This is a genomic window from Actinoplanes sp. DH11, assembly GCF_020873875.1.
Lineage (GTDB): Bacteria > Actinomycetota > Actinomycetes > Mycobacteriales > Micromonosporaceae > Actinoplanes.
The window spans coordinates 339468-396488 of sequence record NZ_JAHWGU010000001.1; the positions used below are offsets into that span (position 1 = coordinate 339468).

The following is a 57021-nucleotide window of genomic DNA, read 5'->3' on the forward strand; positions in this document are numbered from 1 at the left end:
GGCGTGCACGCTTGTCCGGAAGTGCCCGGCCGGCCCGTCGTGGTCGCGGACGAAGAACCCCGTACTGCTGTAGAGGGCCGCCCGCATGGCCGTCCGCCACCCGATACCCATCCCGCCACCCTAGGCCCGCCCGGGTCGGGTCGCCGGATGCGGCCCGGTGAGGGCCGGACGGGTGGCCCGGCGGGGCGGGTGCGGTTTGCCACAGGTGGTTGTCACCGCCGTATCAATTCGGCGCATACTGACGCTCGACCGGTACCCCGACTCGAGGACTGGATCTGCGAATGAACGCTTTGACCGTCGGCGTCATCGGCGCCGGCCGGGTGGGCGCCGTGCTCGGTGCGGCCCTGCTGTCGGCCGGGCACCGGGTGGTCGCCGCCGCGGCGGTCTCCGCCGCCTCCCGGGAGCGCGCCGCCCGCCTGTTGCCGGACGCCGCGATCCTGCCCGCCGACGAGGTCGCGCGGGCCGCCCCCGACCTGCTGCTGCTCGCCGTGCCGGACGACGCCCTGGCCGGGGTGGTCGCGGGCCTGGACCGTACCGGTGCGCTGCGCCGCGGCCAGGTGGTCGCACACACCTCGGGCGCTTACGGACTCGCCGTTCTGGGCGATGTGAACGGCATGGCCCTGCACCCCGCGATGACCTTCACCGGCGCGGACTCCGACCTGGACCGGCTGCCCGGCATCGCCTGGGGCGTGACCACGCGCGACCGGGCCTTCGCGACGCGCCTGGTGGCCGACCTCGGCGGCGTGCCGGAGTGGGTGGCCGAGGACTCCCGGCCGCTCTACCACGCGGCCCTGGCGCACGGCGCCAACCACCTGGTCACCCTGGTCAACGAGGCCGCCGACCTGCTGCGCGCGGCAGGTGTGGGCCGGCCCGGCCGGGTGCTGGAGCCGCTGCTGACCGCGGCCCTCGACAACGCCCTGCGGATGGGTGACGCCGCCCTGACCGGACCGGTCTCACGTGGTGACGCCGGCACGGTCGCCAAGCACCTGGACCGGATGCCCGCGGACGCCGTCCCGGCCTACCTGGCGATGGCCCGGCGGACCGCGGACCGCGCGATCGCCTCCGGGCGGCTGCGCCCGCACGACGCGGCGGCCCTGCTGGGCGTGCTGTCCCGGACGAAGGTGGGAACCCAGGCATGACGGTCTTGGTACACACCCGCGCCGATCTCGCGGCCGAGCTCGACCGGGCGCCGGGGGAGATCGCGGTCGTGATGACGATGGGCGCGCTGCACGAGGGGCACCGGCAGCTGATGCGGGTGGCCCGGGAGCGGTCCGCGTTCGTGGTGGTGACGATCTTCGTGAATCCGCTGCAGTTCGGGCCGGGCGAGGACTTCGAGAAGTACCCGCGCACGCTCGACGACGACCTCGCGGCCTGCACGGCGGAGGGTGTCGCGGTGGTCTTCGCGCCGGGCCGGGACGACGTCTACCCCGGTGGAGCGCCGTCGGTCACGATGAACCCGGGCGGGCTCGGCGAGATCCTCGAGGGTGCGAGCCGGCCGGGCCACTTCTCCGGCATGCTGACCGTGGTCCAGAAGCTGCTGATGCTCACCCGGGCGGACGTCGCCTACTTCGGGGAGAAGGACTTCCAGCAGCTCGCCCTGATCCGCCGGATGGCCCGCGACCTGGAGTTGCCCGTCGAGATCCGGGGCGTCCCGACCGTACGCGAAAAGGACGGCCTGGCCCTCTCCAGCCGCAACCGCTATCTCTCGCCGGACCAGCGCCGGGCGGCTTTGGCGCTGTCGCGCGCCCTGCGCGAGGGCGCCGCGCAGGCGGACGCCGAGTCGGTCCTGGCCGTCGCTCACAAGATCTTGGCGGAGGAGCCGGGTGTACGGGTGGACTACCTCGCCCTGACCGGCCCGGACCTGGGGGACGCCCCGGCGGAGGGTGTGGCTCGCCTGCTGGTGGCCGCCAAGGTCGGCAGCACCCGGCTCATCGACAACGTCCCGGTCCAGCTCGCTCCGGGCCAGCTCGCTTCGGTACAGCCCAGGAAGGGTGCCTGAATGCTCCGCACCATGCTCAAGTCGAAGATCCACCGGGCCACCGTGACCCAGGCGGACCTGCACTACGTCGGGTCGGTCACGATCGACGAGGACCTGCTCGACGCGGCCGACCTGATTCCCGGCGAGCAGGTCGCGATCGTGGACGTGACGAACGGGGCGCGCCTCGAGACCTACGTGATCCCGGGTGAGCGCGGCACCGGCGTGATCGGCATCAACGGCGCCGCGGCGCACCTGGTGCACCCGGGTGACCTGGTCATCCTCATCTCCTACGGGCAGATGTCCGACGCCGAGGCCCGGGAGTACCAGCCGCGGATCGTGCACGTCGACGCGGCCAACAAGATCATCGAGTTGGGCGCCGATCCGGCCGAGGCGGTCGCCGGGATGGCCGGCGACCCGGTGCGCGGCGACCTGACCCTGGCGCGCGGCTGACCCCGGCGCCGCCGCTGCTGGGTCCGCTGGGGCTGCCGGGCCCGGAGTGCCTGGCGGCGTGAACTTTCCGGAACGCCGCCGTGGTCCGTACAGATCGTCATACGATCGATAAATCGGACATCGGCGGCGGTCGGGGAGGCGGAGGTCAATGCGGCACCGGCGGCGTACCCGGCGTAATCACGGGCTGGCCACGGTGAGCGCGATCGTGCTGCTCGCCGCGGGCTGCGGCGGCAGCAGCGCCGTCGACGGCGACCTCACCAACAACTGGGGTGCGATGGCCGTGGCGACAAGTTTCCGGCCGGTCGCCGAGACCTGCCACCTCGCCAACTTCGCCGCCACCGGTCCGCGCTCCACCTACGAGGAGGTGGACTGCGAGGTGCTGCACCGCACCGAGACCGTGTTCGTCGGGGAGTACACCGGCGCCGCCGCCGAGGCCGAGCAACCACCGGCCGGCGCGAGCACCGCCGGCAAGGCCGCCTACCGGACCTGCGACACCCGGACGAACGAGTACGCGGGCGGCCCGTGGCGGCACGCGCGGCTCTGGATCGGCGTCACCAACCCGTCGCCGGCGGGCTGGGACGGCGGGGCCCGCTGGTTCCGCTGCGAACTCGTCGAACTCGACTCGATCGAGGACGACGGCGCCCTGGTGCAGCGGATCGGCAGCCTCCGCGGCGCCCTGGAGAACGAGTCGTCCGAGCTGATGCTGACCTGCTACGACATCGGGCGCGACGAGCGGGGCTCGATCACCACGATGCCGGCGGTCGACTGCGCCCAGAAGCACGAGGCCGAGTTCGTCGGGATCTGGGACGCGCCCGCCAAGGCCTCGTACCCCAAGGGGGATGCGACCTGGGAAGAGTTCCACGGCGGCTGCCGGATGCTGGTGGCCCGCTACGTCGGTGTGCCGGACGACGCGGACCTGCGGTACCGCACCGGCGTGGTCTCGCTGCCCGGCAACACCGAGGTGTGGGCGCAGGGCGATCACGGCGTGCGCTGTTACCTCTGGCTGGAGGGCGCCGAACTGACCGGATCGCTCAAGGGCAAGGGGACGAAGGCCCTGCCCGTCCAGTACAAGTAATAGTGACCACTGCGGGTGCCCCCGCCGCGACGGATCCGGACGGGCGGAGTGTACTGAAACACATGTCACCACTCGCGGATCTACCGGCGCTGCCCCGCCGGCTTGCCGCTGCCGAGCCGGGCTGGACCGAGACCACCGACGTCGTCGTGGTCGGTTCCGGGATCGCCGGCCTGACCGCCGCCCTCCACCTGCGCGAGCAGGGCCTGCACGTCACCGTCGTGACGAAGGTGAACATCGACGACGGCTCCACGCGCTGGGCACAGGGCGGCATCGCGGCCGTGCTCGACCCGCTGGACACGCCGCAGGCCCACGCGTACGACACCGAGATCGCCGGGGTCGGGCTCTGCGACCCCGAGGCGGTACGGGTCCTGGTCGAGGAAGGACCGGCCCGGATCCGGGAGTTGATCCGGCGCGGCGCCGAGTTCGACCGGAACCCGGACGGCTCACTGATGCTGACCCGGGAGGGCGGGCACCGGGCCGACCGGATCGTGCACGCCGGTGGCGACGCGACCGGCGCCGAGGTGCAGCGCGCCCTGCACCAGGCGGTGCGCCGGGACCCGTGGATCCGCCTGGTCGAGCACGCGCTCGTGCTGGACCTGCTGCGCGCCGCCGACGGCCGGGCCTGCGGGCTCACCCTGCACGTGCTCGGCGAGGGCAGCGAGGACGGTGTCGGCGCGATCCTGGCCCGGGCCGTGGTGCTGGCCACCGGCGGGATGGGGCAGATCTACTCGTCCACCACGAACCCGCCGGTCTCCACCGGCGACGGCGTGGCGCTCGCGCTGCGGGCCGGCGCCGAGGTCACCGACATCGAGTTCGTGCAGTTCCACCCGACCTCGTTCGTCTCGGGCGAGGTCAACTCGGTGCAGCGGCCGCTGATCTCGGAGGCGCTGCGCGGTGAGGGGGCGTACCTCGTCGACGAGGCCGGCGAGCGGTTCATGGTGGGCCGGCACGAACTCGCCGAGCTGGCGCCCCGTGACGTGGTCGCCAAGGGCATCTACCGGGTGCTGCGGTCCACCGGTGCGGACCACGTCTACCTGGACGCCCGGCACCTGGGCCGGGAGTTCCTGGAGCAGCGGTTCCCGACCATCATGGCCTCCACCCGGGCCGCCGGCGTGGACCCGGCCACCGAGCTGATCCCGGTCGCGCCGGCCGCGCACTACGCCTCCGGCGGCGTGCGCACCGACCTGTCCGGGCGGTCCAGCATTCCCGGCCTCTACGCGTGCGGCGAGGTCGCCTGCACCGGCGTGCACGGCGCGAACCGGCTGGCCAGCAACTCGCTGCTGGAAGGCCTGGTCTTCGCGAAGCGGATCGCCGACGACATCGCCCGCGACCTGCCGGCGCAGGCCGAACCGGTGCCCGGCGACGCCGGCGGGGGCTGGGTCGCCGACCCGGCCGTCCGGGCCGAGCTGCAACGCGCCATGACCCGGGGCGCCGGGGTGCTGCGCTCGGCCGACTCGCTCTCGGCCGCCGCGAAGGAACTGAGCCGGCTCGCCGAGCAGCGGTCCCGGCCCAACACCGCGGCCTGGGAGGCGACGAACCTGCTCACCGTGGCGGCGGTGCTCGTCGCCAACGCGCAGACCCGTCGCGAGACGCGCGGCTGCCACTGGCGCGAGGACCACCCGACCGCCGCCGACGAGTGGCGCGGCCACCTGCTCGACGCGGTCGGCCCGGACGGTTTTGTGACGCAGAAGTTCGAGGAGATGGCGTGATCGACTGCACCGCAGCGAAGCAAGGGCCGGGAGAGCACGCCCAGGATGGCACCGCGTGATCGACTGCACCGCAGCGAAGCAAGGGCCAGGAGAGCACGCCCAGGAGGGAACAGCGTGAGCAACCCAGGGATCGACTTCGACGCGCTGCAGCGGATCGTCTTCACCGCTCTGGCCGAGGACCTCGGCGACCCGCCGCGGGACGTGACGAGCGAGGCCACCATCCCGGCCACACAGACCGACACGGCGGAACTCGTCGCCCGGGCCGACGGCGTCGTCGCCGGCCTGCTGGTGGCGGCCGAGGTCTTCGCGGTCACGTCGTCCGGCGCCGCCACGTTCGAACAGGTGGCCACGGACGGCGACCGGGTGCGCCGGGGCGACGTGCTGGCCCGGATCACCGGACCGACCCGCGCGCTGCTGACCGCCGAGCGCACCGCGCTCAACCTGATCAGCCGGATGTCCGGGGTGGCCACGCACACCCGTAAGTGGGCCGACCAGCTCGAGGGCACCAGGGCGACGGTCCTGGACACCCGCAAGACCACGCCCGGCCTGCGGGCGCTGGAGAAGTACGCGGTCCGGGTCGGCGGCGGCACCAACAAGCGGATGGGCCTCTACGACGTCGCCATGATCAAGGACAACCACAAGCTGGCGGCGGGGAGCATCACGGCCGCGTACCAGCTGGTGCGGCAGACGTTCCCGGACGTGGCGGTGCAGGTCGAGGTGACCACGCTGGACGAGGCACGGGAGGCGGTCGCGGCCGGCGCCGGGTTCCTGCTCTGCGACAACATGAGCCCGGAACTGCTCACCGAGGTGGTGGCCGCGGTCGGCGAGCAGGCCGAGTTGGAGGCGACCGGGAACCTCACGCTGGAGACGGCGGCCGCCTACGCCGCGACCGGGGTGGACTACCTTTCGGTCGGCGGGCTCACGCACTCCTCGCCGATCCTGGACATCGCGCTGGACCTGCGGCCACGGAGCTGATCCGGCCTGCCGGGCCGACCCGGTTCCGTGGATGCGGGACCGGGCGGCAGGTCACGGTTCGCGGGGCGCTCGGGGAGCGGACGGGACGGTCCGGGTGCGGTCGTGGGAGGTGTGGCCCGTACAAATTAACGGTCTTGATTTTGATTCTTAGGGGCCCTCGTGCTGCTCTGCATTGACATCGGCAACACCAACACCGTGCTGGCGACCTTCGACGGCGACAAGCTGGTGCACAACTGGCGGATCAAGACCGATGCCGCCTCCACCGCCGACGAGCTGGGACTGATGTTCCGCGGCCTGTTAGCCGGGGACGCCGTGGAGATCACCGGGGTGGCCGCCTGCTCGACCGTGCCGGCGGCGCTGCGCAATCTGCGGACCATGCTGAAGCGCTACTACGGCGAGGTGCCGAGCGTGATCGTGGAGCCGGGGGTGAAGACGGGTGTGCAGCTGGCGATCGACAACCCGAAGGAGGTCGGCGCCGACCGGGTGGTCAACACCCTCGCGGCGCACGCGCTCTACGGCGGACCGTCGATCGTGGTCGACTTCGGCACCACCACCAACTTCGACCTGATCAGCGGGAAGGGCGAGTTCCTCGGCGGCGCCTTCGCGCCGGGCATCGAGATCTCCTTCGACGCGCTCGCCGCCCGCGCCGCCCAGCTGCGCAAGGTGGAGCCCACCAAGCCCCGGTCGGTGATCGGCAAGAACACCGTGGAGTGTCTGCAGGCCGGGCTCTACTTCGGCTTCGCCGGCCAGGTGGACCGGATCGTCGAGCGGATGATCGAGGAGATCGGGCCGGTCAAGGCGGTGATCGCCACCGGTGGGCTGGCCTGGCTGGTGAAGGACGAGTGCCGGACGATCACCGCACACGAGCCGATGATCACGCTGATCGGCCTGCGGATGGTATATGAGCGGAACGTGTGAAAGCGGCTGAGTAGGCTTTTGCAGGCCCTGACCAGTACCGACCAGGAAGTCGAGCCGTGACCGAGCAGAACACGCCAGCCACCGACCCCGCCGAGGACCTCCCCGAGCAGATGCGGGTCCGCCGGGCGAAGCGGGACCGGATGCTGGCCGAGGGCATCCCGCCGTACCCGGTGAACGTACCCCGGACCATCGAGCTCGCCGAGGTCCGCGCCAAGTACGCCGACCTGCCCACCGACACCGCCAGCGGCGACACCGTGTCGGTCACCGGCCGGGTCATCTTCGTGCGCAACGGCGGCAAGCTCTGCTTCGCCACCCTGCGCGCCGGCGACGGCACCGAACTGCAGGCCATGCTCTCGCTGGACAAGGTGGGCGCCGAGGCTCTCGACGAGTGGAAGCGGCTGGTCGACCTCGGTGACCTGGTCGCGGTCACCGGTGAAGTGATCACCAGCCGCCGCGGTGAGCTCAGTGTTCTCGCCGATTCGTGGACGATGAGCGCCAAGGCGCTGCGGCCGCTCCCGGTCGCGCACAAGCCGCTCTCCGAGGAGACCCGGGTCCGGCAGCGCTATGTCGATCTCATCGTCCGGCCGCAGGCGCGCGACGTCGTGCGTACTCGTGCGACAGTGGTGCGCAGCCTGCGTGAGTCGCTGTTCCGCCGCAATTTCCTCGAGGTGGAAACGCCCATGTTGCAGTTGCTGCACGGTGGCGCCGCGGCTCGGCCGTTTGTGACGCACAGCAACGCACTGGATACCGATCTTTATCTGCGGATCGCTCCGGAACTGTTTTTGAAGCGTGCCGTGGTCGGCGGCATCGAGCGGGTCTTCGAGATCAACCGGAACTTCCGCAATGAGGGCATGGACTCCACGCACTCCCCGGAGTTCGCCATGCTCGAGGCGTATCAGGCGTATGCCGACTACAACGTGATGCAGGCGCAGGTGCGGCAGTGGATTCAGGAGGCCGCAGTCGCCGTCTCCGGGTCGCACGTGGTCACGCACGCCGATGGCACCGAGATCGACCTGGGCGGCGAGTGGGCCGAGATCACCCTGTTCGGCGCGATCTCGGAGGCGCTCGGCGAGGAGGTCACCATCGGCACCGACCTGGCCACCCTCCAGCAGTACGCGGAGAAGGTGCAGCTGTCGGTGGACCCGAAGTGGAGCGCCGGGAAGCTCGCCGAGGAACTTTTCGAGCACCTGGTGCAGCACAAGTTGCAGGCGCCCACGTTCGTCCGGGACTACCCGGAGGAGACGGCCCCGCTGACCGCCGCGCACCGGGAGACGCCCGGACTGACCGAGAAGTGGGACCTCTACGTCGGCGGGTTCGAGCTGGCCACCGCCTATTCCGAGCTGGTCGACCCGGTCGTCCAGCGGGACCGGTTGCACGCGCAGTCCCTGCTCGCGGCCGGTGGCGACGCCGAGGCGATGCAGCTGGACGAGGATTTCCTGCGGGCCATGGAGTATGGAATGCCGCCCACCGGTGGGATGGGAATGGGAATCGACCGGCTGTTGATGGCGCTCACCGGCCTTGGCATTCGGGAAACGATCCTCTTCCCGTTGGTCCGGCCGGAGTAGTCGGTCGGCATTATTGCCCCCGCCATTGACGGGTGATGCGGCTGTGGCGTTATTGTTCTCCCATTGCTGGGGAGAGAACCTGTGTTCGGGAGGATAACGGCGCGTGGCCAAGCAGATCATTCACAAGCTGGTCGATGACCTCGACAACGGCGACGCCGACGAGACCGTGAAGTTTGCGCTCGACGGCATTCAGTATGAGATCGACCTCTCGGAGAAGAACGCCGCTAAATTGCGGGAGGTCTTCGAGCCCTACCTCAACGCCGGCACCCGCGTCGCCCGTGGCGGCGTCGTGGTCGGTGGCCGGGCGGCGCGCGGGCGTGGCGGCGCCACCGCCGACCGCGAGCAGAACAAGGCCATCCGCGAGTGGGCCAAGAAGTCGGGCAAGGACATCTCCGACCGGGGCCGGATCCCGCAGGAGATCGTGGACGAATACCACTCCCAAGGGCCCGGACGGGCCTGAACGGCCGCCGCGGCCTCGCCTTCGCCTTCGGCTCCGGTTGTGGCTGAGCTCGGGTTGGGCTTGGTGGGACTGGACGGGGCGTTGGGGTGATGGGGCTGGGGTGGCTGGGCTTCCCGGCTTGAGGGGGCGCGTTGATCATTGTGGTCGGCGCGCCCCCTTGGCGTTTGTGCACAAGTTATCCACAGGCGGATGCCTAGTTGTCCACAGCCTGTGGATGGATGCGATTTCGCTGTACGCGTACACGTTCGGGTGGGGGAACAGCCGTTGAGCGTGCGAAGTTGGCTAAATCAACGTTGCGGATCGTTTCGAAGGGCTGCGAGGGCCCGGCGGAGCCCGTCAGCGGCGATAGAGTAGTCACAGCACGGGCATCACCGATGCTCGTGCGCTGGCCCCGCCAGCTGTTGAGACTGGTTCAGCATTGGCGCACGGCACGTGAGGAGCACGAGGGCATGTTCGAGCGGTTCACCGACCGAGCGCGACGGGTTGTCGTCCTGGCCCAAGAAGAGGCCCGGATGCTCAACCACAACTACATCGGAACCGAACACATCCTGCTGGGTTTGATCCACGAGGGCGAAGGCGTTGCCGCGAAGGCTCTGGAGAGCCTCGGCATTTCCCTCGAGGGCGTCCGCCAGCAGGTCGAAGAGATCATCGGTCAGGGTCAGCAGGCGCCGAGCGGGCACATCCCGTTCACGCCGCGCGCCAAGAAGGTCCTGGAGCTGTCGCTGCGTGAGGCGCTGCAGCTCGGGCACAACTACATCGGCACCGAGCACATCCTGCTCGGCCTGATCCGTGAGGGCGAGGGCGTCGCCGCCCAGGTGCTGGTCAAGCTCGGCGCCGACCTCAACCGGGTCCGCCAGCAGGTCATCCAGCTGCTCTCCGGATACCAGGGCAAGGAGCCGGCCGCCGCCGGCGCGGCGACGGGCGAGGCAGCGCCCTCCACGTCGCTGGTGCTCGACCAGTTCGGCCGCAACCTGACGCAGGCCGCCCGCGAGGGCAAGCTCGACCCGGTCATCGGCCGGGAGAAGGAAATCGAGCGGGTCATGCAGGTGCTGTCGCGTCGCACCAAGAACAACCCGGTGCTGATCGGCGAGCCCGGTGTCGGCAAGACCGCCGTCGTCGAGGGCCTGTCGCAGTCCATCGTCAAGGGCGAGGTGCCCGAGACGCTGAAGGACAAGCAGCTCTACACGCTGGACCTGGGTGCCCTGGTGGCCGGCTCGCGGTACCGCGGTGACTTCGAGGAGCGCCTGAAGAAGGTGCTCAAGGAGATCCGCACGCGCGGCGACATCATCCTGTTCATCGACGAGATCCACACCCTGGTCGGCGCGGGTGCCGCCGAGGGTGCGATCGACGCCGCCTCGATCCTCAAGCCGATGCTGGCTCGTGGCGAGCTGCAGACCATCGGTGCGACCACTCTCGACGAGTACCGCAAGCACCTGGAGAAGGACGCGGCCCTCGAGCGCCGCTTCCAGCCGATCCAGGTCGGCGAGCCGTCGCTGGCGCACACCATCGAGATCCTCAAGGGTCTCCGGGACCGCTACGAGGCGCACCACCGGATCAGCATCACCGACGCCGCCCTGGTGGCCGCGGCGACGCTTGCCGACCGGTACATCTCGGACCGGTTCCTGCCGGACAAGGCGATCGACCTGATCGACGAGGCCGGCGCCCGGATGCGCATCCGCCGGATGACCGCGCCGCCGGACCTCCGTGACTTCGACGAGCGCATCGCCCAGGTGCGTCGCGACAAGGAGTCCGCGATCGACGCGCAGGACTTCGAGCGCGCCGCCCAGCTGCGTGACAAGGAGAAGACCCTTCTCAACCAGAAGGCGCAGCGGGAGAAGGAGTGGAAGGCCGGCGACCTGGACGTGGTGTCCGAGGTCGACGACGAGCAGATCGCCGAGGTCCTGGGCAACTGGACTGGCATCCCGGTCTACAAGCTCACCGAGGAGGAGACCTCCCGGCTGCTGCGCATGGAGGACGAGCTCCACAAGCGGGTCATCGGCCAGGAGGACGCCGTGCAGGCGGTCTCCAAGGCGATCCGGCGTACCCGGGCCGGCCTCAAGGACCCGAAGCGGCCGTCCGGCTCGTTCATCTTCGCCGGCCCGTCCGGCGTCGGTAAGACCGAGCTCTCCAAGGCGCTCGCCGAGTTCCTGTTCGGCTCCGAGGACGCGCTGATCCAGCTCGACATGTCCGAGTTCCACGACCGGTACACGGTGTCCCGCCTCGTCGGTGCCCCTCCCGGCTACGTGGGTTACGACGAGGGCGGTCAGCTGACCGAGAAGGTGCGGCGCAAGCCGTTCTCGGTGGTGCTGTTCGACGAGATCGAGAAGGCCCACCCGGACGTCTTCAACACGCTGCTGCAGATCCTGGAGGACGGTCGCCTGACCGACGGCCAGGGCCGCATCGTCGACTTCAAGAACACGGTCATCATCCTGACCACCAACCTGGGCACGCGTGACGTGGCCAAGGCGGTGTCGCTGGGCTTCCAGGCCTCCGAGGCCGAGGAGTCGAGCTACGAACGGATGAAGATCAAGGTCAACGACGAGCTGAAGCAGCACTTCCGCCCGGAGTTCCTGAACCGTATCGACGACACCATCGTCTTCCACCAGCTGCGGCAGAAGGAAATTCTGCAGATCGTGGACATCTTCACGGCGCGCATCGAGTCGCAGCTCAAGAACAAGGACATGGGTCTCGAGCTGACCGACAACGCCAAGAAGTACCTGGCCGCCAAGGGCTTCGACCCGGTCCTCGGCGCCCGGCCGCTGCGTCGCACCATCCAGCGCGAGCTGGAGGACACGCTGTCCGAGCAGATCCTCTTCAACGAGCTGCGGCCCGGTCAGATCGTGGTCGTGGACTGCGAGGGTGACCCGGACCAGGTCGAGAAGGCGAAGCTGGTCTTCCGTGGGGCCGAGCGAGGCGTGACGGTGCCCGACGCGGTGCCGGCCGACCTCGGGGCTGCCACCACCGAGGAGTAAGAAGTTCGTCCGAGAAACGGCCTGGCGGATCGTCGCCGGGCCGTTTTTCCGTGTCCGGGGCCGCTATCGGGCGGTGCCGAGGCGTTCGGCGAGTGCGGGCGGCAGCGGGTACGGACGTTCCACCGGCAGCAGCGCGGCCGCGCCGGTCTCGTCGCCCGCGTCCAGGTGGCCGCGGATGCGTGAAGCGGTGGCCGTCGAGTCGGCGATGCCGGTGATCCATTCGTCCACGTAGCGGGCAACCGCCGGGCCGCCCACGCCCAGCTGCAACGACCGGTACGGCAACTGCCGCAATCGCAGATCCCGCTCCGGGTCCCACTGCACGCGGGTCGGCGCCGCCCGCAGCTGCCGCTGCCAGTCGGCGTTGTCGGCGTGCACCCCGCGCTCGTAGTGGCTGAGCGCCGCGTTCGCCAGTGCCCACTCGAAGCCGGCCCGGGTGATCGAGACGGCGAGCACGCGTTCCTGGCCGTCCTTGGTGGCCCAGCCGCTGCGGTACATCATCCAGAGGTACGACGGCTTGATCCAGGTCATCCGGTCGCGCTTGAACGGCGGCACGAACCGTCCGGCCCGCAGTGCCGGCCCGGCGATCGCCGCGGAGTAGGCCTGATAGACCGTGATGGTCCGGTCGTCGAAGACCGCCCTTATCTGACGCATGCCCAATGATCAGCAAGGGCGGCAGTCGAAAGCCACCGATATCCGGCCGTCAGAGCGGCTGGACCTCACCAGCCGGTGCGTCGCCGGCGAGCACGAAGTCGTCGCTGCCGAGCGGCTGCACCAGGCCGTCCTCGACGAGACCGGCCAGGGCCCGGGTGCGCTGCACCTCGTCGTTCCAGACCAGGTCGAGGCGCTGCCGGGGGACCGGGCCGGTGGTGTGCCGGAGCACCTCGAGAATGAGTCCGCGGACCTGGCGGTCGGTTCCGGCGTACCGCTGCGGTTTGCGGCTCGGACCCGCCGGCAGCGGGGTGCCGCTGAGCCGCCACGCGCAGACGTCGTGGAACGGGCAGTCGACGCATTTGGGGGAGCGGGCGGTGCAGACGATCGCGCCGAGTTCCATGAAGGCGATGCTGGCCCGGGCCGCCCGCGGGACGTCGTCCGGCAGCAGGGCCTCCATCGCGGTCAGGTCGGCGGCCGTGGTGGCCGGGCCGGCGTCGGGTTTGCCCTCGACGGCACGGGAGACGACCCGCCGTACGTTGGTGTCCACGACAGGGTGCCGCTGACCGTAGGCGAAGGTCGCCACCGCCCGCCCGGTGTAGGTCCCGACGCCGGGCAGCGCCAGCAACTGCTCCAGGTCGTCCGGCACGCGCCCGCCGTGACGTTCCACGATCGCGACCGCGCAGGCGTGCAGCCGCATCGCCCGGCGGGGATATCCGAGCCGGCCCCACATCCGGATCGCCTCGGAGGGCGGGTCGGCGGCGAGGTCGGCCGGGGCGGGCCAGCGGGTCATCCAGGAACGCCAGGCGGGTTCGACGCGGACGACCGGGGTCTGCTGGAGCATCACCTCGCTCACCAGGACACCCCAGGGAGTGGTCGAGGGTTGACGCCAGGGTAGATCTCGGGCATTCGTGTCATACCAGGCGATGGCTGCGTCGGCGAGAGTCATAGCCCGTTTACTGTAGGCGGGTGCATGAGCTCGCCATCACCGTCATCGGCCCGGACCGGACCGGCATCGTCGCCGACGTGGCGGAAGCGCTGGCCGGGGTCGGCGCCAACCTCACCGACTCGACGATGACCCGGTTGCGCGGCCACTTCGCGATGACCCTGATCTGCAACGGGCCGACCGCCGAGCAGGTGGAGGCGGCCCTCGGGCCGGTCGCCACGGGCGGGTTGCTCGCCACGGTCCGCCGGGTCGAGCCGGAGGCGGCGAACGGTGCGTCCGGCGAGCCGTACCTGGTGAGCGTGCACGGCGCCGACCGGCTCGGCATCGTCGCCGCGGTCACCCGGGTGGTGGCCGGCGCCGGCGGCAACATCACCGATCTGACGACCCGGCTGACCGGCCCGCTCTACCTGCTCGTGGCCGAGGTGGACCTGCCCTGCGACGCGGCCGACGAACTGGCCCAGCGCCTCGCCGTCGCGGCCGCCGAGCTGGGTGTCGACGTAACGCTGCGGCGTGCCGAATCGGAAATCCTGTGAGCGACCCGGACCTGGTGTGGGCCGGTCCGCCGGGCCGGGTGCTGCCGGTCGTCACCGCACCGGCGGCCGTGCTGAGCACCATCGGGCAGGAGGTCGACCCGACCGACCCGGACATCGTCCGGCTGGCCGCCGACCTGGTCGCCACGATGCGGGTGTCGCCGGGCTGTGTGGGGCTCGCCGCGCCGCAGGTGGGTGTCGGCGCCCAGGTCTTCTGCGTGGACGTGACCGGGCACCCGAAAGCGGCCACGACGCATGGGACCTTCGTCCTTTGCAATGCCAAGATCATCGAGGCGACGCGGTGGCGGCCGGGGCGGGAGGGCTGCATGTCCGTACCCGACCTGACCGGTGACGTGAAACGAGCCGCACGCGTCGTCGTCGAGGCGGTCCTTCCAGGCACCGGTGAGCAGGCCACCGTGGCGACCGACGCGTTCGAGGCGCGGGCTCTGCAGCACGAGGTCGACCACTGTGGAGGAAAGTTGTTCCTCGATCGGGTGGCCGGTGCGCACGCCGTCTATCAGCGCAAGGTCTATCTCTAACGAGCGGTTCGCGAGTTGGTGTCGCATAACCGGCGCGTCGTTCGCATGCCGCTGGACGCACAGGACTACCGTGAGCGGCATCATGCGTGCGACGGTTGGTCCCCTCTCACCCGCTGTCTACTGGCGGCGGCGTGCGGTCGTGCTGGGTGCGGTGCTGCTCGGCGTCATCGTTCTGTTCATGTCCTGCACCGGTGAGGACAAGAAAGATCCGCAGAACAAGAGCGCGTCGTCGCAGTACCCGACACCGGCTCCGAACACCGACTCCGCGAGTCCGGAGCCGACGTTCCTGAACGGCAGCGAACCGGCCGTCGGCCCGGCCCTGCCCGACCCGGCGGACCTGCTGACCCAGCAGCCCGGCGACTCCGATGAGCTGCTGCCCACCGGCAACGCCGGGCCCACCGGCAACGCGGCGCCGACTCTCGCGCCGACGGCCGCCCTGACCACGCCCCCGGCCGCGCCCGCCGGCCCCGGCGACGGCGGTGCCTGCGCGGACGCGGAGATGTCGGTGACCCCCGTCCCGGTGAAGACCGAGGTGAAGCGCGGCGTGCCGCTCGACCTTCGCTTGAAGATCAAGAACATCGGGACGCGTACGTGTACCCGTGACGTCGGCGCCGACGCGCAGGAGCTCTACATCGACCTGGGCCCGCAGAAGGTCTGGTCGTCCGACAAGTGCAGCACGGTGAAGGGCAGCGACGTCCGCGCGTTCGCCCCCGGTGCCGAGCGGGAGTACCAGGTGACCTGGAACGGCCGCCAGTCCTCGCAGTGCGCCAACAACCTGCCGTCCGGCCCGATCCCGAGCGCCGGGCAGTACGAACTCCGCGGCCGGCTCGGCGAACTGGTAAGCACCCCGGTCGTCGTCACGGTCGTCGCCTGACCACCGGCCTTGGTCGCGGCACTCGAGCTCTACCTGGACACCGACGCGACGCGCCGCATCCGCACACTGTGGCGCGCGCTCGACGCCGAAGGCATCCCCAGCCTGGGCTCCCTGCACCAGCGGCACCGCCCGCACATCTCCCTGGCCGCCGCCCACAAGATCGACGCGGAGGCGGCCGCCCAGGCGCTCGATGACTTACGGCCGTCCGCACCACTCACCGTGGAAATGGACTTCGTCGGCCAATTCGTCGGCCGCGTCCTCTGGCTGGGCGTGACCGCCACCGCCGAACTCCTCACCCACCACCGCGACGTCCACGACCGCCTCACCCGCGAGGGCATCGACGTCTGGGACCACTACCGCCCCGGCCGCTGGGTCCCGCACTGCACGATCTCGCTCCGCGTCCCCAACCCGATGATCGCCCCCGCCATCCGCCGCTGCCTGGAAATGCTCCCCCTCCGCGCCGAGATCACCGGCGCCGCGATCGCCGATCACGCCAACGACATCTGGAAACCCCTGCAGATGTACGCGTAACCGGCAGCCCCCGACTCGGGCGTCCCATCGAGCGGTCGAACCGGGGCGGGTCAGTGGCGGCCTTGTGCTTGCGGTTTGTGCCTGCGATTTGTGCTTGCGGCTTGTGCTTGCGGTGACGAGAAGCTGCCCGCGACGACCGTGAGCGCAAGCCCAGCCTTGGCGGTGATGACGGGAAGCGTCCTGAGCGCAAGCTGATCCCCATCGGCTCGCGCTCATGACCGCAGAAACTACCGTGAGGGACAGCCGGACGGCCCCGATCGGGACTCGCCCATTCGGAACTCGCCATTCGGCGGTCTCGAGACGCGGCCAGGAACGTACGAGCAGTAGGCGGCCGCTGCTGAAAAGGCCGGTTCCTCGGCCGACGACATCACTCGTCCGCCGGGGACCGTTCATGGACAGCGCACCAGGTTCGGTGGCGGTGTGGCTCGGAAATCCGGAGCCCGAATTGGTGGCTTTCGCGCGTTGGGCAGTGTCCCTTTAGTCTTGTCAGGCAGCCAGTGCGAGCTCTTCTTCCGGTTCGCGCTGGTAGAAGGTTGCGGAACATGGCGCGCCGGATGTCGCTGCGGCGGCGGGCGCGGCAGAGTGGCGCGGCTTGGTATTGCTTGCCTCCGGCTTTGGTGCGGTCCCTGGATAAGGGGCCGCGGTCGGCCGAGGTGGGTCCGCACGGCGGTGTTGATCTGCTAGCGGTGCGAAATCGCGGTTTTGACCCCTTGATCACAGCGATTTCGTCGCGCTAGCAGATCAACATCCCGACATCGGCCGCGCGTCCGGCTTCGCTGGGTGCGGCTGGGGCGGCGGGGGCCGACGGGGCCGCCGAGACTGTTAAGGCGCTGGGGTCGCTGGGACTGCCGGGACTGCCGCGACTGTTGGGCGCGGGGACCGGTGGGGTCGCTGGGACTGCTGGGCCTCCGCTGGGCCTCCGCTGGGCCTCCGCTGGGGCCGCCGGCCGGGGCGGAGGGCGCGGGTCGCTGCGGGTGGCATCGGCTGGACGGCGATCGGGGTGCGGCGCCTGCGGGGGTGTCCATAGGAGTTTCGTCGAGCGGCGATTGAGACGTAGGTCGACCGACGGCCCGATTACGCTGAGTAGCCTCGTCAGGAGCTAAGTGCCGCGTGACTTGTCCATTATGTGCGCGATCGGGCTGGGCTAAGGGTGGGGGTGGGGTGAGCTAGTTCACTACACATACCGCTCGAGGATGGACGCCTCGGCCAGGCGGGACAGGCCCTCGCGGACACCTCGGGCTCGGGCGTCGCCGACTCCCTCGACGGCCTGGAGGTCTTCGACCGTGGCGCCAAGCAGGCGTTGCAGGCTGCCGAAGTGGTCGACGAGGCGGTCGACGATCTGGGCGGGCAGGCGTGGGACCTTGGCGAGCAGGCGGAAGCCTCGGGGGGAGACTGCCGCGTCGAGGGCGTCGGAGGCGCCCTGGTATCCGATGGCCTTGGCAACGGCGACCAGGTCGATCATCTCGGTGGCGGTGAGCAGGTCGAGCTCGACGAGGGCCTCGTCCAGGGTGCGGGACTTGCGGCCGGTGGGAAGGTAGTCGCGGATGACCAGGGTGCGGTCGGCGTCCACACCGGCCATCAGCTCGTCCAGTTGCAGGGCGAGCAGCCGGCCGTCGGTGCCGAGCTCCACGACGTAGCCGGAGATCTCGTCGGCGATCCGGCGGACCATTTCGAGGCGCTGCACGACGGCGACCGCGTCCCGGACGGTGACCAGGTCTTCGATCTCGAGGGCGGACAGGGTGCCGGAGACCTCGTCGAGACGCAGCTTGTAGCGCTCCAGGGTGGCGAGTGCCTGGTTGGCCCGGGACAGGATGGCGGCCGAGTCGTCGAGGACGTGGCGCTGCCCGTTCACGTAAAGGCCGATGATGTGCATCGACTGGCTCACCGAGATCACCGGGAAGCCGGACTGTTTCGCCACCCGCTCGGCGGTGCGGTGCCGGGTGCCGGACTCCTCGGAGGGGATCGACGGGTCGGGCATCAGGTGCACGGCGGCCCGGACGATGCGGGTGCCGTCGCTGGACAGGACGACCGCGCCGTCCATCTTGCACAGCTCGCGCAGGCGGGTCGCGGAGAACTCGACGTCGAGCGGGAAACCGCCGGTGCAGATGGTCTCGACGACCGAGTCGTAGCCGAGCACGATGAGCGCGCCGGTGCGGCCGCGCAGGATGCGCTCGAGGCCGTCGCGCAGGGCGGTGCCCGGGGCCATCAGGGCGAGGTTGGCGCGCAGCGGATCGCTGGCGCCACCGGTCAGGCCGGCACCGGCGGAGGGTGTCATCGCGCGATGCCCTGCGCCGTTGACGCCGGGACGTGGCGTTGAGCTGGCGGCGGGCTTGGAACCATCGCGGTCGAGCGGCACCTGGACATTCTACGGACTGTCATCCAGCTCAACGAGGCATGGTTCGATGAATGCTCCGTAGCGTGATGAATCGTCACTGTCGGTCACCGTGAGCCGTGCTCGGCGGCGGCCTTGGCGGCGCTCTGCAACGCCGACCGCAGATCGCCGACCTCGATCACCTGCATGCCCTTGGGTGCGCCGGAGTTCGCGTCGGGGCCGCAGCCGGGGGGCACCAGCGCCACCCGGAAACCGAGCCGGGCCGCCTCGGCGAGCCGCCGGCCGACCGCACCGACCCGGCGGATCTCACCGGTGAGGCCGACCTCGCCGATCGCCACCAGGGTCGGCGCCATCGCCAGGTCGAGACCGCCGGACGCGACCGCGAGCGCCATCGCGAGGTCGGCCGAGGGCTCGGTGAGCCGGATGCCGCCGACGGTGGCCGCGAAGACCTCGCGGTTGGAGAGCTTGAGCTGTTTGGTGCGGCGCTCCAGGACGGCCAGCACCATGGCGAGGCGGGCGCCGTCGAGACCGGAGACGGTGCGTCGTGGTGAGCCCTGCACCTCGGCACCGATCAGCGCCTGCACCTCGGTGACCAGGGCGCGCCGGCCCTCCATCGCCACCGTGACGCAGGTGCCGGGCACCGGCTCCAGGTAGCGCGTGAGGAAGAGGCCGGACGGGTCGGGCAGGCTGGTGATGCCGCCCTCGTGCATCTCGAAGCAACCCACCTCGTCGGCCGCGCCGAACCGGTTCTTCACGCCGCGGACCAGGCGCAGCGAGGAGTGCTTGTCGCCCTCGAAGTGCAGCACCACGTCGACCAGGTGCTCCAGGACCCGAGGGCCGGCGACCTGACCGTCCTTGGTCACGTGGCCGACCAGCACGGTGGCGATGCCGCGCTCCTTGGCGATCGAGACGAGCGCCGCGGTCACCGCGCGGACCTGGGTCACGCCACCCGGCACGCCTTCGGTGCCCGGCGCCGAGACGGTCTGCACCGAGTCGAGCACGAGCAGGCCCGGCTTGACCGCGTCGAGGTGGCCGATCACGGTGCCCAGATCATTTTCCGCGGCGAGGTAGAGCCGGTCGTGCAGGGCGCCGAGCCGCTCGGCGCGCAGCCGGACCTGGCTCACCGACTCCTCGCCGCTGACCACCAGCGACGGCGTGCCGGCGCCGGCCGCCCACTGCTGGGCCACGTCGAGCAGGAGGGTGGACTTGCCGACGCCCGGCTCACCGGCCAGCAGCACCACGGCGCCGGGGACCAGGCCGCCGCCGAGAACGCGGTCGAGCTCGCCGACACCGGTGGCGACGGCACGAGCCGGCGCGGCGCTGATCTGGGCGATCGGCCGGGCCGGCTCGGACGGCATGCGGGAACTGACCACCCGGCCGGAGACCAGCGGGGCGGAGACGGTGGACTCGATGATCGAGCCCCACTCGCCGCACTCCGGGCAGCGCCCCAGCCACTTGGGCGGCTGGTGGCCGCAGGCGTCACAGACGTAGGCGGCGCGGGGAGCCTTCGGAGTAGCGCGGGAGGTCGTCACCCGAACAAGTTAGCTCGGGTGTACGACATCTTCGTTCAGTGACCCTCGGCCTCTTCGATGTGGCCGCCCGGCTCACGCGGGCCCGGGGTCAGGGGGTTCGCGACGGGGGCCTGGAGTTCCAGCGCCGGCGAGCCGTCGCTGAACTCGAGGACCAGGTTCACCGAGGTGCCGGTGGGCAGGGCGTCGCTGAGGCCGATGACCTGGAGCTGCGCCGCGTCGGAGGGGCGGAACAGAGCGGAACCCTGCGCGCCGAGCTTGATCTGCGCCGGCTTCACCTGAACGGGTGCCGCGGACGCCGCAGCGGACGCCGGCGCGGACGGCGCTCCGGAGGAGGCTGCGGACGGTGCCTCGGACGCGGGTGCCGACGGTGCCTCAGAGACGGGCGCGGACGGCTCCTCCTCGGACGCGTGCCCGGCGGAGGCGGACGCGTGCCCGGCGGAGGCGGACGCGTGCCCCGCGTCGGGCGACGCGTGCCCGGCGTCGGAGGACGCGGACGGCTCGCCCGGGCTGGTGTTGCGGGGACCGCCGCTGACCAGGCCGACCTGGCTGGCCGAGACGACCTCGGCCTGCTCGGTCGGGCGGCTGCTGATCGAGACGGTGATCTCGCTGTTGGTCTGGTTGTAGAGGCTCAGCTCGAGCGGAGCGTTGCCGCCGGCCGGGTAGCCCTTGACACCCGGGTACTCCACCTGCAGGTTGCGGATGTAGACGCTGCCGCTGGCCGTCTGTGAGTCCACGCCGGCGATCGGCGTGTCCAGGATGGCGGTTTCGGCGACCTGACCGGCCGAGCACCCGGTCAGCGCCAGGACAGCGACCGTGGCGGCACCCGCGACCAGACCGGCGCGACGGGTTCCCAGGGGACGCATCACGATCCTCCAAATAGAGACACCAAGGTGTTAGATCAGCCTAATGGGCGGCGATCCGCCGCGTGCGCCGACCCATCCAACCGGTGGTCCGGACACCGAAGACGGTGTGCCCGAGACGGCATCCGCGACGTCAACTCAGCACCAGCAGCACGACGTCGATCAGCGCCACCACCATCACCGCCCGGAACAGTGCCACCGGCCGTCCACTGGCGCGCTCGGCCGCGTACATCCCCAAGGGCAGCACCACGACGGCGGCCGCAGCCGCCGCCCAGCCCACCCACGACGGAGGCCCCGGGGGTCCGAAGACCAGGGTGAGGGTCGCGCCGAGCAGGAGCACCGCCGCGGCGAGCTGGGAACCGCGGGCGCCGATCCGGTGCGGCAGGCCGCGTACCCCGGTGGCCGCGTCGTCGGCGAGATCCGGCAGCACGTTGGCGAAGTGCGCGCCGCCGCCGAGGAGCGCGCCCGCCGCCACCAGCCAGGCGGGCGGCGCCGGATTTCCCGGCAGCGAGACCATCACGAACGCCGGCAGCAGCCCGAACGCCACCAGGTAGGGCACCACCGAGAACACGGTGAACTTCAGCGGCCAGTCGTAGAGGAGCGCGAACACCCCGACCAGCGAGATCAGCAGGATGGGCACGGCGCCCAGCGCCAGCGCGGGCAGTGGGATGGCGAGCGCCGCGACAAGGCCTGCGATCCCCACCGTACGGGCGGAGACCGCCCCGGCCGGGATCGGCTTGTCCCGCCGGCCCGCCTGCCGGTCCCGGTCCGCGTCCAGCCAGTCGTTCACCCAGCCGACGGCGAGCTGGGTGAGCGCCACCGCCACCACGACCGCCACCAGACGCCACCCCCGGTGTCCGGCGCCGACGGCGAGCAGAGCCATGGCCAGGGTGACCGCGCCACCCGGTTCCGGGTGGGAGGCGCGGAGCAGGGCGAGGGCACGGGACATGTCTCGCAGTGTGGTGGTTCCGCCGTTCCCGTGCCAGGCTCGATCTCATGCTGTCGATGCAGCGCAACGACCACCGTCAATACGACGACCTGGCCGACGAGTGGTGGCGGCCGGCCGGGGACTTCGAACTCCTGCACTGGCTGGCCGCCGCCCGGGCGGCCCTGATCCCACCGGCGGCCGGGCCGGGCCGGGTCCTGCTGGACGCCGGTTGCGGCGGCGGCCTGCTCGCGCCGCACGTGCGCGACAAGGGTTACCGCCACGTCGGCGTGGACCTCGGCCGGCTCGCGCTGCGGCACGCCTCCGAGCGGGGCGCGGTCCCGGTGAACGGCGACGTCACCCGGCTGCCGCTGCGGGACGGCAGCGCCGACGTGGTGGTGGCCGGGGAGATCCTGGAACACGTCACCGACCTCCCGGGCACGGTCGCCGAGCTGTCCCGGGTGCTGCGGCCGGGCGGTCTCGTGGTTCTCGACACGGTGAACGACACCGCGCTCAGCCGGCTGATCACGGTGACCGTGGGGGAGCGGCTCGGTGTGGCGCCGGTCGGCCTGCACGACCCGGACCTGTTCGTGTCGCCGCGGCGCCTGGTGGCCGAGTTCGCCCGGCACGGCGTAACCCTGACGATCCGCGGCGTGCGGCCCACCGTCCCCGGGCTCGTCAAGTGGCTGGTCCTGCGCCGCGGCGGGGCCGGCCGAATAGTTCCGACCTTTTCCACCGCGGTGCTGTATCAGGGTGTCGGGCGCCGGGTAGGGGATGCCGCATGATCGAAGAAGCCCGACGGCTCGCGCCGCGTTTCGCGGCCCGTGCCGCAACCACCGACCGGGACGGCTCGTTCCCGGTCGACGACTTCGCCGACCTGCGTGACGCCGGGTTCTTCGGCCTGATGGTCCCGGCCCGGCTCGGCGGGGCCGGCGCCGGCTTCGCGGAGTACGCGGAGGTCGCCTACGAACTGGCCCGCGGCAACGGTGCCACCGCGCTGGTGTTCAACATGCACGCGTCGGTGACCGGCGCCCTCAGCGGGGTCACCGACGAACTGGCCGACGCGCTGGGCCTGCCGGGTGAGGCGCTGGCCGCCCGGGACGACCACCTCAAAGCCGCCGCGAGCGGCAGGTGGTACGCGGTGGCGATGAGCGAGCGGGGCGCCGGTTCCCGGCTCTCCATGCTGACCACGAAGTACGAGACGGTCGACGGCGGATACCGGATCACCGGGTCGAAGACGTTCTGTTCCGGCGCGGGACACGCGGACGCGTACCTCGTTGCCGCCCGCAGCGTCGCCGACCCCACCCAGGTCTCGCAGTTCCTGGTCCCGGCGGAGGCCGGGCTGCGCGTGGAGCAGACGTGGGACGCGCTCGGCATGCGGGCCACCGGTTCGCACGACCTGCACCTCGACGTGACCGTGCCGGCCGCCGCGCTGCTCGGTGGTCTGGAAGGGCTGGCGCTGGTGGCGGTGCAGCTGGCCCCGCAGTGGATGGTCGCCAGTTACGCGGCGGTCTACGTGGGTGTGGCCCGGGCCGCGGTGGACGCCGCGATCGAGCACGTCAAGCAGCGCGGGCTGGGGCACCTGCCGGCGATCCGCGGCCGGATCGGCCGCGCCGACGCCGCCGTCGCGGCCGCGCACCTCACCGTCCGGGAAGCGGCCCGCCGGGTCGACGAGGCACCCGGCGACCCCGAGACCAACCGCTGGGTGTGGCGGGCGAAACTGCTGGCCGGCACGACCGCGGCCGAGGTCGCCGCGTCGATGCTGGAGGCGGCCGGGACGTCCGCGATGCGGCGCGGTCACCCACTGGAACGCCTCTACCGGGACGCCCGGGCCGGTTCGCTGCAACCGGCGACCAGCGACGTCTGCGCCGACTGGCTCGGCGTGGACGCCCTCGGCGGCGACCCCGACTCCGACGGCGTGGCGCCCCGGTGGTGACCGCGATGCTCAGCGGCCTGGGCGTGGCGCTCCCGCCCTCGGCCGTGCAGGAGGACCTGTGGGACGGCTACTTCGCCCACCACTACACCGGCACCCGGAAGGCCCTCGCACGGCGGATCTTCGCCAACGCCGGCGTGCGTACCCGGCAGGCGGTCGTCAGCCCGCTCATCGAGGACGTCTCCGGCTGGTCCACCGAGCGCCGGATGCGCCGGTACCAGATGGAGGCGATGCCGCTCGGCAAGGCGGCGGTGGGCCGGGCGCTTGACGACGCCGGGCTGGCCGCCGACGAACTGGGGCTGTTCGCGGTTTGCTCGTGCACCGGGTACGCCACGCCGGGACTGGACATCCTGCTCGCCCGGGACATGGGCATGTCACCGAGCGTGCAACGGCTCTTCGTCGGGCACATGGGCTGTTACGCCGCGTTGCCGGGTCTGGGCGCGGTGAGTGACTACGTCACCGCGCGGGGGCGGCCGGCGCTGCTGCTCTGCGCGGAACTGACGAGCCTGCATCTGCAGCCGGCGGGCAGCCGTACCGACATCCAGCAGATCGTCTCCCACGCGCTCTTCTCGGACGCGGCGGCGGCCTGCGTGATCACCCCCGGCCCATCAAGGTCAACGACGCGGGGGTACGCGGTGAGCGAGGTCGCCGCGGTCACCGACACGACCACCGCCGACCACATGACGTGGGAGGTGACCGACGAGGGATTCCGGATGGGGCTGTCACCCCAGGTGCCCTCGGTGCTGTCCGCCCACGTCCGGCCGCTCGTCGACGACGTCCTCGGGCGCAGCGGGCTGACCGTCGCCGACATCGACGGCTGGGCCATCCACCCGGGCGGCCCGAAGATCCTGGACGTGGTGCAGGAGAAACTGGAACTCGGTGACGAAGCCATGGCGGCGTCCCGCGGGGTGCTTTCCGCGCACGGGAACTGTTCCTCACCGACAGTGCTCCTGGTCCTGGACGCCCTGCGCCGGCGGGAAAATCCGCCCCGACGGATCGTGATGCTCGCTTTCGGCCCCGGACTCACCCTCTATGTCACTCTCCTGGATGGCTCTAATCTCGGAGCGTGAACGGGGAACGGGTACGAGGTGTCGTACTGCACCTCTCTGCGGCGTTGATCCTGACGTCCGGCGCGGTCTGGTGGTGGCAGGCCGCGCCGGGAACACCCGCCGACGAGCGGATGCTGACCTGGCGGCTCAGCGCCGAACAACTGCTCCCCGACTCGGGCGAGCAGCAGATGACGCGCACCGTGGCCCTGCCGTACGGCGACGACCACGAGGCCGTCGCCGAAGTGGGCAGCGGCAAGTTCCTGGTGTCGGTGGTCTGCGCCGGCCAGGACGGAAGCCGGGTGCGGGTGAGTCTCGGCCGCGGCGAGACCGGGCGGGGGATGCGGTGCTCGGGTGCGCGTACGCCCGAGGTGTTCAGTGTCGGGCTCTCGCGCGAGCTGCACCTGCGGGTGAATGTCGAGGAGGCGGGGCCGGTCGTGTTCCGTTACGCCCTCCAGCGCCTGGAGTGGTGATCCCTCTTCTCCGAGGCGGGCGGCCTTTCTCAGGCGGTTTTCTCGGGGTGGGCCAGGGGGCCCTCTCAGGCGGCTTTCTCAGACGCGGGCCAGGTCGGCGCGGATGCGTTCCACCGTGGCGACGCGCTGGTGCACGCGGAGCACTTTGCCGGTGTTGTCGACGATCAGGACGGCCGCCGTACCGTCCGGTGTGCCGATCTGGAAATGCTGCCGCAGGCCGCCGGTCGGATCCTGCAGCCGGATCGTCGCCTTGCCGGGCACCTGGGGGGTCTGCGCCGGCGGGAGCATGCGCGCCGAGGCGGCGGTCGCCGAGACCGCGATGACCGCGGTGTTCGGATCGACCAGGCCGGCGGTGTCGGCGAGGAGCTGATCGCAGGTGCACCCGTCGGTCAGCACGATTACTGCGGGTAGTCGGCTCAGCAACGACGCTGTCTGCCCGTCGTCGCTGATCAGATCCATGGCGGGCAGCTTCCCGGCGGGCTCGGTGGTCGTCGCCGCGGTGCGTTGCGTGGCCGGCTGGCGCGGCGGTCCGGGCCACGCCGAGGCGAACAAGCTCGCCACGGTGACCAGGACGGCCATCGAAATGATCAGGACGGGGGTACGCACCGCCAGAGCGCACAGCCGCCGCAGCCGCCGCACCGGCCCGCTGCGGGTGAAGCGCCGCCACCCGGTCGCGGGAACCGCCGTGTTCAGCTCGGTCCGGACCGCTTCCACCTCGTCGGAGAGCTCCGAGAGGTCGTCGGGGATGACGATGACCCCCCACTCCTCAGGGAGGTCCGGCAGATCATCGGAAGCACCGCCGTCCGGCGGCCAACCGCCGTTGTTGCTTGCGCCAGCCATGACTCAACCTCCCCCCTGGCCGACCAGATCTTGCTTCGGTCGGGGAACTCCCGTCCAGCCTCCCGCACGCGCGGCCGCATCGCCAGTGGTGTGTCTTTCTGGACCTTAGCGATAAGCTTGACCTCACAAAGCCATCAGGTCCGGAATTTCCGACTCGTTGGCTCGAGTCGTGACGCGCCGATCACTTTGTGTTACTTAGGCAGCTTCTCGCGTCGCTGTCAAGCGGGAGAAAGCCCCATCACAGGGCCCCTGAGCTGCACTAACAGTGACCGTCAGGGCAAGACACCGCCGCCTGAGCGTGTTACCCTAGACACAGCGAAAGGGGTTTCGAACCTATGGTTTTCAGTGTCGGCGAGACCGTTGTTTACCCCCACCACGGGGCCGCACTCATCGAGGCAATCGAGACTAGGGTCATCAAGGGCGTTGAAAGGCAGTATCTCGTTCTGCGTGTCGCCCAGGGCGATCTGACTGTTCGGGTGCCCGCTGAGAACGCCGAAGAGGTCGGCGTGCGCGAAGTGGTTGGCGAAGAAGGCCTGGGTAAGGTCTTCGACGTCCTGCGCGCTCCGCACACCGAGGAGCCGACCAACTGGTCGCGGCGTTACAAGGCCAACCTGGAGAAGCTGGCCTCCGGCAACCCGCTGAAGGTTGCTGAGGTCGTTCGTGACCTCTGGCGTCGTGAGCGTGAGCGTGGCCTGTCCGCAGGCGAGAAGCGCATGCTTGCCAAGGCCCGCGACATCCTGGTCGGCGAGGTGGCCCTCGCTGAGAAGAGCACCAAGGACGAGGCTGAGGTCCTGCTCGACAAGGTCCTCACCGAGGCCTGATACACCCGACGCACACTCCTCGACTGTGTCCGACGACCGCGACGTGACCGCGCAGCCCAGTGCTCGCGGTGACGTCGCGGTCGTCGTTCCAGCCGCGGGTGCCGGTGTCCGCCTCGGTCCCGGCGCTCCGAAAGCGCTCCGCCTCCTCGACGGCGAACCCCTCCTGGTCCACGCCGTCCGCCGGATCGCCGCATCCCCCTCGGTCGCGATGATCGTGGTCGCCGCACCGCCCGCCGACGTCGACGCCGTGCACACCCTGCTCTCCGCGGTCGCCCCGGTCACGGTGGTGGCCGGCGGAGCCGAGCGCCAGGAGTCGGTCGCCGCGGCCCTCGCCGTCGTGCCACCCGAACTCGGCATCGTCCTGGTCCACGACGCAGCCCGCTGCCTGGCCCCGGTCTCCCTCTTCGAGCGCGTCGCCGCCACGGTCCGGTCCGGCGCCGACGCGGTCATCCCGGTCCTGCCCGTCGTCGACACCATCAAAGAGGTCGACGCCGACGAAACAGTGCGGGGCACCGTCGACCGCTCGGTGCTGCGAGCCGTGCAGACCCCGCAGGGCTTTCGCGCCCCCGTCCTGCGCGCCGCCCACGCCGCAGCCGCCGACGCACACACCGACGACGCCGGCGCCGTCGAAAAACTCGGACTACCCGTCCACTGCGTCCCGGGCTCCGACCTCGCCTTGAAAATCACGCGCCCGATCGACTTGGCGCTCGCCACACACCTCCTCACCATCCCGGACCCGGCCGCGCCTCCCGCCTGAGCACCCGGAGCGGTCCAGCAGGCGCCGCCATCCCCGAGCCGCACCTCGGGCGCCGCCTCCACGAGCCGCACCTCGGGTGCGCCGGTTCCGCGCACCGGTTCCGCGTAGCGCTTCCAGGCACCGCTTTCACGCAACGCCACCTCGTGCGATCGGTGCACGTTGCGTGAGCCGTACGCCGTGCGCCCGGCCGCGGCCTCGCTCTCGGCCGTGAGCCGTATGTTCGCGTCCGGCTGCGGCCTCGCTCTCGGGCTCGGCTCAGCGATTGGCGGTGCGTGAGTGGCTCGCTTTGCGTTCGGTCTCGGGCTCGGCTCAGCGATTCGCTGTGCCTGAGTGGCTCGCTTTGCGTCCGGCCTCGGGCTCGGCTCAGCGGTTCGCTGTGCGTGAGTAGCTTCCTTACGTCCGGTTTCGCTCTCGGCCTGGACTCATCGGCGCGCTTTGCTCAAGCGGCGCGCCTCGCGCGGCGTGGCGTACGTTGCGGAGTGGCCGACGATGCGGGGGTGGCAGTCGCTGCCTCAGGGGCGCCACTTCTCCGGGACCGTTCTCCCGTGACACCCGGCCGGCGTCGCCCACGGATCAACCCCGTTCTCTTCCGGTGACGTCGCATGCGGCGTCCATGGCGAGATGTTGATCTGCTAGCGCTACGAAATCGCTGTGATCATGGGGTTTTCACCGCGATTTTGCGTCGCTAGCAGATCAACATCTCCGTGCTACGCAACGCGGCTGTTCGTTTAATGGCGGCAAGGGAGTCGAGGTGAGCGACGCCGGTGGCACGAAGCGGGACTGCGCCGCCGCCGTACTCATATGCCTCGTGAGCTGGGATCGGTTGCGGTGAGGGTTCACGGTGGGAGGTGCTGGAGAGGGTGGGCGTAGGGTGACGGGCGTGATCGTTCCGCGGGTTGGCATCGGTACTGATGTGCATGCCTTTGATCCTGATCGGCCCTGCTGGGTGGCGGGGCTGCACTGGCCGGACGAGCCGGGGCTGGCGGGGCACTCGGATGCTGATGTTGCGGCGCATGCGGCCTGTGATGCGCTGCTGTCGGCGGCGGGGCTCGGGGATCTGGGGAGCAACTACGGGACCAGCCGGCCGGAGTGGGCCGGTGCGGCGGGTGTGACGTTGCTTGCGGAGAGCGCGCGGCGGGTGCGGGCTGCCGGGTTCGAGATCGGGAACGTGTCGATCCAGGTGATCGGTAACCGGCCCAAGATCGGGAAGCGCCGGGCTGAGGCGGAGAAGACGTTGTCCGAGGCGGTGGGCGCGCCGGTCACTGTGGCGGGGACGACCACTGACGGGCTGGGTCTCACCGGGCGGGGTGAGGGGCTGGCCGGCATGGCGGTGGCGATGGTTTACGCCAGCGATCGAGCCGCCGGCAGTTGAAGCACGGCGATGCGGCTGAGCCGCCGGTAATAGAGTCGCCGCAGCTGAGCCGCCGGCATTGCAGCCGCAGGACGAGCCGCGCAGGGTGACCCGTCGCCGGGGTGAGCCGGGGAACCGGCGGGCACGGGAATCGGGGATCGTGGTGCGCGTCATGGGGGACGCCCGGGTCATCGGGCATGATCACTGCCATGACTGTCGCCCTGCCGGACGTCGCCCGGACGCTGATCGACAACCCCACCTACGTGGTGCTGACCACGATCAATGATGATGGGACGCCGCAGTCGACGCCGATCTGGGTCAAGCGGGACGGTGACGACGTCATCTTCTCCACGGTTCGGGGGCGGCGGAAGGCGCAGAACATGGAGCGGGACGCGCGGGTTTCGATTTGTGCCTACGATCCGGCGCAGCCGTACACCTATTTCACCGTTGCGGGAACCGTTGCGCTGCGCGCCGACGAGGGCAATCTGATCGGTGAGTTGAGCTTCAAGTACGCGAACGAGCCGTGGACCGGGGACGGGCCGGGCGTGGAGCGGGTCGTGTGCCGGCTCACCCCGACTCACGTGATCTCCAGGTAGACCGCTTACGCTCGGCATCGTGCCCGCCCCCATCGAGCCTGACACCACGCCTGAAGAACACCGGCAGCGGGCGCTTCTGCTCGCCGACCTCGGCCGTTACGACGAAGCCGCCGAGGAGATCGCTGCCGGTCTGAGCAGTGCGCCGCAGGAGACGACACTGCTCGCCACTCTTGCCACGATCCACCTTGCCGCCGAACAACCGGCCGAGGCGCTCGCCGCCGCCGACCGGGCCGCCTCGGTCGCGCCGGCGGGGCTGCCCGCCCTGGTGGTGCGGGCGATGGCGCTCACCGACAGCCGGCGTTTCTCGGACGCCGCCCGGATCGCTGAGCAGATCTTGCGGGATTGGCCCGAGGACGCGTACGCCCAACGCACCGGCGCCGCCCTGCTCAGTGAGGCGCGTAACGGCCAGGAAGCATTGAACGCCGCGTGGAACGGTGTCCGGATCGCTCCGGCCGAGGCCGAGGCGCACCTGGTCCTGGCCGTGGTCGCGGCGCGGCTCCGCCTCTTCGACCTGGCCCAGCGTGCCTACGCGGAGGCGCTGGAGCTGGACGACACGATCGGTGACGCCGGCAGTGAGGTGGGCATCGTCCGGTTCGAGCGGCGCCGCTGGGCCCGGGCCTTGGAGGACCTTGCCGAGGAGGCGTCACTGGGTGCTCCGCCGGGGGCGGTGGGGCAGGGCGCGGACCCGTACCCGGACAGGCAAGAACAACCGTCGGTGACCGCGAGTGGGCCGCCTCCGGTGGCGCGCCCGACGCGCCCGGTCCTTGATCTGTCGCAGGAGTCGGCGGACGCGGTGCGGGAGACGGTGCAGTACGCGGCGACCGGCACGCTTGTCGCGGCCGTGCTGACCGGGGCGATGACGCTCGTCAGCCCGGGGATTTCGCGCGTCTGGGCCGGCATGATCGGGGTGATCGTGCTGGTGGCGGTGGTGCTCTGGTTCCGCAGCCGGCTGCCGGAGCCGGGCGGGGTGGTGCTGGCCCGGCTGCGGGCGGCCGATCGGAAGCTGGCGATGGCGGTGTACCTCAGTTTTGTGGCGCCGATGCTGCTGCTCGTCTATGCGGCTGTCGGCGGCCTGGTCCCGCTGGTGATCGGCATGGTCCTGGCCGCGGTCGCGGAACTCGTGGTGCTGACCGGCCGCCGCTGACCCGGACGAGTGCGGCCCCGAAAGAGCGGCCCCGGGCGAGCGCGGATTCGGACGAGCGCGGCCCCGGACGAGCGCGGCCCCGGACGAGCGCGGCCCCGGGCAGACCGGAACAAGCGAAAAGCGCTGATCAACGACCGGATGGTTGTTCGTTCCCGGAAGCGCCATTAGGTTCGGAAACGTGTCGACGATGGTGCCTCCGCTGTATGCCGGGCTCGTCGATGACGCGTGCCTGCTTCCGCCCAGCCCGGTCAGTCCCGCGGAGGCGGCGGCGAAGTACGACGAGCACAGCAACGCGTGGTACCAGGGGCTGATCGGTTCCCTGCTGGTTCCCGCCTCGATCGTCGGCGGTGGCCCGGTGCCGCGGGTGCCGGCCGGGCTGATCGGGGACGTGCCGGTGGCGAGCCTGCCGGTGACCGTGGAGAAGCTGCGCGCCGCCGGGGTGACCGTCGAGCATGTCGAGGCCGCGGTGTCCCGCCGCGGCGAGGACCCGCAGCCCGGACTGGCCGCCCTGTGCGCGTTCGCCGGTGCGCAGAGCGGTCTGCGGCTCTACGCGGAGATCCCGTTGAGCTGGGGTCTGCTCTCCGCGCTGGACGGGGTCGCCGAGGCGCGCGCGGCGGGGCTGAGCATCGCGCCGAAGTTCCGGGTCGGCGGGCTGGCGGCGGAGCTGTTCCCGACGCCCGTCGAGCTCGCCGCGGTGATCTGCGCCTGCCGCGACCGGGAGTTGCCGTTCAAGCTGGCGGCGGGTTTGCGGCACGCCACCCGGCACACCGACCCGGAAACCGGTTTCACCCATCACGGTTTCCTGAACGTACTGATCGCCACGGTGGTCGCCGCCGACGGCGGTGAGGTGGCCGAGGTGGCCGAGTCGCTCGCCGCCACCCATCCGGTGCCGCTCGTTGAACCGGCCCGGGCACACCGGGACAGCCCGCGTCCGCTCTTCGTCGGCTTCGGCGCGGCGAACGTGGTGGAACCATTGACGGAGCTGGTGCGGCTCGGCCTGATCAACGGCGGGTACGAGTGAAATGAGATGATCCGGGGGTGACCCGGGTGCTGCTGCGAACTGTGTTGGCCGTGGCCCTCCTGGTCGTGGCCGGTCTGATCGGCTGGCGCGTGCTGGCGCCGGCCGAGGTGCTGGCGAGCGCGACCACGCCGTACCCGTCGGCCCCGATCATCCCGGCCGGCGTCACCGGTCGGACAAGTGTGGCGCCGCTGGTCGTCGACGGGCGGGTCCGGGTCTACGCCGCGAAACACCAGGTGCGGGCGGACGGGCCGGTCAACGCGCGGACCGTCTACACCGCGCGGTGGTCGTTCCGGCGCTGGCCCGAGCAGCTCAGCGGTGTCACGGCGAGCGGGCCCACGGTGGTGACGCGGTGGTCCGACGGCGAGCTGGTGGCGATCGACGCGCGTACCGGTGAGATCGCCTGGCGCACCGACGGGCCGGATTCGCCCGGCTATGCCGGACATCGCACCGGGGCGGCGACGGTTTGGGCGCCACCGGGTCTGCGGCTCGCCGCCGGCAACGTCGTGGCCGCTTCTGATCAGGAGCTTGCGGGGTACGACCTGAGCACCGGAGCAGTCCGCTGGCGGATCCCGGTCGCCGCCGGATGTGCGGACGGCTTCACCACGGTCGGCGGTGCCTACGCCTGCGCCGGGTCCGTCCACGACGCGTCGACGGGTGCGCCGGTCAGCGGCTGGCCGGCTGGACCGTGGACGCCGGTGGGTTGCGACTCCGACCGTTCCGGGTGTGCCGGGTTCCGGGACGGCGCCGGGCAGGGCTGGATCGACGGGAAACGGGTGCCGGCCCTGGACGACCCGTCGACGACCGTGGCGGCCGGGATCGTGGTCGGCGCCTCCGGTGACCGGGTGACCGGCACCGGCACGGACGGCACCCGGATCTGGGAGCGCAGCGGGCCGGCGCGGGTGCTCGGCGGGTCCGGCGGTTCCACGGTGCTGCTGCTGACGCCGGAGAACACGCTCGTCGGGGTGGACGCGGGCACGGGGACGGAGACGCTGCGGTTCCCGCTGGCGATGGGCACCGAGAGCACCCTGTGGAAAGCCGGTGGATATCGGATCGCCGGCGGCTATCTGGCGCTGGAACGGCTGCGGACGGACGCGCCGGACGATCCGGAGTCGCCGATCTACTACCTCACCTTGGACGCGGTGATCATCGCCGCGCTGTGAGCGCCCGGGCCAGCCCAGGGGCGAGGGCGGATCGGGTTGGAGGCGGGCAGGGCGGCCCGTCAGGTGAGTCGCGGCAGCAGGGCGGCCCACGCCTCCTCGGCGGCGCCCGCGAGGGGGCCGTCGTCGTCGCTCAACGTTGCCGGCAGCACCGGCGGCGGGGCGGAGCGGTGGATCAGCATGAGGCCGTCCCGGTAGGCGGCGTCGATGGCGTCCGGTACCGCGGCGAGCAGGTCGGCGCCGACACCGCCGAGTGTGACCAGGTCGGCGTCGAGGCCGTTGACCAGGCCCGCGATGCCGCGGCCGAGGGCCGCCCCGACGGTCCGGACGGCGGCCGCCGCCGGTTCGCTCCCGGGAGCTGCCGCGATCACCCGCCGGGCGTAGGTGATCGGGTCCTTCGGTGCCGGCTCGTCCAGCAGTCGGGCGAGGGCGGTGCCGTCGACGGCCGAACCCCAGCAGCCTCGCGCGCCGCAGGGACAGCGCACCGCCGGGTCGCCGAACGGCATGTGCCCGAACTCGCCGGCTGCGCCCCGGGCGCCGATCACCGGGCGGCCGTTCTCGACCACGGCACCGCCCAGGCCGGCCTCGATCCGCAGGTGCAGGGCCACGGCGGCTCCGGCGGCGGCGCCCCGGCGGTGTTCCGCGGTGGCGGCGAGCGTGGCGTCGTTGCCGGCCACGAAGACCTCGGCGGCCGGCCAGAGCGCGGTCAGGTCGACGTCGTGCCAGTCGGCGTTCGAGGCGTCCAGGCGCAGGGTGCGGGAGACGGTTCCGGGCACCGAGACGCCGATGGCGCGCGGGCGTCGCCCGTACACCTGGATCAGGTCTTCGATCGCGGCCGTGACCTCCGCGCGCACCGCTGCCCAGGCGGTGGCCGTGTGCCGCCCGGAGCGGGACGCGGCGGTGGCGCCGCCCAGCTCGACCACGTCGACCCGCCACGCCTCCTGGGTGATCACGACGGCCAGCACGACCGGGCCGTCGGGGTGGGGGAGCAGCACGGTGGTGGGCCGGCCGCGGGTGCCGCTCGGTGCGGCCGGTGCCTGGATCAGCAGGGACGCCCGGCTCAGCTTGGTCACCAGTTCGGTGGCGGCGCCGGTGCCGACGCCGAGCAGGCGCGCCGCGTCGGCCCGGGTGACCCCGGGCCGCTGGTGCACCACCTGGAGCAGCTCGGTGGAGCGGGTCGTCACGTCGATCTCCCTTTTTTTACTCGAACCTAGAGCTTATTCTGTGGCGGTGAAGCTCAACCGCCCGGCGCTCGTCGTCCTCGGCACGTCCACGTTCTGCTACGTGACAGCCGAAACCCTCCCCGTCGGCCTGCTGCCGCAGATCTCCACCGGACTCAACGTCACCGAAGCCCAGGTCGGTCTGCTGCTCACCAGCTATGCCGTGGTAGCCGCCCTGAGCACCATCCCGCTCACCGCACTCACCATGCGGGTGCCCCGGCACACCCTGCTGGCGGTCACCGTAGCGGTCTTCGTCGTCTCCCAGGCGGCCGCCGCCCTCGCGCCCACCTTTACGGTGCTCGTTCTCTCCCGGCTCGTCTGCGCGCTCGCGCACGGAGTGTTCTGGTCCGTGATCGGACCCGTCACGGCACGCCTCGCCCCGCCGGGACAGGTCGGCCGGGCCACCTCACTGGTCTTCATCGGCAACTCGCTCGCCATCGTCCTCGGCGTACCGCTCGGCACCGCCCTCGGTCAATGGCTCGGCTGGCGCATGTCGATCGGCGTGATCGCGGCCGCCGGCGCCCTCTGCCTCCTCGCCCTGCTCACGCTGCTGCCCGAGATGCCGGTGCTGCCCCGCGACCGGGCCGCGCGGCTCGGCCGGCAGATGCGCGACGCCGTCCTGATCCTGCGCAACGGCCGGGTCGTCGGTCTCTGCACGGTCACCGTGGTGCTCGTCGTCGGGCACTTCGCGGCCTACACCTACATCGCGCCGCTGGTGCGCCGCGACGCCGGCCTCGACGGTGCCGCCCTCAGTGCCCTCCTCCTCGGGTACGGCGCCGTCGGCCTGATCGCCAACTTCGTCGTCGGCCGTTTCGTGGACCGCCGGCCCGGGCCGATCCTGCTCGGCCTCAGCATCGCCGCGGCCGGGTCCGTCGTGCTGCTCGCACCGGTACTCGGTCCCGTCGCGACGATCCTGGCCGTCCTCGTCTGGGGCGGGGCCTTCAACGCCATCCCGGTCCTCCTCGGCTCGGCCTCGCTGCGGGTGGCGCCGCGGAACCGGGATGCGGCCTCGGCGGTGTACGTGGTCGCGTTCCAGATCGGGATCGGGGGCGGGGCGTTCATCGGGGAACGGATGGTCACCGGCGGGCATCTGGGTGCGGTGCCGCTGCTCACGGCGTTCTTCGTGGGGTGCGCCGCAGTGCTGGTGGTGGTGTTCCGGGGAACCCTCCCGCGGCGGATCAGCGCGGCGGAGCACCGGGAGACCGAGGCGGCGGCGCTGCACTGAGCCACCCGAAAGGCCAGGATCAGCGCCGGGCACGAGGCGGCCGGGAGCGCACGGCAGGCGCGGTGGCTGGGAGCGCACGGCAGGCGCCGTGGTTGGGAGCGCGCCGGTGGCTGGGAGCGCGCCGGTGCGTGCGCGCTCCCAGAGCTGAGCCAGGGCTCAGGCCGCGGTCAGGGCCGACTCGGCGGCGGCCAGGAAGAGGTCGTTCTCCTCGGGGGTGCCGACCGTGACGCGTACGCCTTCGGGGTGAAAAGCCCGCACGATAACGCCCTGGTTCTCGCAGGCGGCGGCGAAGGCGGCGGTGCGGTCGCCCAGCGGGAGCCAGACGAAGTTGGCCTGGCTGTCGGGGACGTCGACGGAGAGTTTGCGCAGGGCCTCGGTGAGGCGGGCGCGTTCGGCGACGACCAGCGAGCAGCGGCGCTTCACCTCGGGTTCCTGCTCGAGGGCGGCGAGCGCGGCGGCCTGGGCGACGGTGCTGGTGGAGAACGGGGTGACGACCTTGCGGATGGTCGCGGCGACCTCGGGCTGGGCGACGAGGTAGCCCATCCGCAGGCCGGCCAGGCCCCACGCCTTGCTCATGGTGCGCAGCACGACCACGTTGGGCCGGTCGCCGTAGGTCTCCAGCGCGTCCGGGACGTCGGGGTCGGTGACGAATTCCCGGTACGCCTCGTCTAGCACCACCAGCACGTCCGAGGGCACGCCGTCGAGGAACCGGTCCAGCTCGGCCTTGCGCAGGCTGGTGCCGGTCGGGTTGTTCGGGTTGCAGACGAAGACCATCCGGGTGCGGTCGGTGACGGCGTCGCTCATGGCGGCCAGGTCGTGCCCGTGCGCCGCGGTGTTGGGCACCCGGATGCTGGTGGCGCCGCCGCCGGCCGCGATGATCGGGTAGGCCTCGAAGGAGCGCCACGAGTAGACGATCTCGTCCCCGGGCAGGCACGTCGCCTTCGTGAGGATCTCGGCGAGGGCGACCGAGCCGCAGCCTGTGACGATCCGGTCGGGGCTGACACCGAAGCGCTCGCCGATGACCTCGCGGAGCCGGACCACGCCCATGTCCGGGTAGCGGTGCACGGACCGCACCGCCTCGGTGACCGCCTCCACCACGCCGGGCAGCGGGCCGTAGGGGACCTCGTTGCTGGCCAGTTTCACCGCCTCGGAGATGCCCAGCTCACGGGCGAGGTCGGCGACGTTGCGGCCGGGCACGTAGTTGGGCAGCACGTCCAGGTCGGCGCGGGTCAGCCGGGTCATCTCGGTCCTCCGGGAAGGTTGCCGCCGGGTGCGGCCGGTGCGGTGGGGTGGGTGCCGGGCGGCAGGGCCACGACGACCGTGGCGGCCGCCTTGTCGTGCCAGGCCTGCCGCAGGCGGGAGTCGAAGAGCGGGGAGAGCGAGGCCAGGAACTGGATCACCAGGCCGACGCCGCACCACCAGAACAGGGTCCACATGCCGAGGCGGGCCCAGCGGGTGAAGGCGCGGCCGAAACCGAGTGGCGCGGTGCTCTCGATCGGGACGACCTTGATGCCCATCGCGCGTTTGCCGAGCGTCTGGCCCCGGCTGGAGATCGACGGCGCCTCGTAGAGCAGCCAGAGCAGGGTGGCGACGAGCACGATCGCGATGGACAGCGTCTGCATGCGCGAGGTGGGCTCGGCGACCAGGGCCTCGGTGCTGCCGGCCTCGATCTGCGCCATGTAGTCCTGGAAGATCGGGTAGAAGTCCTGCCAGTACTGGTAGAGGAACCAGCCGTTGACCACGAGGTTGAGCAGCAGCACGACGGCGATGTCGATCAGCCGGGCGGTCAGCCGCCGGCCGAGACCGGCGAGCGGGAGACCGTGCGGCATCGCCTGCGGCATGGGATAGAGGTACGCGTGTGGCGGCTGACCGGCCCACGTCGGCTGCCCCCAGCCGGGCTGTCCGGGCTGCTGCTGCCCCCAGCCGGGCTGCCCCTGCGGCGGCTGCCCCCACGGCTGCCCGGGCTGCTGCTGGCCCCAACCCGGCTGGCCCTGCGGAGGCTGGCCCCAACCCGGCTGGCCCTGCGGGGGCTGGCCCTGCGGGGGCTGACCCCAGCCCGGCGGCGGTCCGTAGGCGGGCGGCGCGGACTGCGGCGCGGCGGCCTGCGGCGGCGCAGACGTGGGTGACGCGGCGTAGGGCTGCGGAACCGGTGGCGCCGGCTCGGGCGTGGCAGCCGCCGGCTCGGCCTCGACCGCGGGCGGCCCGTCCGGCGGGACCGCGTCGGCCGGGATGGCCTGGCCCAGCCAGCCCTCACCGTCCCAGTAGCGCTGGGTACTGGTGTCGGCCGGGTCCTTGTACCAACCCGCGGGAAGCGAACTCATGCGCAAACCTTTACCACGACAGCCTGACACTTCCCTGCGGGCCGGTGGTGGCCGCAGGGCCTGATCACAGTGTCACAGGTGCGGGCCGCGAAGGTTGCCGCGCCGGTACCGGCGTGCGCCATGACGGAACCTTGGCGTGCCCGTGGCCTTCTGGGCAACGGTTTCGATTCAGCTTGGTCAACGTGCGCAATACGTACGGTACTTTCGCCGGATGAGTGAGCAGACTGTCCAGCTGGATGCACTCGACGCGCGCTTGATCACGTTGCTCGAGGCGGAGCCTCGGATCGGTGTGCTGGAGCTCTCGCGGCGGCTGGCGGTCGCTCGCGGCACGGTGCAGGCGCGCCTCGACAAGCTGATCGCGCGCGGCGCGATCAAGGGCTTCGGCCCGGAGGTGGTCCCGGCGGCGATCGGGTTCGGCGTGACGAGCTTCGTCACCCTGGAGATCAGGCAGCGGTACGGGCACGACGCCGTCGCCGGGCACCTGGCCGACATCCCGGAGGTGCTGGAGGCGCACACGATCACCGGCAGTGGCGACATCCTGTGCCGGATCGTGGCCCGGGCGAACTCCGACCTGCAGCGGGTGATCGATCAGATCGTCGGCTACGAGGGGATCGAGCGGGCCCACACGATCATTGCGCTGGCCGAACTCATCCCGTACCGGACCGGGCCGCTGGTCAGATCGTCATCATCTGATCAATAAAGGACGACACGGGCAAATTCCGCTCGCCTGCGAAGTCGATCGAGGTCATTACCCTGCCGGAATGGCCTCTGGCGGGGGTTCCCTGAAGGGATACACGGTGATCGCCGCGGCGGTCGTCGTCACCGTGCTGGCCACGACCGGCGTGTGGAACCCGTTCCCGCAGCTCTGGGCCTGGGTCAACACGAGTGAGCCGATCGCGCCCGGCGCCCGGTGGCAGCAGCGACTCGGTGGGACACCGCAGAGTGTCGCCGTCGTCGGTGACGCGGTCGTCGTCGAGTACCGGACGTCGGTCGAGGCGTACGGGCTCACCGCTGCCGTCCCGCTCTGGGAGTCCGACGCCGACTGGGCCTCGATCGCCGGCAAGGGCACCGACGCCGTGGTGGTCACCGGCCGGCTGCTGACCAAGGGCTACCAGGTGCTCGACCCGCGGACCGGTGCCGTCCGCCGCGCCGACACGGAGTCGATGGCGGTCTGGACCTACCAGGACGCGATCGTGGACCTGACCTGTGCCCGGGGCGACGACTGCCGGCTGACCGCCTGGGACCCGAAGGCGGGCAGCCAGATGTGGACGGCCGACACCGGCAGCATCGGTTTCGTGCTGGACGCCGCCAACCCGGACCTGCCGGACACCCGGCGGCTGATCTCCGACGACGTGGACGACGACGTGGCCGGCCCGCCGCTGCTGCCCGGGCTGCTGGGCTTCCCGCACGACGGTCAGATCCGGGTGATCGACACGGCGACCGGGAAGCCGGTGCGGACGCTGCGGCCGGAGGAGGACCAGCGGGTCGCGGTGGTCGGCGGCCGGGTGCTGACCGTGACCGGCACCTCGCGCGACGGCACCTGTTATTACGGGGTGGTGGCGACCGATCCGCCCCGCGACGCGGTGGTCTGGCGGCGCGACGGGCTCAACCTGCGGACCGCCGAGAGCGGGTCGGACTGCGAGCAGGAGCGGGACCCGGCCGGCGGGTACAGCGTGGTGCTGGGCGTGGACCCGTACGGCCGCGAGGTCCTGGTCAACGGGTACGACGGGCGTGACCTCTGGTACGGGGACAAGGAGTCCGAGGTGCTCACGGTCGACGACCGGTACGCGGTGATCCGCAAGGGCGACACCGTGCGCGGGTACTCGTTCAGCAAGGACAAGACCGTGTGGCGGCAGGACGGCCGGGCGGAGGCGGGGGCGGCGCTCACCCCGTACGCCGTGCTCGTGGTCTCGAAGAACCGGGTCACCGCCCTGGCACCCTCGTCCGGCAAGGTGCGGGCCGATGTCCGGACCGGCGCCAAGGTCTTCGCGGTGGGTCCGGACGGCATGGTCGCCGTCTCCGGGCGCGACATGGCGTACCTGCCGTTCTCCTGACCATGTGACCGGGAGAGCAACATGTGACCGGGAGAGCGAAGCGGCGGGGAGGGTTCGCGCGCGGCAGGCCCGCTGCCCTAGGCTTGCCGCTCATGAGCATTGGCGCCGCTTTCACCTACTCGCCGCTCTTGCCGACCGGGCCGGACATGACGGAGTACCGCCTGATCACGGACGAGGGCGTGGACGTCGAGGAGGGTCCCGGGGGCCGCCGGTTCCTGACCGTGGAGCCCGCGGCGCTGACCCAGCTCACCGCGGAGGCGATGCACGACATCGCCCACTACCTGCGTCCCGCGCACCTGGCCCAGCTGCGGGCCATCATCGACGACCCGAAGGCGTCGCCGAACGACCGGTTCGTCGCGATGGACCTGCTGCGCAACGCGAACATCGCGGCCGGCGGGGTGCTGCCGATGTGCCAGGACACCGGCACCGCGATCGTGATGGGCAAGCGCGGCCGGCACGTGCTGACCGACGGCACCGACGAGGCCGCGATCGCGCTCGGCGTCTACCAGGCGTACACCCGGCTCAACCTGCGGTACTCGCAGCTCGCCCCGCTGACCATGTGGGACGAGAAGAACACCGGGACGAACCTGCCGGCCCAGATCGAGCTGTACGCGGAGGACCCGGGCGGGCAGCCGGACGCGTACAAGTTCCTGTTCATGGCCAAGGGTGGTGGCTCGGCCAACAAGTCGTACCTCTACCAGGAGACGAAGGCGCTGCTGAACCCGCAGCGGATGATGCAGTTCCTGGACGAGAAACTGCGTCTGATCGGCACCTCGGCCTGCCCGCCCTACCACCTGGCCGTGGTGGTCGGCGGCACCAGCGCCGAGCACGCGCTGAAGACCGCGAAACTGGCCAGCGCGAAGTACCTGGACAACCTGCCGACCTCGGGCACCATGCTGGCGCACGGCTTCCGTGACCTCGAGCTGGAGGCCGCGGTGCTGGAGCTGACCCGCGACTTCGGCATCGGCGCCCAGTTCGGCGGGCGGTACTTCTGCCACGACGTACGGGTGATCCGGCTGCCCCGGCACGGCGCGTCCTGCCCGGTCGCGATCGCTGTCTCCTGCTCGGCCGACCGGCAGGCGGTCGCCAAGATCACCCCGTCCGGCGTCTGGCTGGAGCGCCTGGAGACCGACCCGGCCCGCTTCCTGCCCGAGGTCACGGACGATCACCTGGAGACCGAGCAGGTCGTCAAGGTCGACCTCAACCGGCCGATGTCGGAGATCCGCGCCGAGCTCAGCAAGTACCCGGTGAAGACCCGGCTGTCCCTGACCGGTCCGCTGGTCGTGGCGCGCGACATCGCGCACGCGAAGATCGCCGAGCGGCTGGACGCCGGCGAGCCGATGCCGCAGTACCTGCGCGACCACGCGGTCTACTACGCGGGCCCGGCCAAGACCCCGGAGGGGTACGCGTCCGGCTCGTTCGGCCCGACCACGGCCGGGCGGATGGATTCGTACGTGCAGAAGTTCCAGTCGGCCGGCGGCTCGATGGTGATGCTGGCCAAGGGCAACCGTTCCCAGCAGGTCACCGACGCCTGCAAGGCGAACGGCGGCTTCTACCTCGGCTCGATCGGCGGCCCCGCGGCCCGGCTCGCCCAGGACTGCATCCGGCACGTCGAGGTGCTCGAGTTCCCGGAGCTGGGCATGGAGGCGGTCTGGCGGATCGAGGTCGAGGACTTCCCGGCCTTCATCGTCGTCGACGACAAGGGCAACGACTTCTTCGCCGAGGTCACCAAGCCGACCCTGACCATCGGCCGGCGCTGACCATCGGCCGGCCCTGACCCATCGACCGGCCCTGACCGTCGGCCGGCACTGACGGATCGCGCCCGGCGGGCGCGATCCGCCGGTAGATGTCAGGCGCAGTAACCGGCGACCGGGCTCAGCCACTCCGCGAGCTGACTCTTCAGCGTCTTGTCGAGGTCCTTGGTGGTCTTGATGCCCTCGATGTAGTCGCGGTTCTTGGCACTCTTCTCGATCTTGGCGGCCGAGGTGATGCCGGCCTGCTTGAGGTCCGGGTTCTCCGCCTCGGCGGTCTCCTTGCGGATCTGGGTGCCGACCGACTTGAGCTCGGCGGCGGCCGTCTTCTCCGCCTTCTCCGCCTCCTCGGTCTGCTTCGCCTCCTTGTGGGCGATCATCTTGCCGAGAGCGGTGCCGAAGTCACCAAGCGCGGCGCTGAAGACCTTGTCGAGCCGGCCGCACACCTTCTCGGTGTTCGCCGTGTAGTCGGGCGCGGGCTCGGTGGTGGCCGGCGCGACCGTGGCGGCGACGGGCGCCGCGATCTCGCTGGTGTTCGCATCGCTCTCACAGGCGGCGCCGGTCAGCAGTACGCCGCCGGCGAGCACGGCGAGGATGGCGCGTCGCATCAGGGATCCTCTTCGTCGGGGGGGTCGTCCAAACTCGCACCGACGGTACGTTCCGTTCGCTACCGCGTCCAACCGACGGTGAGGACCGGTGCGCGAAGGGCCCGCCCGGGTGATACCCGGACGGGCCGCCCGCCCCCGTCGGACGTCGGACCGCCCCGCCATGAAAGGGGCGCTCACATGGCGGGGCGGCGCCTGTCGAGGGTGCACCGGGCCGCTCTCGTTCCGCTGTCGTTACGGTCCTCAGTGCTCGGTTAGGCTCCCGGCACGGCACACGGAACGGGTGAACGACCTTGCACTTCCGCATCATGGGGCCACTCTCCGTCACCGTCGGGGAGCGCACGGTCGCGATCACGGCGGGACGTGACCGGGTGGTGCTCGCCATGCTGCTGCTGCGCGCCGGCCGCGTCGTCGGTCTGGGCGAGCTGACCGAGGCGGTCTGGGGGACCACGCCCCCGGCCACCGCCCGCGGGCAGTTGCAGACCTGCGTGTCCCGGCTGCGCCGGCTGCTGCCGTCGGGCGTCATCGTCAGTGACCCGGCCGGCTACCGGATCCAGCCGGGCGCGGAGGAGCTGGACGCCACCGTGTTCCGGCGGCTGGTGGCGGAGGCGAGGACCGCCGGCGACCCGGGGACCGCGCGGCGTGCGTACCGCCAGGCCCTCGATCTTCGACGCGGCCCGGCCTGCGCGGAGATCGACGTGCCGGCGGTCCGGGCCGCCGCCGCGGTGCTGGACGAGCGCCAGGCGACGGCGGTGGAGGACTGGGCCGACCTGGAACTGACCGCCGGGCAGGCCCGGGAGCTGATCGGCGGGCTGACCGGCTGGGTGGAACAGTTCCCGCTGCGGGAACGGCTGCGCGGGCAGCTGATGACCGCGCTCCACCGGTCCGGCCGGCGGGCCGACGCGCTCGCCGAGTTCCGGCGGGCCCGGGCGGTGCTCAGCGAGGAGCTCGGCATCGAACCCGGCCCGGAGCTGCAGGAACTGCACCGGGGCATCCTGGCCGGTGAGGACCGGGCTGAGGTGCGGGCGGCGGTGCGCTGCCTGCCCCGCACGGTCGGCGACTTCACCGGCCGGGCGGCCCTCGTCGATCGCCTGCTGGACCGGATCCGCCGGACCGACCCGGCCGTCCTGGTGATCGACGGGATGGCCGGCAGCGGCAAGTCGACCCTGGCCCTGCACCTCGCGGCCCGGGCCGGTGACCGGTTCCCGGACGCGCACCTCTACGTCGACCTGCGCGGCCACAGCGAGCAGCCGCCGGTCGAGCCGGCCGCCGCGCTCATCGTCCTGCTCCGGCAGCTCGGTGTCGCCGCCGACGAGATCCCGCTGGAGCCGGTGGACCGGATCGGGCGCTGGCGCACCGAGGTGGCCCGGCGCCGGGTACTGGTGATCCTGGACAACGCCGCCTCCAGTGCGCAGGTCGCCGACCTGCTGCCGGCCGCACCGGGCAGCCTCACCCTGGTCACCGCGCGGCGCCGGCTGGCCGGTCTGGACGGCGGCCACGTCGTGTCGCTGCCGCTGCTCGACCCCGGCGACGCGGTCACGCTGCTGGAACGGATCGCCGGTGACCGGGTGCGCGACGAGCCGGAGGCCGCCGCCGAGGTGGTCCGGCGCTGCGGCGGCCTGCCCCTGGCGGTACGCCTGGCCGGCGCCCGCCTCGTGCACCGCCCCCGCTGGCGGGTGGCCGACCTGCTGCGCCGGATGGGTGCGGCCGCCCTGCCCGAGCTGGTGGCCGAGGACCGGACCGTGGCCGGCGCCTTCACCCTGACCTACCGCCAGCTCCCGGACCTGCCGCGACGGGTGTTCCGGCTGCTCGGGGTCCATCCGGGCGCGACCTTCGACGCGCTCGCGGTGGCCGCCCTCGCCGGACTGGGCGTGGACGAGGCCGCGGCGGCGCTGGACGACCTGGTCGACGTGCACCTGGTCGACGAGCCGGAGCCGGGCTGGTTCCGGATGCACGACCTGCTGCGTCAGTACGCCGGGGTGTTCGCCGCCGAGCTGCCGGCCGCGGAACGCTCGGCGGTGCTGGCCCAGGCTCTGGACCTCCAGCTGCACACGCTCGTGCTGGCGGCCGCGCCGAGCTTCCGGGAGGGCGTCCTCGGTGACCTGGGCGACCGGGAGCCGGCCCGGCCGGACCTGCTGGCGGCGCTTGCCGACCCGGCCGCCCGGCTGGAACGGCTGAGGCCGAGCCTGATGGCGTTCGTGGAGGCGGCCGCGGCGGGCGGGCGGCCGGACTATGCCTGGCAGATCCCGCGGGCGGCCTGGCAGCCGCTGTTCGCCCGCGGGTACATGGACGACATCCGGGACCTGCACCTGGCGGCGATGGCCACGGTCGAAGCCGTCGGCGACCACTACGCGACAGCCGTCACCGCGAACTACCTCGCGTCCGCGTACGCCCGGGCCGCCGAGTACGAGACGGCCGAGCGCTACCTGCTGCGCTCCGTGCGGATCCGCGAGAAGACGGGTGGGACCGGCAACGCGTACGCCAACCTGGCACTGCTCTACCGGCAGCAGGGCCGGTTCGCCGAGAGCGTCGAGGCCATCCGGACCTTCCTCCGGGAGACGGCCCTGAGCAGGCAGAAGACGGTGAACGTCGTCGCGGCGCTCGCCACCCTGGCCGAGGTGCTGCGCCGGCTGGGACGCACCGACGAGGCGTTGCACCACGTGCGCCGGCGGCTGATGCGCGGCATCGAGATCGGGGATCGCGGCGTCGTCGCCGCCACGCTGCTGTCCATCGCCCGGATCCGGTACCGGGCCGGCACCATGCCCGCGGACCGCGCGCTGCACTACATCGGGGTCGCCGCCGGTCTGGCCCGGCAGGAACGGATCGAGGAGGTCGTCGCGGACGCCGGCAACGACCGGAGCCGGGTGCTGCGCGACCAGGGCCGGTACGCCGAGGCGATCGCCGAGCACCGGCAAGCCGTGGCGTACGGGGAGAAGGTGCACGACATCTGGCACGAAGCCGAGTTCCGCGTCGAGTACGCGGCCACCCTGCGGGCCGCCGGCGACATCCGGGCGGCCCGGGAGATGTACGAGCACGCACTACGCCTTGCCACGGCCGCGCGTCTCACGTACTCCATCGCCCATGCCCGGGCCGGACTTGCCGACTGCCTGGACCCCGGCGATCCGGAGGCCGTGCGGTTGCGGGCCGCCGCGTGTGATCTTTTCGACCGGATGGGGATCACTACGATCGACGGGCGACCCGCGAACGGGCGAGGGAGGATGAAACCGTGACGAATGACGAGAGCGGCTTCCGGATCGAACGCGACACGATGGGTGAGGTGCGGGTCCCCGCGGACGCGCTGTGGCGGGCGCAGACGCAACGCGCCGTGGAGAACTTCCCGATCTCCGGCCGTGGGCTGGAATCGACGCACATCCGGGCCCTGGCCCGGATCAAGGGTGCCGCGGCGCGGGCCAACGCGAACCTCAACGTGCTGGAGAAGGACCTCGCCGAGGCGATCGCGACGGCGGCGGCGCACGTGGCCGCCGGCGGTTACGACGACCAGTTCCCGGTGGACGTCTTCCAGACCGGCTCGGGCACCTCGTCGAACATGAACGCCAACGAGGTGATCGCCACGCTCGCCTCCCGCGAGCTGGGCCGCCCGGTGCACCCGAACGACCACGTCAACGCGTCGCAGTCGAGCAACGACGTCTTCCCCTCGTCGATCCACCTGGCCGCGACCGAGGCCGTCAGCGCCGACCTGATCCCGGCCCTGCAACACCTCGGCGCGGCGCTGTGGGAGAAGGCGGAGGCCTGGTCCGGCGTGGTGAAGAGCGGGCGGACCCACCTGATGGACGCCACGCCGGTCACCCTGGGGCAGGAGTTCTCCGGGTACGCGCAGCAGGTCGCCAACGGCGTGGAACGGCTCACCGCCACGCTGCCGCGGCTCGGCGAGCTGCCCCTCGGCGGCACGGCCGTGGGCACCGGCGTGAACACGCCGCCCGGCTTCGCCCCGGCGGTGATCCGGCTGCTGGCCGAGGAGACCGGCCTGCCGCTGACCGAGGCGCGCGATCACTTCGAGGCGCAGGGCGCCCGGGACGCGCTCGTCGAGGCGTCCGGTCAGCTGCGGGTGGTGGCCACCGGCCTCTACAAGATCGCGAACGACATCCGCTGGATGGGCTCCGGCCCGCGCGCCGGCCTCCGGGAGCTGCGCCTGCCCGACCTCCAGCCCGGCTCGTCGATCATGCCGGGCAAGGTGAACCCGGTGGTGCCGGAGGCGGTCCGCCAGGTCTGCGCCCAGGTCATCGGCAACGACGCGACTGTCGCGTTCGCGGGCACCCAGGGCGACTTCGAGCTCAACGTGATGCTGCCGGTGATGGCCCGCAACCTGCTCGAGTCGATCCGGCTGCTGGCCGCGGTCTCCCGGCAACTGGCCGACCGGTGCGTGGTGGGCCTGGAGGCGAACGAGGAGGTGGCCCGGGCGTACGCGGAGGGCTCGCCGTCGATCGTCACCCCGCTCAACCGGTACCTCGGGTACGACGAGGCGGCCGCGATCGCGAAGCAGGCACTCGCCACCGACCGGACCATCCGCGAGGTCGTGATCGAACGCGGACACGTCGCATCGGGCAAGCTCACCGAGCAGCAGCTCGACGAGGCGCTCGACGTGCTGCGTATGACCCGTCCGTAAATTGACCGCCGTTCATCTTGTGTTGAGCGACGTTTCTCGATCTGATTCCCCTAGTCGAACCAACTAGGAGCGAATTCCATGAGGAGACGCGTCATCACGGGGGCGGTCGTCACAGCGACCGGCCTCGCTTTCCTGGCCGCAGTACCTGGCTCGGCCACGGCTGAGCCAGGCAACGCGGTCGACTACACGGTCGTCGCCGCGGACGGCACCTCGGCCGCCGAGGCGACCGCCGCCATCAAGGCCGCCGGTGGCACGATCGTGACCGGCAACGACGCCGTCGGCGTCTACCGGGTCACCTCGGCCGACACCGGGTTCGGTACCAAGGCCGTGAAGTCCGGCGCCCTGATCGGCGCCAGCGAGCGCCGGGCCATCGGCCGCGCGCCGAACGGCCTCGAGAAGATCGAGCGCGACGTGCGGCGTGGTGGTTCCGCCGCGCACGGCTCGAAGAAGCTCGACCCGCTCGACGACAAGCTGTGGGGCCTCGCGATGGTCCGCGCCGACAAGGCTCGCAAGATCGAGTCCGGCGACCGCGGCGTGACCGTCGGCATCCTGGACACCGGTCTGGACGCCTCCAACCCGGACCTGGCACCGCACTTCAGCACCAAGCTCTCCCGCAACTTCGCGCCCGACCTGGTCGACGTCGACGGCGCCTGCGAGGTCGCGAGCTGCGTCGACCCGATCGGCACCGACGACAACGGGCACGGCACCCACGTGGCCGGCACGATCGGCGCCGCGGCCAACGGCGTCGGCCTCTCCGGCATCGCTCCGGACGTCACCCTGGTCGAGCTCAAGGGTGGCCAGGACTCCGGCTACTTCTTCCTCGACCCGGTGGTCAACGCGCTCACCCACGCCGCCGACTCCGGCCTCGACGTGGTGAACATGTCGTTCTACGTCGACCCCTGGCTCTACAACTGCACGGCCAACCCGGCCGACAGCGCCGAGGACCAGGCCGAGCAGCGGGCCATCATCGCCGCCATGAAGCGGGCCCTGAACTACGCGCACCGCAAGGGCGTCACCCTGGTCGGCGCGCTCGGCAACAACCACGAGGACCTGGGCAAGCCGCGGACCGACGTGTCCAGCCCGGACTACGGCGCCGACCCGTACCCGCGGGAGATCGACAACAACTCCTGCTGGGACCTCCCGGTCGAGGGCCCGCACGTCATCGGCGTCTCGTCGGTCGGCCCGTCGAAGCGCAAGGCGGACTACTCCAACTACGGCGTCGAGCAGATCTCGGTCGCCGCGCCGGGCGGCTTCGCGCGGGACGGCTTCGGCACGCCGACCTACAACACCCCGGGCAACCGGATCCTCTCCAGCTACCCGCTGAAGGTGCTGATCGAGGAGGGCCTGGTCGACGCGGCGGGCAACATCCTGCCGGCCGGTGAAGGCCTGGTCTTCAAGGACTGCACGAACGCCGGCAAGTGCGGCTACTACACGTACCTGCAGGGCACCTCGATGGCGGCGCCGCACGCCGCCGGTGTGGCCGCGCTGATCGTCAGCAAGTACGGCAAGCGGGACTGGCGCCGTGGCGGCGTGACGATGGACCCGAAGGCCGTCGAGCGTCAGCTCTACCGCACCGCGGCCGAGCAGTCCTGCCCGGAACCGCGCCTGGTCAGCTACGCGAACGAGGGCCGGCCGGCCGAGTTCGACGCGTACTGCGAGGGTGGCCGGCAGTTCAACGGCTTCTACGGCTACGGCATCGTCGACGCGTACGCGGCGGTCGGCGGTCGTTGATCTTCGGAAGAAGAGCGCCCTGCCCGTGTCGACACGGGCAGGGCGTTTTTCGTTGGCGGCGCTCGGTACCCTTGTACGGTGACGCTGCGCTTGTACGACACCGCGACCCGATCGGTCCGGGACTTCGTCCCGATGACGCCCGGTCAGGTGGGGATCTACCTGTGTGGTCTCACCGTGCAGTCGCCACCCCACATCGGTCACCTGCGGTCCGCGGTCAACTACGACGTGTTACGGCGCTGGCTGCTGCACACCGGTCACGAGGTGACCTTCATCCGCAACGTGACAGACGTCGACGACAAGATCCTGCAGAAGTCGCTGGAGCAGAAGCGGCCGTTCTGGTCCATCGCGTTCGAGAACCGGCTGCTGCTGGACCGCGACTACCGGTCGCTGAACGTGCTGGCCCCGACGTACGAGCCGCTGGCCACCGGGCACATCACCGAGATGCACGAGCTGATCCAGACGCTGATCTCGGACGGTCACGCCTACGTGGCAGCCGAGGGCAACGGCGACGTCTACTTCGACGTGCTCTCCTACCCGGCCTACGGCGCCCTCTCCGGGCAGAAGCCGGAGGACATGCGCAGCGCGGGCGACGCCCCCGAGCGCGACAAGCGGGACAAGCGCGACTTCGCCCTCTGGAAAGGCGTCAAGAAGACCGAGCCGTCCGACGCCTACTGGTCCTCCCCGTGGGGCGCGGGCCGGCCCGGCTGGCACATCGAGTGCTCCGCGATGGCCCGGCGCTACCTCGGCGACGAGTTCGACATCCACGGCGGCGGCCTCGACCTGACGTTCCCGCACCACGAGAACGAGATCGCCCAGTCCCGGGCGGCCGGTCTCGGCTTCGCCCGATACTGGGTGCACCACGCGCTGCTCAACCTCGGCGAGGCCAAGATGAGCAAGTCGCTGGGCAACGTGATCGACCTGACCTCGCTGGTCGCGGACGGCATCCGCCCGGTCGAGGTGCGCTACTACCTGGCGGCCCCGCACTACCGCTCCCGGATCGACTACTCCGAGGAGGCGGTGCGTGAGGCCGCGGTGGCCTACCGGCGGATCGAGGGCTTCGTGCGGCGCGCCACCGAGGTCGTCGGCCGCGGCCGGCCCAAGGCGGTGCCGCCGGCCTTCGCCGAGGCGATGAACGACGACCTGAACACGTCGGCGGCGTTCGCGATCGTGCACGACACGGTCCGGGAGGGCAACACCGCGCTCACCTCCGGTGACGAGGCGAGCATCCGGGGCGCGCTCACCGCGGTCCGGGCCATGCTGGGTGTGCTCGGGCTCGACCCGCTCGACGAGGCGTGGGACGCCGTCGAGAGCGGCAACGACCTGAAGCCGGTGGTCGACTCCCTGGTCGCCCTGGCGCTGGAACAGCGGGCGCAGGCCCGTGCACGGAAAGACTGGGCGGCCGCGGATTCGGTGCGGGACCAGCTCAAGAACGCGGGTATTCAGGTGGAGGACACTCCGACCGGGCCGCGCTGGACGGTAGGAGAGCAGCACTGATGCCAGGAAATTCACACAACGCGAGCAAGCGCGCCACCTCGAAGAAGGGCGCGGCGATGGGCTCCGGCGGCAAGAACCGGAGCAGCCTCAAGGGGCGTGGCCGCACCCTGCCCGCCGACGAGCGGCCGTGGCACAAGGGTTACTCGGGCACCGAGAAACTGCCCGACAAGACCGCCCGTAAGCAGGACAAGGAGCGCCGGGCCGCAGCCGCCGAGGGCCGGGCACCCAAGGTCGGCGTTCCGGGCACCAAGGACACCACCTGGGGTCGCGGCGGTGGCCGGGGCACGAGCATGACGCGGGCGACCGCGGCGGCGGTCCGTGGTGGCCGGGCGGCCGGTCCGCGCGGTCCCCGGGTCGCGCCGGGCCGCAAGTCCAACCCCACCAAAGAGGGTCCCGAGCTGCTGCTCGGCCGCAACCCCGTGGTGGAGGCACTGCGTGCCCTGGTGCCGGCGACCGCGCTCTACGTGGCGCAGGGCATCGACATCGACGACCGGGTCACCGAGATCGTCCGGACTTCCGGTGACCGCGGCATCCCGATCCTGGAGATCAGCCGCAACGAGCTCGACCGGATGACCGGTGGCGTGCTGCACCAGGGTGTCGGCCTGCAGGTGCCGCCGTTCGCGTACGAGGACTTCGACGACCTGGTCGCCGCGTCGCTGGAGCAGACCGCCCCGCTGCTCGTCGCCCTGGACGGCATCACCGACCCGCGCAACCTCGGCGCGGTCATCCGGTCGGTGGCGGCGTTCGGCGGGCACGGCGTCTTCATGACCGAGCGGCGTGCCGCCGGCATCACCGCCACCGCGTGGCGGACCAGTGCCGGCGCTGCCGCGCGGGTGCCGGTCTCCCAGGTGGTGAACCTGACCCGGGCGATCAAGACGGCGCAGAAGGCCGGCTTCACCGCGATCGGGCTGGACGCGGACGGCGAGACCGACCTCTACCAGCTCGAGGCGGCCGTCGGCCCGCTGCTCGTGGTGGTGGGTTCGGAGGGCCGGGGCCTGTCCCGCCTGGTCGGCGAGACGTGCGACCTGCGGGTGAGCATCCCGATGGCCTCCGACGTGGAATCGCTGAACGCCAGCGTGGCGGCAGCGGTGACCCTGGCCGAGGTCAGCCGCCGCCGCGCCCACGGCTGATCAGAAGTACGCGCGCAGGCGGTCGCCGTCCGTGAGGAACAGGCGGCCGCCCGCGACAACCGGCGGATAGTGCTCGTCGCTCGGCATGCCACCCTTGCGCGGCTTGCCGGTCACGGCGTCGACGACCGACAACGGTGACCCCAGCCCGGACGGGCTGTAGAGCAGAGCACCGACCCGGACCGGCTGCCCGGCCGACTCCGGCAGGTGCACCGACCAGAGCTTGCGGCCGGTCGAGGCGTCCACGCAGACCACACTGCGGTACCGGGGCAGGTAGACGCGCTTCTCGTCGGCGGTGACGTTCGGCGAGGGCAGGGTGGACTTCCAGATCACGGTGCCCTTCGCCGCGTCGACCGCGGTGAGACCGCCACCGGCGCCGCCGACGTAGAACCGTCCGCCGGCGGGGTCGCTGCCGACGGCGTACCAGTTCTGCGGTGTGGTCCAGAGCGTCGCGCCGCTGGTGACCGAGACCGCCCGGGAACCGCGGCCTTCGATCCGCAACAGCAGCCGCCCGCCCGCCGACAGCAGCCCGTCGCCCCGGGTGCCGGTGAGCCGCCACAGCCGGCCGCCGTCGGCGATCCGGTACCCGGTGGTGCTGAGCGTGTAATCGGGCCGCGTGTCGACCACCGCCACCCCCCGGTCCACCACCATGTCCTGCGCCGGCCCGCCGAGCGTCACGTCCCAGAGCCGGGCGCCGGACGAGGCCGAGAACGCGCTCAGGAAACTGCCCTGACCGTCACAGGTGTAGGTCAGCGTGATCAGCTTGCCGTCCGCGACCGACATCCGGGTGACACCGCGGCGGACCAGCTTGGTGAACCAGCGGCGCGCCCCCGTCGCCGGGTCGAGCGCGGCCAGGCCGCCCGGCACGCTGCTGTAGACGCTGCCGCCGGCCACCAGCGGCTCGCGGCCGACCTCGCAGTCCGGCGCCCCGTGCGTCGGGATCTCCCAGCGCTTCGTGGCCTTGTCCGGGTTGAACGTCGTCTCGTGCGGGTTGTAGTAGGTCGCCCCCGGGCCGTGACCGGGCTGGGTCCAATCGGATGGCGGGGGCAGCATGAGGGCCGCGATCAGGGCGGCCACCAGAACGGAACTCATGCAAGATCAACGAGCGGGCACCCCGGTCGGGATCGATCCGTTGCGGTCGCGATGCCGGATCGGTGGCTGGAGGGGCTGGCTGCCCTGGGCCCTGTCGCGGTCGGCGCCTGAGTAGCCGCGGCGTTTTTGATCTGCTAGCGCTACGAAATTGCTGTGATCATGGGGTCAGAACCGCGATTTCGCAGCGCTAGCAGATCAACAACTCGCCATGGGCGGGCATGTCCGGCGTGGCTGGGCACAGAGCGTGGCTGGGCATAGAGCAGCCCCGGGTGCGCGGGCTTGATGGAGCCCCCGGTCGGGATCGAACCGACGACCTCCCGTTTACAAGACGGGTGCTCTGGCCATCTGAGCTACAGGGGCGGGCCAGCCCAGCATAACGTCCTGTGATCCGGTCGCCATCTTGGCAGGTCGGTGAAAAAGAACTACGTTTGCGGGGCTGTTCCTTCTACTCGGATCGTCCGGCACGTTCCTGCCGGTGGAAAGGAAGTCGATTCACCATGGCTACCGTCACTTACGACAAGGCCTCCCGGATCTACCCGGGCTCTGAGCGTCCCGCCGTCAACGAGCTGAACCTCGAGATCGGCGACGGCGAGTTCCTTGTTCTGGTCGGCCCCTCCGGTTGTGGCAAGTCCACCAGCCTGCGCATGCTCGCCGGCCTGGAGGATGTGGACCGCGGTCGCATCCTGATCAACGACAAGGACGTCACCAACCTCCCGCCGAAGTCCCGTGACATCGCGATGGTGTTCCAGAACTACGCGCTGTACCCGCACATGACGGTGTACGAGAACATGGCGTTCGCCCTCAAGCTGCGCAAGACCCCGAAGTCGGAGATCGACAAGGCGGTCAAGGAGGCAGCGGCGCTGCTCCAGCTCGAGGAGTACCTGTCCCGCAAGCCGAAGGCGCTCTCCGGCGGTCAGCGCCAGCGTGTCGCCATGGGCCGCGCGATCGTGCGTCAGCCGCAGGTGTTCCTCATGGACGAGCCGCTGTCGAACCTCGACGCCAAGCTCCGCGTCCAGACCCGTTCGCAGATCGCCTCGCTGCAGGCCAAGCTGGGTGTCACCACCGTCTACGTGACGCACGACCAGGTCGAGGCCATGACCATGGGTCACCGGGTCGCGGTCATGCTGGACGGCGTTCTCCAGCAGGTCGACACCCCGCGGGCGCTCTACGACACCCCCGGCAACGTCTTCGTCGCCGGTTTCATGGGCTCCCCGGCCATGAACATCAAGACGGTTCCGCTGACCGAGTCGGGCGCCACCTTCGGCTCGCTGACCATCCCGCTCACCCGTGAGCAGGTCGCGGCCGCCCAGCAGGGTGGCAACGGCAAGGTCACCGTCGGCTTCCGTCCCGAGGCCGCCGAGGTCGTCACCGACTCGGTGGACGCGCTCCCGATCGTCGTGGACCTGGTCGAGGACCTCGGCTCCGACGCCAACGTCTACGGCCACTCCGAGGTCGGCGGCGCCTCCGAGCGCTTCGTGGTGCGCACCGAGCGCCGCTACATGCCGAACATGGGCGAGACGGTCTACATCAAGCCGCAGACCACCGCCCTGCACGTCTTCAACGCGGGCACCGGCTTCCGCATCTGACGCAGCCCCACCGCGCATGGCCTTCCCTCCGGGGGAGGCCATGCGTCTTTCTCCGGGTCCGCGCAACGGCCATCGAGTACGCGGACCCGCGCTCACGCCGCCGAAATCGTACGCCTCAGGCGGTCTTGTAGTGGTATGTCCGCCCGCCGGTGCCCTCGGTGAAACCGTCCGGCCAGAGGCCCAGCGACAGCGCCGTGTCGACGATCAGGGCCATGCCGAGACCCGTCCGGTCCGTGGGTTCGGGCGCGCCGCCGATCGTCAGCTCGGCGGGCACCCACAGGTCCACCCGTTCGCCCGGGCCGGCCGCCAGCCGGCGTAGTTCCTCGCGGAGCGCCTCGACGGCGCGTGCCTCACTCATGGCTACATATGACAGCACATGGTCAGGCGAAGGAGTAGAGGGCGAAATCGGCCTCGCGGACGCAGGCCAGCACCGACGTGTTCCAGGCGCAGGCGCCCGGCCGTACGTCGCGGAGCAGGCCCATCTCGGCCGGCTCGTCGCCGACGTGGACGCCGGAGAGGGAACGGCTGCTCACCGATGTGGTGAGGCTGTCGGAGAAGCGCAGCAGATTGCCGGCGTCGAGCCGGACGGCGACGCCTGGCACCGTCCACATCGGGCCGCCGGAGGAGTCGAGGAGCGTGCTCGTCTCGTCCGAGACCGCCAGCACCGCGTCGCCCACCGGGATCAGTGTGTCGACCTCGGCCACGTCGCGGCGCCACAGCTCGCCGCCTTTCTCGGCGTCGACCGCGGCCACCTGACTCCTGTCCCGGTCGTAACCCGGCGTTTCGACGAAGCACAGCCGCGAGTCGCCACACGGGGTGAGCCCGCCCAGTTCCGAAGTGGGTTCGGCGGTGTGCAGGATGGTCGGCTCACCGAGATCGTCCAGGTCGTAGGCGAAGATCCGTCGGGCGTTGCCGGACTCCTGCACGAACAACCGCCCGTTGTGCGCGATCGCCTCGTCCGAGGTGCCGGCGACGCTGGGGCGGGATTTCGTCACCTTGCCGGTCCGGATGTCGCGCACGCTCGCCGACCGATCGCTGTTGATCTGCACGAAGCGGTCGTCGTCGGTGATGTCCGGGGAGAACGGCCGGCCGGCGGAACCCGCGGGTCCGGCCAGGTCGGCAGGCGTGGTGACGGTGACGACCGTCGTCGCGTCCGGATCCGCCTCCTCCCAGCGAACCTTGCCGCTCGTCAGGTCGAGGCCGAGGAGGCGTTCCTCGACCCGGTCCACCAGCAGAACCGTGTCGGCCCCGAAGTGGACGGTGTCCGAGGCGCCGACCGGCCGGTTCCACAGCTGTTCGCCGTCGTCCGCGCTCAGCACCCGCATCCGCGCCGTGCCGGTGACCGGTTCGAGCCCGGAGAAGACCACGAGCACCTGTGGCAGGGCGACCATGCGGTCCCAGAGGCCGGCGGTGCCGACGGTGGCGTTGCTCCACACCACGTCGCGGCTGCCGGTGTCGACCGCGACCACGCCGAGGCGCCCGTCGACGTCGGTGCTGGCGAAATAGGCCCGTTCGCCGATCAGTTCGGCATCCGAGAACGCCGTGGTGATCGGCACGGCCGGGTCGAAGCGGCCGATCTCCTGCACCGGGTGGAACTCGAGTGCTCGGACGCCGGGCCACAGGACCACGGCGGCGGTCACGGCAACGGCGACGACGGCGGCTGCGGCGGCGATCAGACCCCAGGTGCGGTACGGGCGGACGACCGGTCCCGCCCCCGCCCCCGGCGCCGGTGCTGCCCCGGGCACGGTCCAGGTCGAGTCGGCGGCCTCCGGTCCGGCGGCCACGCGGTAGGGCAGGTGGTTCCCGGCGGCCAGCGCGGCGGCCTCACCGGTGGCCCAGGGGTCGACGGGTTCGGCGTACCCTGTCTGCTGCTCGATCCGGGTGTCCGTGGCGGGCGGCTTCTGCGGCACCGCCGGCTCGCCGCCGTCCGTGGTGCCGTGCTCCTGCGGAGCCGCCATCTCGCCGCCCTTCTCCACGACCCGTACCGGCCCGTCATGCTACCGATCGGCGCACCGGCGACCGGACGCGAACCGAGGTGCGCCGGTTGCGGGGCCGTGGTGCGCCGCTGCCGGGGCGAGGTGCGCCGGTTGCGGGGGCGCCATGAGCCGACTGTTGTGACGCCGTGCGCTGGCTATCGTGACGCCATGCGCATCGAGCGAGTCACCGACGCGGCCGACGTCCACCGTGCGGCCGACCTCTTCGACGCGCCGCCGCTGGAGGCCGCGACGACACGCTTCCTGAGCGACCCCACGCACCATCTGCTGCTGGCCTACGACGATGCGGACCGCCCGGTCGGCATGATCAGCGGCGTGGAGACGACGCATCCGGACAAGGGCACCGAGATGCTGGTGTACGAGCTCGGCGTCGCGCCGGTCGCCCGGCTCCAGGGGATCGGCACCGCGCTCGTGGACGCGCTGGCCGAGGTGGCACGGCGCAACGGCTGCTACGGCATGTGGGTGGCGACGGAGTCGGACAACAAGGCGGCGCTCGCCACGTACCGGCGGGCCGGCGCCTGCGAGGAGATGACGTTCACCCTGCTCAGCTGGGATCTGAGCTGACCGTCTCCCGAGGCGGCAGGTGCGGCGGGCGGTCGGAGGCGGGCCAGACGTACGGCAGGTCGTCCGGGATGTCGTCGCCGAGGACGGCCCGGTAGTGGCCCGGGTCCTTGCGGATCAGCGCCGACCGGTGACTGATGTGCAGGGCCTCGTCGCCGATCCAGGGCGGCAGTTCCCCGGCGGCGGCGAGTTCGTCCTGGGTGCGGATCGTCCCCACACCGGTCGCCGCCCGCAGGTCGGTGGTCAGGGTGGTGGCGCAGGTGTCGGCCCGTCCGGTGGCGGTCCAGACGGCGCACATGTCGAGGCCGTACCGGACCAGCGCCTCGGCGTACCCCTGCCACATCTTGACGGCCGGGTGGTGCCGCCAGCCGTACCCGGGCTGGATGAGCCCGCGCAGCACCTGAATCGTCTCCACGCGCTGCTTGCCGAGCCGCTTCGTGTCCAGCACCAGCGCGCTGGCCGTGAAGTCCTGGTACGGCAGAAATGTCTGCATGGGGGGATCCTTCCGCTTTCCGGGCCCGACCCGTTACGGATTACCCGGATGCGGTCCCGGCTCGCATCGGTCCGGCCTCGGATCGGTTGCGGCCCGGATCGGTACCGGCTCGGATCGGTACCGGCTCGGATCAGTTCTGACCCCGATCGGTTGTGGCTGGTGCTGAGAGGGCTGCCGCCGGGAAT

The 57021-nt window shown here is 71.3% G+C and carries 52 protein-coding genes and 1 tRNA gene (1 of these 53 cut by a window edge); 36 read left to right on the top strand and 17 right to left on the bottom strand.

Going from position 1 to position 57021, the window contains the following annotated elements:
• Window positions 1-111, bottom strand: partial view of an SAM-dependent methyltransferase gene (locus tag LPA41_RS01650; protein WP_229067781.1) — the start only. It extends 870 nt beyond the left edge of the window; 111 of the gene's 981 nt are visible here — the first part of the coding sequence; it begins with the start codon at window positions 109-111; its stop codon lies off the left edge, out of view.
• Window positions 112-269: 158 nt separating this feature from the next.
• Here LPA41_RS01650 and LPA41_RS01655 point away from each other — a divergent pair, with 158 nt between their 5' ends.
• The 10 genes from LPA41_RS01655 to LPA41_RS01700 all read left to right on the top strand — a co-directional run bounded on the left by LPA41_RS01655 (window position 270) and on the right by LPA41_RS01700 (window position 12102).
• Window positions 270-1139, top strand: coding sequence for a Rossmann-like and DUF2520 domain-containing protein (locus LPA41_RS01655; RefSeq protein ID WP_374238104.1), 870 nt, complete (start codon window positions 270-272; stop codon window positions 1137-1139).
• Complete coding sequence (gene panC, locus LPA41_RS01660) at window positions 1136-1999, top strand: pantoate--beta-alanine ligase (RefSeq protein ID WP_229067783.1); 864 nt, start codon at window positions 1136-1138, stop codon at window positions 1997-1999. Before LPA41_RS01655 ends, panC begins: the two co-directional genes overlap by 4 nt.
• A complete protein-coding gene (panD, locus tag LPA41_RS01665) occupies window positions 2000-2428 on the top strand; it encodes an aspartate 1-decarboxylase (RefSeq protein WP_229067784.1) in 429 nt (142 codons plus the stop codon).
• 193 nt (window positions 2429-2621) lie between these two features.
• Window positions 2622-3503 (top strand): septum formation family protein, encoded by an 882-nt coding sequence (locus LPA41_RS01670; protein WP_229067785.1) that lies wholly within the window; start codon window positions 2622-2624, stop codon window positions 3501-3503.
• A gap of 62 nt (window positions 3504-3565) precedes the next feature.
• Window positions 3566-5212 carry an L-aspartate oxidase gene (locus tag LPA41_RS01675; RefSeq protein ID WP_229067786.1) on the top strand — a complete coding sequence of 549 codons (1647 nt, stop codon included), beginning with the start codon at window positions 3566-3568 and terminating at the stop codon, window positions 5210-5212.
• Window positions 5213-5326: 114 nt separating this feature from the next.
• On the top strand, window positions 5327-6187 hold the full coding sequence (nadC, locus tag LPA41_RS01680) for a carboxylating nicotinate-nucleotide diphosphorylase (RefSeq protein ID WP_229067787.1): 861 nt from the start codon (window positions 5327-5329) through the stop codon (window positions 6185-6187).
• A 159-nt stretch (window positions 6188-6346) separates the two neighbouring features.
• Window positions 6347-7105: a type III pantothenate kinase gene (locus LPA41_RS01685; protein ID WP_229067788.1), complete on the top strand. Its 759-nt coding sequence runs from the start codon at window positions 6347-6349 to the stop codon at window positions 7103-7105.
• A gap of 56 nt (window positions 7106-7161) precedes the next feature.
• Window positions 7162-8670: a lysine--tRNA ligase gene (gene lysS / locus LPA41_RS01690; protein WP_229067789.1), complete on the top strand. Its 1509-nt coding sequence runs from the start codon at window positions 7162-7164 to the stop codon at window positions 8668-8670.
• A 103-nt stretch (window positions 8671-8773) separates the two neighbouring features.
• Window positions 8774-9130: an Lsr2 family protein gene (locus tag LPA41_RS01695; protein ID WP_229067790.1), complete on the top strand. Its 357-nt coding sequence runs from the start codon at window positions 8774-8776 to the stop codon at window positions 9128-9130.
• Between the two features lie 449 nt (window positions 9131-9579).
• On the top strand, window positions 9580-12102 hold the full coding sequence (locus tag LPA41_RS01700) for an ATP-dependent Clp protease ATP-binding subunit (protein ID WP_229067791.1): 2523 nt from the start codon (window positions 9580-9582) through the stop codon (window positions 12100-12102).
• 63 nt (window positions 12103-12165) lie between these two features.
• On the opposite strand, the gene LPA41_RS01705 is transcribed toward LPA41_RS01700, so the two are convergent.
• Window positions 12166-12753 carry a DUF4291 domain-containing protein gene (locus LPA41_RS01705; RefSeq protein WP_229067792.1) on the bottom strand — a complete coding sequence of 196 codons (588 nt, stop codon included), beginning with the start codon at window positions 12751-12753 and terminating at the stop codon, window positions 12166-12168.
• Window positions 12754-12802: 49 nt separating this feature from the next.
• Window positions 12803-13699, bottom strand: a complete 897-nt coding sequence (locus LPA41_RS01710; protein WP_229067793.1) for an A/G-specific adenine glycosylase — start codon at window positions 13697-13699, stop codon at window positions 12803-12805.
• 20 nt (window positions 13700-13719) lie between these two features.
• Between LPA41_RS01710 and LPA41_RS01715 the strand changes: the two genes are divergently transcribed.
• The 4 genes from LPA41_RS01715 to LPA41_RS01730 all read left to right on the top strand — a co-directional run bounded on the left by LPA41_RS01715 (window position 13720) and on the right by LPA41_RS01730 (window position 16170).
• A complete protein-coding gene (locus LPA41_RS01715; protein WP_229067794.1) occupies window positions 13720-14229 on the top strand; it encodes a glycine cleavage system protein R in 510 nt (169 codons plus the stop codon).
• Entirely contained in the window at window positions 14226-14765 is a 540-nt protein-coding gene (locus LPA41_RS01720; protein ID WP_229067795.1) for a peptide deformylase, read from the top strand. The genes LPA41_RS01715 and LPA41_RS01720 overlap by 4 nt, the downstream gene beginning before the upstream one ends.
• An 82-nt stretch (window positions 14766-14847) precedes the next feature.
• Window positions 14848-15639, top strand: a complete 792-nt coding sequence (locus LPA41_RS01725; protein ID WP_229067796.1) for an adhesin — start codon at window positions 14848-14850, stop codon at window positions 15637-15639.
• Window positions 15640-15648: 9 nt separating this feature from the next.
• Entirely contained in the window at window positions 15649-16170 is a 522-nt protein-coding gene (locus LPA41_RS01730; RefSeq protein WP_229067797.1) for a 2'-5' RNA ligase family protein, read from the top strand.
• Between the two features lie 1174 nt (window positions 16171-17344).
• Here LPA41_RS01730 and disA read toward each other — a convergent pair.
• The 4 genes from disA to LPA41_RS01750 form a co-directional block, all read right to left on the bottom strand.
• A complete protein-coding gene (disA, locus tag LPA41_RS01735) occupies window positions 17345-18526 on the bottom strand; it encodes a DNA integrity scanning diadenylate cyclase DisA (RefSeq protein ID WP_229067798.1) in 1182 nt (393 codons plus the stop codon).
• An 83-nt stretch (window positions 18527-18609) separates the two neighbouring features.
• Window positions 18610-20034, bottom strand: a complete 1425-nt coding sequence (gene radA / locus LPA41_RS01740; protein ID WP_229067799.1) for a DNA repair protein RadA — start codon at window positions 20032-20034, stop codon at window positions 18610-18612.
• Between the two features lie 35 nt (window positions 20035-20069).
• Window positions 20070-20897, bottom strand: a complete 828-nt coding sequence (locus tag LPA41_RS01745) for a hypothetical protein (protein ID WP_229067800.1) — start codon at window positions 20895-20897, stop codon at window positions 20070-20072.
• Between the two features lie 130 nt (window positions 20898-21027).
• Window positions 21028-21843: a UbiA family prenyltransferase gene (locus tag LPA41_RS01750; RefSeq protein WP_229067801.1), complete on the bottom strand. Its 816-nt coding sequence runs from the start codon at window positions 21841-21843 to the stop codon at window positions 21028-21030.
• A gap of 47 nt (window positions 21844-21890) precedes the next feature.
• Here LPA41_RS01750 and LPA41_RS01755 point away from each other — a divergent pair, with 47 nt between their 5' ends.
• The 4 genes from LPA41_RS01755 to LPA41_RS01770 are packed head-to-tail and all read left to right on the top strand — an operon-like array spanning window position 21891 to window position 25271.
• Entirely contained in the window at window positions 21891-22604 is a 714-nt protein-coding gene (locus LPA41_RS01755) for a methyltransferase domain-containing protein (protein ID WP_229067802.1), read from the top strand.
• Window positions 22601-23755, top strand: a complete 1155-nt coding sequence (locus LPA41_RS01760; protein WP_229067803.1) for an acyl-CoA dehydrogenase family protein — start codon at window positions 22601-22603, stop codon at window positions 23753-23755. The genes LPA41_RS01755 and LPA41_RS01760 overlap by 4 nt, the downstream gene beginning before the upstream one ends.
• A gap of 5 nt (window positions 23756-23760) precedes the next feature.
• Window positions 23761-24822, top strand: coding sequence for a type III polyketide synthase (locus LPA41_RS01765; protein ID WP_229067804.1), 1062 nt, complete (start codon window positions 23761-23763; stop codon window positions 24820-24822).
• Window positions 24819-25271, top strand: coding sequence for a DUF6023 family protein (locus tag LPA41_RS01770; RefSeq protein WP_229067805.1), 453 nt, complete (start codon window positions 24819-24821; stop codon window positions 25269-25271). Before LPA41_RS01765 ends, LPA41_RS01770 begins: the two co-directional genes overlap by 4 nt.
• A 78-nt stretch (window positions 25272-25349) precedes the next feature.
• On the opposite strand, the gene LPA41_RS01775 is transcribed toward LPA41_RS01770, so the two are convergent.
• Window positions 25350-26111 (bottom strand): hypothetical protein, encoded by a 762-nt coding sequence (locus tag LPA41_RS01775; protein WP_229067806.1) that lies wholly within the window; start codon window positions 26109-26111, stop codon window positions 25350-25352.
• Window positions 26112-26446: 335 nt separating this feature from the next.
• Here LPA41_RS01775 and LPA41_RS01780 point away from each other — a divergent pair, with 335 nt between their 5' ends.
• From LPA41_RS01780 to LPA41_RS01810, 7 genes are all read left to right on the top strand, one after another.
• Window positions 26447-26932 (top strand): CarD family transcriptional regulator, encoded by a 486-nt coding sequence (locus tag LPA41_RS01780; protein WP_014447856.1) that lies wholly within the window; start codon window positions 26447-26449, stop codon window positions 26930-26932.
• Window positions 26933-26975: 43 nt separating this feature from the next.
• Window positions 26976-27689 carry a 2-C-methyl-D-erythritol 4-phosphate cytidylyltransferase gene (gene ispD / locus LPA41_RS01785; protein ID WP_229068097.1) on the top strand — a complete coding sequence of 238 codons (714 nt, stop codon included), beginning with the start codon at window positions 26976-26978 and terminating at the stop codon, window positions 27687-27689.
• A gap of 880 nt (window positions 27690-28569) precedes the next feature.
• Window positions 28570-29061, top strand: a complete 492-nt coding sequence (gene ispF, locus LPA41_RS01790) for a 2-C-methyl-D-erythritol 2,4-cyclodiphosphate synthase (RefSeq protein ID WP_229068098.1) — start codon at window positions 28570-28572, stop codon at window positions 29059-29061.
• A 188-nt stretch (window positions 29062-29249) separates the two neighbouring features.
• Window positions 29250-29636, top strand: a complete 387-nt coding sequence (locus LPA41_RS01795) for a PPOX class F420-dependent oxidoreductase (RefSeq protein WP_229067807.1) — start codon at window positions 29250-29252, stop codon at window positions 29634-29636.
• A gap of 19 nt (window positions 29637-29655) precedes the next feature.
• Window positions 29656-30780, top strand: coding sequence for a hypothetical protein (locus tag LPA41_RS01800; RefSeq protein WP_229067808.1), 1125 nt, complete (start codon window positions 29656-29658; stop codon window positions 30778-30780).
• A 178-nt stretch (window positions 30781-30958) separates the two neighbouring features.
• On the top strand, window positions 30959-31801 hold the full coding sequence (locus LPA41_RS01805) for a hypothetical protein (RefSeq protein WP_229067809.1): 843 nt from the start codon (window positions 30959-30961) through the stop codon (window positions 31799-31801).
• A gap of 26 nt (window positions 31802-31827) precedes the next feature.
• Window positions 31828-32961 carry a PQQ-binding-like beta-propeller repeat protein gene (locus LPA41_RS01810; protein ID WP_229067810.1) on the top strand — a complete coding sequence of 378 codons (1134 nt, stop codon included), beginning with the start codon at window positions 31828-31830 and terminating at the stop codon, window positions 32959-32961.
• A gap of 59 nt (window positions 32962-33020) precedes the next feature.
• Here the strand turns inward: LPA41_RS01810 and LPA41_RS01815 are convergent, their stop codons facing one another.
• A complete protein-coding gene (locus tag LPA41_RS01815; RefSeq protein ID WP_229067811.1) occupies window positions 33021-34142 on the bottom strand; it encodes an ROK family protein in 1122 nt (373 codons plus the stop codon).
• Between the two features lie 46 nt (window positions 34143-34188).
• On the opposite strand from LPA41_RS01815, the gene LPA41_RS01820 reads away from it, so the two are divergent.
• The gene (locus tag LPA41_RS01820) at window positions 34189-35403 is read left to right on the top strand and encodes an MFS transporter (RefSeq protein WP_229067812.1); all 1215 of its coding nucleotides are present in this window, start codon (window positions 34189-34191) and stop codon (window positions 35401-35403) included.
• A 156-nt stretch (window positions 35404-35559) separates the two neighbouring features.
• Here LPA41_RS01820 and hisC read toward each other — a convergent pair whose 3' ends face one another.
• The gene (gene hisC, locus LPA41_RS01825; protein ID WP_229067813.1) at window positions 35560-36645 is read right to left on the bottom strand and encodes a histidinol-phosphate transaminase; all 1086 of its coding nucleotides are present in this window, start codon (window positions 36643-36645) and stop codon (window positions 35560-35562) included.
• Entirely contained in the window at window positions 36642-37724 is a 1083-nt protein-coding gene (locus tag LPA41_RS01830; RefSeq protein ID WP_229067814.1) for an RDD family protein, read from the bottom strand. The genes hisC and LPA41_RS01830 overlap by 4 nt, the downstream gene beginning before the upstream one ends.
• Before the next feature lie 211 nt (window positions 37725-37935).
• Between LPA41_RS01830 and LPA41_RS01835 the strand changes: the two genes are divergently transcribed.
• From LPA41_RS01835 to LPA41_RS01845, 3 genes are all read left to right on the top strand, one after another.
• On the top strand, window positions 37936-38424 hold the full coding sequence (locus LPA41_RS01835; protein ID WP_229067815.1) for an Lrp/AsnC family transcriptional regulator: 489 nt from the start codon (window positions 37936-37938) through the stop codon (window positions 38422-38424).
• Window positions 38425-38485: 61 nt separating this feature from the next.
• Complete coding sequence (locus tag LPA41_RS01840; RefSeq protein ID WP_229067816.1) at window positions 38486-39778, top strand: PQQ-like beta-propeller repeat protein; 1293 nt, start codon at window positions 38486-38488, stop codon at window positions 39776-39778.
• Window positions 39779-39870: 92 nt separating this feature from the next.
• Entirely contained in the window at window positions 39871-41538 is a 1668-nt protein-coding gene (locus tag LPA41_RS01845) for a fumarate hydratase (protein WP_229067817.1), read from the top strand.
• An 89-nt stretch (window positions 41539-41627) separates the two neighbouring features.
• Here the strand turns inward: LPA41_RS01845 and LPA41_RS01850 are convergent, their stop codons facing one another.
• Window positions 41628-42137, bottom strand: coding sequence for a hypothetical protein (locus tag LPA41_RS01850; protein WP_229067818.1), 510 nt, complete (start codon window positions 42135-42137; stop codon window positions 41628-41630).
• Between the two features lie 305 nt (window positions 42138-42442).
• Here LPA41_RS01850 and LPA41_RS01855 point away from each other — a divergent pair, with 305 nt between their 5' ends.
• The 5 genes from LPA41_RS01855 to rlmB all read left to right on the top strand — a co-directional run bounded on the left by LPA41_RS01855 (window position 42443) and on the right by rlmB (window position 51113).
• Entirely contained in the window at window positions 42443-45364 is a 2922-nt protein-coding gene (locus LPA41_RS01855; RefSeq protein ID WP_229067819.1) for a BTAD domain-containing putative transcriptional regulator, read from the top strand.
• On the top strand, window positions 45361-46758 hold the full coding sequence (locus LPA41_RS01860; RefSeq protein WP_229067820.1) for an aspartate ammonia-lyase: 1398 nt from the start codon (window positions 45361-45363) through the stop codon (window positions 46756-46758). The genes LPA41_RS01855 and LPA41_RS01860 overlap by 4 nt, the downstream gene beginning before the upstream one ends.
• A gap of 78 nt (window positions 46759-46836) precedes the next feature.
• Window positions 46837-48489 carry a S8 family serine peptidase gene (locus LPA41_RS01865; RefSeq protein WP_229067821.1) on the top strand — a complete coding sequence of 551 codons (1653 nt, stop codon included), beginning with the start codon at window positions 46837-46839 and terminating at the stop codon, window positions 48487-48489.
• Between the two features lie 78 nt (window positions 48490-48567).
• On the top strand, window positions 48568-49983 hold the full coding sequence (gene cysS / locus LPA41_RS01870; protein ID WP_229067822.1) for a cysteine--tRNA ligase: 1416 nt from the start codon (window positions 48568-48570) through the stop codon (window positions 49981-49983).
• The gene (gene rlmB, locus LPA41_RS01875) at window positions 49983-51113 is read left to right on the top strand and encodes a 23S rRNA (guanosine(2251)-2'-O)-methyltransferase RlmB (protein WP_229067823.1); all 1131 of its coding nucleotides are present in this window, start codon (window positions 49983-49985) and stop codon (window positions 51111-51113) included. Before cysS ends, rlmB begins: the two co-directional genes overlap by 1 nt.
• Here the strand turns inward: rlmB and LPA41_RS01880 are convergent, their stop codons facing one another.
• Window positions 51114-52202 carry a PQQ-binding-like beta-propeller repeat protein gene (locus tag LPA41_RS01880; protein ID WP_229067824.1) on the bottom strand — a complete coding sequence of 363 codons (1089 nt, stop codon included), beginning with the start codon at window positions 52200-52202 and terminating at the stop codon, window positions 51114-51116.
• A 283-nt stretch (window positions 52203-52485) separates the two neighbouring features.
• A tRNA-Thr gene (locus LPA41_RS01885) sits at window positions 52486-52562 on the bottom strand.
• Window positions 52563-52699: 137 nt separating this feature from the next.
• Between LPA41_RS01885 and LPA41_RS01890 the strand changes: the two genes are divergently transcribed.
• Window positions 52700-53788, top strand: a complete 1089-nt coding sequence (locus tag LPA41_RS01890) for an ABC transporter ATP-binding protein (RefSeq protein WP_229067825.1) — start codon at window positions 52700-52702, stop codon at window positions 53786-53788.
• A gap of 115 nt (window positions 53789-53903) precedes the next feature.
• Here LPA41_RS01890 and LPA41_RS01895 read toward each other — a convergent pair whose 3' ends face one another.
• Both LPA41_RS01895 and LPA41_RS01900 read right to left on the bottom strand, forming a co-directional pair.
• Window positions 53904-54146, bottom strand: coding sequence for a hypothetical protein (locus LPA41_RS01895; RefSeq protein WP_229067826.1), 243 nt, complete (start codon window positions 54144-54146; stop codon window positions 53904-53906).
• A gap of 22 nt (window positions 54147-54168) precedes the next feature.
• Complete coding sequence (locus tag LPA41_RS01900; protein ID WP_229067827.1) at window positions 54169-55746, bottom strand: PQQ-binding-like beta-propeller repeat protein; 1578 nt, start codon at window positions 55744-55746, stop codon at window positions 54169-54171.
• Between the two features lie 186 nt (window positions 55747-55932).
• Here LPA41_RS01900 and LPA41_RS01905 point away from each other — a divergent pair, with 186 nt between their 5' ends.
• Window positions 55933-56346, top strand: a complete 414-nt coding sequence (locus LPA41_RS01905) for a GNAT family N-acetyltransferase (RefSeq protein ID WP_229067828.1) — start codon at window positions 55933-55935, stop codon at window positions 56344-56346.
• Here the strand turns inward: LPA41_RS01905 and LPA41_RS01910 are convergent.
• Complete coding sequence (locus tag LPA41_RS01910; RefSeq protein WP_229067829.1) at window positions 56327-56836, bottom strand: MSMEG_6728 family protein; 510 nt, start codon at window positions 56834-56836, stop codon at window positions 56327-56329. The genes LPA41_RS01905 and LPA41_RS01910 overlap by 20 nt on opposite strands.
• Window positions 56837-57021: the final 185 nt, after the last annotated feature.

What these genes read in the sequence shown, in the direction of transcription:
- panC (WP_229067783.1), top strand. Translation starts at nt 1,136, where the DNA reads ATGACGGTCTTGGTACACACCCGCGCCGATCTCGCGGCCGAGCTCGAC.
- panD (WP_229067784.1), top strand. Translation starts at nt 2,000, where the DNA reads ATGCTCCGCACCATGCTCAAGTCGAAGATCCACCGGGCCACCGTGACC.
- LPA41_RS01675 (WP_229067786.1), top strand. Translation starts at nt 3,566, where the DNA reads ATGTCACCACTCGCGGATCTACCGGCGCTGCCCCGCCGGCTTGCCGCT.
- LPA41_RS01700 (WP_229067791.1), top strand. Translation starts at nt 9,580, where the DNA reads ATGTTCGAGCGGTTCACCGACCGAGCGCGACGGGTTGTCGTCCTGGCC.
- LPA41_RS01705 (WP_229067792.1), bottom strand. Translation starts at nt 12,753, where the DNA reads ATGCGTCAGATAAGGGCGGTCTTCGACGACCGGACCATCACGGTCTAT.
- LPA41_RS01710 (WP_229067793.1), bottom strand. Translation starts at nt 13,699, where the DNA reads ATGACTCTCGCCGACGCAGCCATCGCCTGGTATGACACGAATGCCCGA.
- LPA41_RS01725 (WP_229067796.1), top strand. Translation starts at nt 14,848, where the DNA reads ATGCGTGCGACGGTTGGTCCCCTCTCACCCGCTGTCTACTGGCGGCGG.
- LPA41_RS01745 (WP_229067800.1), bottom strand. Translation starts at nt 20,897, where the DNA reads ATGCGTCCCCTGGGAACCCGTCGCGCCGGTCTGGTCGCGGGTGCCGCC.
- LPA41_RS01750 (WP_229067801.1), bottom strand. Translation starts at nt 21,843, where the DNA reads ATGTCCCGTGCCCTCGCCCTGCTCCGCGCCTCCCACCCGGAACCGGGT.
- LPA41_RS01755 (WP_229067802.1), top strand. Translation starts at nt 21,891, where the DNA reads ATGCTGTCGATGCAGCGCAACGACCACCGTCAATACGACGACCTGGCC.
- LPA41_RS01760 (WP_229067803.1), top strand. Translation starts at nt 22,601, where the DNA reads ATGATCGAAGAAGCCCGACGGCTCGCGCCGCGTTTCGCGGCCCGTGCC.
- LPA41_RS01765 (WP_229067804.1), top strand. Translation starts at nt 23,761, where the DNA reads ATGCTCAGCGGCCTGGGCGTGGCGCTCCCGCCCTCGGCCGTGCAGGAG.
- LPA41_RS01775 (WP_229067806.1), bottom strand. Translation starts at nt 26,111, where the DNA reads ATGGCTGGCGCAAGCAACAACGGCGGTTGGCCGCCGGACGGCGGTGCT.
- LPA41_RS01780 (WP_014447856.1), top strand. Translation starts at nt 26,447, where the DNA reads ATGGTTTTCAGTGTCGGCGAGACCGTTGTTTACCCCCACCACGGGGCC.
- LPA41_RS01795 (WP_229067807.1), top strand. Translation starts at nt 29,250, where the DNA reads ATGACTGTCGCCCTGCCGGACGTCGCCCGGACGCTGATCGACAACCCC.
- hisC (WP_229067813.1), bottom strand. Translation starts at nt 36,645, where the DNA reads ATGACCCGGCTGACCCGCGCCGACCTGGACGTGCTGCCCAACTACGTG.
- LPA41_RS01830 (WP_229067814.1), bottom strand. Translation starts at nt 37,724, where the DNA reads ATGAGTTCGCTTCCCGCGGGTTGGTACAAGGACCCGGCCGACACCAGT.
- LPA41_RS01835 (WP_229067815.1), top strand. Translation starts at nt 37,936, where the DNA reads ATGAGTGAGCAGACTGTCCAGCTGGATGCACTCGACGCGCGCTTGATC.
- LPA41_RS01840 (WP_229067816.1), top strand. Translation starts at nt 38,486, where the DNA reads ATGGCCTCTGGCGGGGGTTCCCTGAAGGGATACACGGTGATCGCCGCG.
- LPA41_RS01845 (WP_229067817.1), top strand. Translation starts at nt 39,871, where the DNA reads ATGAGCATTGGCGCCGCTTTCACCTACTCGCCGCTCTTGCCGACCGGG.
- LPA41_RS01850 (WP_229067818.1), bottom strand. Translation starts at nt 42,137, where the DNA reads ATGCGACGCGCCATCCTCGCCGTGCTCGCCGGCGGCGTACTGCTGACC.
- LPA41_RS01855 (WP_229067819.1), top strand. Translation starts at nt 42,443, where the DNA reads ATGGGGCCACTCTCCGTCACCGTCGGGGAGCGCACGGTCGCGATCACG.
- LPA41_RS01865 (WP_229067821.1), top strand. Translation starts at nt 46,837, where the DNA reads ATGAGGAGACGCGTCATCACGGGGGCGGTCGTCACAGCGACCGGCCTC.
- rlmB (WP_229067823.1), top strand. Translation starts at nt 49,983, where the DNA reads ATGCCAGGAAATTCACACAACGCGAGCAAGCGCGCCACCTCGAAGAAG.
- LPA41_RS01880 (WP_229067824.1), bottom strand. Translation starts at nt 52,202, where the DNA reads ATGAGTTCCGTTCTGGTGGCCGCCCTGATCGCGGCCCTCATGCTGCCC.
- LPA41_RS01890 (WP_229067825.1), top strand. Translation starts at nt 52,700, where the DNA reads ATGGCTACCGTCACTTACGACAAGGCCTCCCGGATCTACCCGGGCTCT.
- LPA41_RS01895 (WP_229067826.1), bottom strand. Translation starts at nt 54,146, where the DNA reads ATGAGTGAGGCACGCGCCGTCGAGGCGCTCCGCGAGGAACTACGCCGG.
- LPA41_RS01900 (WP_229067827.1), bottom strand. Translation starts at nt 55,746, where the DNA reads ATGGCGGCTCCGCAGGAGCACGGCACCACGGACGGCGGCGAGCCGGCG.
- LPA41_RS01905 (WP_229067828.1), top strand. Translation starts at nt 55,933, where the DNA reads ATGCGCATCGAGCGAGTCACCGACGCGGCCGACGTCCACCGTGCGGCC.
- LPA41_RS01910 (WP_229067829.1), bottom strand. Translation starts at nt 56,836, where the DNA reads ATGCAGACATTTCTGCCGTACCAGGACTTCACGGCCAGCGCGCTGGTG.